Here is a 57671-nt window from a genome sequence, read left to right as displayed (position 1 = left end):
CTTCGCCTTCGAGAAGTTCCCGGGCGCCGACGACACCCTCACCACCACGATGAAGTCCGTCGGCGAGGCGATGAGCCTGGGCCGCAGCTTCGCCGAGGCCTTCGGCAAGGTCATGCGCTCGCTGGAGACCAAGCGCCACGGCTTCTGGACGGGCGCCACCGTCGGGAGCGCCGGGAGCACCGCGAGCGGGCTCGATGACGGAGCCACGCTCCAGGAGCTGCTGGAGCAGATCAAGGTCCCCAAGGACGGCCGCTTCTACCTGATCGGGCGCGCCTTCGAGCTGGGCGCCACCGTCGAGCAGGTCTTCGCATCGACCGCGATCGACCCCTGGTTCCTCGAGGAGATCAAGGCCGTCATCGACCTCGGCGCGCAGGTGCGCGACGCGGACCTGACGCCGGACCTGGTGCGGCTGGCCAAGACCCACGGCTTCTCCGACCTGCAGATCGCCGAGCTGCGCGGCACGAGCGAGGACGAGGTCCGCGCCTTCCGCCACGAGCACGGCGTCCGCCCCGTCTACAAGACGGTCGACACCTGCGCCGCGGAGTTCGAGGCGAAGACGCCGTACCACTACAGCAGCTACGAGCTCGACCCGTCGGCCACCAGTGAGGTGGCCCCGCAGACGGATCGGCCCAAGGTGCTCATCCTCGGCTCCGGCCCGAACCGCATCGGCCAGGGCATCGAGTTCGACTACTCGTGCGTCCACGCCGCGCTCACGCTGAGCGAGGCGGGCTACGAGACGGTGATGATCAACTGCAACCCCGAGACGGTCTCCACCGACTACGACACCGCGGACCGGCTCTACTTCGAGCCGCTGACCTTCGAGGACGTGCTCGAGGTCTACCACTCGGAGCAGGCCTCCGGCGAGGGCGGCCCCGGCGTGATCGGCGTCATCGTGCAGCTGGGCGGGCAGACGCCGCTCGGCCTGGCAGCCCGCCTCAAGGCTGCGGGCCTGCCCATCGTCGGCACCTCGCCCGAGGCGATCGACCTGGCGGAGGACCGCGGCGAGTTCGGCCGGGTGCTGACCGAGGCGGGCCTGCCGGCGCCGAAGTTCGGCACCGCCACCACCGCCGACGGTGCCCGCGAGGTCGCCGCCGGCATCGGTTACCCGGTGCTCGTGCGCCCCTCGTACGTGCTCGGCGGCCGCGGCATGGAGATCGTCTACGACGAGCAGGCGCTGCTCGACTACATCTCGCGCGCCACGGAGCTCGCCCCCGACCGCCCGGTCCTGGTGGACCGCTTCCTCGAGGACGCCGTCGAGATCGACGTCGACGCCCTGTGCGACGCCACCGGCGAGGTGTTCATCGGCGGCATCATGGAGCACATCGAGGAGGCCGGCATCCACTCCGGCGACTCGGCCTGCTCGCTGCCGCCGACCACGCTGGGACCCGCAGACATCGACGCCGTGCGCTCCGCCACCGAGGCGCTGGCCCGCGGCATCGGCGTGCACGGCCTGATGAACGTGCAGTACGCGCTCAAGGACGACGTGCTCTACGTGCTCGAGGCCAACCCGCGCGCCTCGCGCACCGTGCCGTTCGTGTCCAAGGCCACCGCGGTGCAGCTCGCCAAGGCCTGCGCCCGGGTCATGCTGGGGCAGACCATCGCCGAGCTGCGCGAGCAGCAGATCCTCCCCGCCGAGGGCGACGGCTCCCAGATGCCGATCGACGCACCCGTGTCGGTCAAGGAGGCGGTGCTCCCGTTCAACCGCTTCCGCCGCGCCGACGGCACCGGGGTGGACTCCCTGCTCTCCCCGGAGATGAAGTCCACCGGCGAGGTGATGGGCGTGGACCGCGACTTCGGCACGGCGTTCGCCAAGTCGCAGACCGCGATCAGCGGCTCGCTGCCCGCGACCGGCAACGTCTTCGTCTCCGTCGCGAACAAGGACAAGCGTGCGCTGATCTTCCCGGTCAAGCGACTCGCGGACCTCGGCTTCACCATCGTGGCGACCGCGGGCACCGCGGACGTGTTGCGCCGCAACGGCGTCGAGGTGGAGACGGTGCTCAAGCACTCGGACGTCATCCCCGAGGGCGAACAGTCGATCGTGGAGAAGATCAAGGCCGGCGAGGTGGGCCTGATCATCAACACCCCGTACGGCAACGCCGGCCCGCGCATCGACGGCTACGAGATCCGTACCGCCGCCGTGCAGGCCTCCGTGCCGTGCGTGACCACCGTGCAGGGCGCCTCGGCGGCCGTGCAGGGCATCGAGGCGGCGCTGCGCGGCGGCATCGGCGTCAAGAGCCTGCAGGACATGCACGCGGCCCTGGTGAACCGGTGACCTTCGCGGCCCGGGTCGCCGAGGCCGTCGCGGCGCGCGGTCGGCTGGTGGTGGGCATCGACCCGCACCCGCCGCTGCTCGCCGCGTGGGGCCTGTCGGACGACGCCGCCGGTGTGCGCGCGTTCGGGCTGCGCTGCGCCGAGGCGTTCGCGGGGGAGGTGGGCTTCATCAAGCCGCAGGTCGCCTTCTTCGAGCAGTTCGGTGCCGCCGGCATGCTCGCCCTCGAGGAGGTCATGGCCGCCTGTCGGGAGGCCGGCGCGGTCGTGATCGCCGACGCCAAGCGCGGCGACATCGGCTCCACCATGGCCGGCTACGCGCGCGCCTGGCTCGGCGACTCGGCGCTGGCCGCCGACGCCGTCACCCTCTCGCCGTACCTCGGCTACGGCTCCCTGCGGCCGGCGATCGACGCCGCCCGCGCCGCCGGGCGCGGCGTCTTCGTGCTAGCGCGCACCTCCAACCCCGAGGGCGCGCAGGTCCAGGCCGACGGGGTCGGCCAGCGCATCGTCGACGACGCCCGGGCGGACAACGCCGACGGGAGCGGCACCGTCGGACTCGTGGTGGGCGCGACCCGCGAGCACGGGCTCGACCTCGACGGGCTGAACGGCCCGATCCTGGCGCCCGGACTGGGGGCGCAGGGCGCCACCCCGGCCGATCTGGCGTCGATCTTCGGCGCGGGCGCGACGGTGCTGCCCAACTCCTCGCGACAGGTGCTCGCCGCCGGGCCGGACACCGCGGCGCTGCGATCCGCGGCGCTGACGGTGCGCGACGAGGTCGAGCGCGCGCTCGGCTGAGCCCGTCGCGGGCCGTTGCCCCGGGGGCTATCGTCGGGGACGTGAACGTCGATGTGACACCGCTCCCCGGCATCGGGGTGCGCAAGGACTTCGAACTCGGCACCGGCAGGCGCGTGGGAGTCGTGGCGCACCGCGACGGCACCGTCGAACTGTTCCTCTCGGAACGCGACGATCCCGACGCGTGCGCGGCGCAGGTCCCGCTCTCCGGTGAGGAGGCGGGCGTGCTCGCCAACCTGCTGGGCGCGCCGCAGCTGGTGAACCAGCTGCGCTCCGAGCAGCGCGAGCTCGAGGGGATCAACACCCGGCAGCTGCCGATCCTGGCGGGTTCTCCCTACGACGGGCGGACGCTGGGGGAGACCCAGATGCGGACCCGGACCAAGGTCTCGCTCGTCGCGGTGATGCGCGCCGGTGAGGTACAGCCCTCGCCGGGGCCCGAATTCGTCTTCACGGCGGGTGATCTGCTGGTGGTGGTCGGAACGGCCGAGGGCATCGAGGCCGCCGCGCAGATCCTGTCGAACGGGTGACGCTCCACCTCGACGAGAACACTGTCGCCCTGATCGAGCTGGGCGCGATCTTCTTCGCACTGGGCTTCCTCGGGCGCACCGCGAGCCGGTTCGGGATCTCGCCGATCCCGCTCTACCTCATCGGCGGCCTGGCCTTCGGCGTCGGCGGGGTGATCCCGCTCGGCGAGGCCAGCGAGTTCAGCCACACCGCCGGCGAGATCGGCGTCGTGCTCCTGCTGCTCATGCTGGGGCTGGAGTACACCGCCACCGAGCTGATCACCGGGCTGCGCCAGTCCTGGCTGGCCGGCGTCCTCGACATCGTTCTCAACGCCACTCCCGGCGTCGTCGTGGCGCTGGTCCTGGGCTGGGGCCCGACGGGCGCACTGGTGCTCGCGGGCGTCACCTACATCTCGTCCTCGGGTATTGCGGCGAAGGTGCTCAGCGACCTCGGGCGCCTCGGCAACCGGGAGACGCCCGTGGTGCTGTCGGTGCTGGTCTTCGAGGACCTCGCGATGGCGGTCTACCTCCCGATCCTGACCGCCATTCTCGCGGGACTGGGCCTCGCCGGTGAGGTCTCCGCGGTGACCATCGCGGTGGTGGTGGTCGGCGTCGTGCTGATCTCCGCCGTGAAGTACGGCCACCGCGTCTCGGCGCTCGTCTACAGCGACGACCGCGAGGTCTTCCTGCTCAAGCTGATCGGTGCGGCCCTGCTCGTCGCGGGCGTCGCCTCCGCCCTGCAGGTGTCGGCGGCCGTCGGCGCCTTCCTGCTCGGGATCGCGATCTCGGGGTCGATCGCGCACGAGGCGACGCGGCTGCTCGAGCCCCTGCGCGATCTGTTCGCGGCACTGTTCTTCGTGGTCTTCGGCCTGAACACCGATCCGCGGGCCATCCCGCCGGTACTGGGCTGGGCGGTCCTCCTCGCGATCGCGACCACGGCGACCAAGCTCGTCACCGGGTGGTGGGCGGCCCGGCGCGTGGGGGTCAAGCGCATGGGCCGCGCGCGGGCCGGCGCGGCCCTGGTGGCGCGCGGGGAGTTCTCGATCGTCATCGCCGGCCTGGCGGTCGCGGCGGGCGCGGTGGACGGCCGCGTGGCCGCGCTGGCGACCACGTACGTCCTGATCATGGCCGTGCTCGGCCCGATCATCGCTCGGTTCGTCGAGCCCGCGGTGCGGCTGGGGGAGCGGGTAGCGGCGCGCGTGCGGGCGACGCCGGCGCCGCCCGCGGGATGAGCGCCGTGCGCCGCCACCGGCGACACGCCCGGCGCGGTTGCGGGGTCCAGGTATTTTCGCAGGTCACATGAGTTTCACCTGTCACAGCCGTGGATCGACTTCGGCGCGATCGAAACGTTCTGAAAGCATTGCGGTACAACGCTTCTCGATTGCAACGCGAGCGTCGGAAGTGTGGTGGCGCCGTCGTGCCGCGAGGACGCCTACAGCACCGCCAAACCGCAGGTGAGAGGGGGGTGGGGTTCCCATCCCGAGCGAAACGTGGGTACCGTCGCAGGAGTCGCAAGTACGCGGCAAAGACCTAGTACATCGAAGACGGAGGAATCGTGGCCCTTCCCCAGTTGACCGACGAGCAGCGCGCCGCTGCTCTGGAGAAGGCAGCTGCCGCTCGCCGCGCACGCGCCGAGCTGAAGAACCGACTGAAGAGCGGCGGCACCACCCTGCAGCAGGTGCTGAAGGACGCCGAGACCGATGAGGTCCTCGGCAAGATGAAGGTCTCGGCCCTGCTCGAGGCCCTGCCCAAGGTGGGCAAGGTCAAGGCTCAGGAGCTCATGACCGAGCTGGAGATCGCCCCCACCCGCCGCGTGCGCGGTCTGGGCGACCGGCAGCGCAAGGCGCTGCTCGAGAAGTTCTCCGCCTGACACGTAGTGTCCGGAGAAATTCCCGCGGGCCGGAGGGGCCGACTGGTTGTACTGGTCGGCCCCTCCGCCGTCGGTAAGTCGTCAGTGGTCGGCCGTCTCCGCTCGGAGGTGCCCGACCTGTTCTTCTCGGTCTCCGCCACCACGCGCGATCCGCGCCCCGGTGAGGTGGACGGCCGGGACTACCACTTCGTCGGTGACCAGGGCTTCGATCGCCTGATCGCCGACGGTGACCTGCTCGAGTGGGCGGAGATCCACGGCGGGCTGCAGCGCTCCGGCACGCCGGCCCGCCCGGTCTACGAGGCGCTCGAGGCCGGGCGCCCCGTTCTCGTGGAGGTCGACCTGGCCGGTGCGGCCAGCGTCAAAGCGGCGCTGCCCGAAGCGGTGACCGTCTTCCTCAGTCCCCCGAGCTGGGACGAGCTCGAGCGCCGGTTGCGCGGCCGCGGCACCGAGAGCGCGGAGAAGATCGCGCGCCGGCTCGAGACCGCGCGGGCCGAAATGGCCACCCGCGACGACTACGACGCGGTCGTCGTGAACGACGACTTGGACCGCGCGGTGTCAGATTTGGTATCCTTGCTGGTCGGCGCCGGCGACAAGCGGGCGTAGCCCGGTCGCGCCCAGCGCGTAGACTGGCCGATGAAGCGAATTCATGAACTTTGTGACGTAGGAGACGCGTGAGCACCACCACTGAGACCGTGTACGACCAGCCGCTCGGCATCACCAACCCGCCGATCGACGAGCTGCTCGAGCGCACCTCCTCGAAGTACGCCCTGGTGATCTACGCGGCCAAGCGTGCGCGCCAGATCAACGACTACTACAACAGCCTCTCCGACGGCATCCTCGAGTACGTCGGCCCCCTCGTCGAGCCGGGCCTGCACGAGAAGCCGCTGTCGGTCGCGATGCGTGAGATCCACGAGGATCTCCTGGAGCACACCGAGGGCGAGTGAGCTGACGGCCACATGATCATCGTCGGTGTCGGTGGCGGCATCGCCGCCTACAAGGCGTGCGCTCTGGTCCGGCACTTCACTGAGCGCGGGCACGACGTGCGGGTCATCCCCACCGAGTCCGCGCTCAAGTTCGTCGGCGCGGCGACCTTCGAGGCGCTGTCGGGCAACCCCGTGCAGACGGGGGTCTTCGAGTCCGTCCCCGAGGTCCCGCACGTGCGGCTCGGACAGAACGCCGACCTCGTCGTGATCGCCCCCACCACCGCGGACCTGATGGCGCGCGCCGCCCAGGGGCGCGCCGACGACCTGCTCACGGGCACCCTGCTCACCGCGCGCTGCCCGGTCGTCTTCGCCCCGGCGATGCACACCGAGATGTGGGAGCACCCCGCCACCCGCGCCAACGTCGCCACCCTGCGCGAGCGCGGCGCCGTCGTGATCGAGCCCGCCTCGGGCCGCCTCACCGGTGCGGACACCGGCGCGGGCCGGTTGCCCGAACCCGACGAGATCGGCGCGCTGGCCGACGTACTGCTCGAGCACCCCGGCGCCCTGCGGCGCGACCTCGAGGGGCGGAAGGTCGTCGTCTCGGCGGGTGGCACCAAGGAGGCGCTCGACCCCGTCCGCTACCTGACCAATCGCAGTTCCGGCAAGCAGGGCTACGCGCTGGCCCGGCTCGCCGCGCAACGCGGCGCCCGCGTCACGCTGGTCGCCGGCAACACCGTCGGCCTCGCGGACCCGTCCGCGGTCGAGGTGGTGCGCATCGCCTCCGCACTCGATCTGCAGGCCGCCATGGCCGAGCACGCCGCCGACGCGGATCTGGTGATCATGGCCGCGGCCGTCGCCGACTACCGGCCCGCCGACGTCGCCACCACCAAGCTCAAGAAGGGCGCGGACGGCCGTAGCGAGGCCTTGGAATCGATCACCATGATCGAAAACCCCGACGTTCTGGCCGGCCTGGTCGCCGCCCGCCGGGAGGGCGCCCTGCGCTCCGAGTCGGTCATCGTCGGCTTCGCGGCCGAGACCGGCGACGAGGGTGGCACGGTCCTCGACTACGGCCGGGCCAAGTTGCGGCGCAAGGGCTGTGATCTGTTGGTCCTCAACGCCGTCGGCGACGGCCGGGCCTTCGAGGTCGACGAGAACTCCGGGTGGCTGCTCGGGGCGGACGGCGGCGAGAGCGCCCTGCCCCTCGGCTCCAAGACCGCGATGGCCGCGCGCATACTGGATGCCGCCGCCGCGCGGGTGCACGCCACCCGCTAGATTTTTCCCCATCGCAAAAGTGATCGAGAGGACGTCCGAAGTGGTTTCCGGTTCCGCCAGCTCCGCCCATCGCCTGTTCACCAGTGAGTCGGTCACCGAAGGCCATCCGGACAAGATCTGTGACGCGATCTCCGATTCGATCCTGGACGCGTTGCTGGCGGAGGACCCCTCCTCGCGCGTCGCCGTGGAGACCCTGGTCACCACCGGACAGGTGCACGTCGCGGGTGAGGTGACCACCTCCGCCTACGCCGACATCCCGCACATCGTGCGCGACAAGGTGCTCGAGATCGGCTACGACAGCTCGGCCAAGGGCTTCGACGGCAACTCGTGCGGCGTGAACATCGCCATCGGCGCGCAGAGCCCCGAGATCGCCCAGGGCGTGGACCGCGCCTACGAGCACCGCGTCGACGGCGGCGAGGACGAGATCGACGCGCAGGGCGCGGGCGATCAGGGCCTGATGTTCGGCTACGCCTGCTCGGACACCCCGGAGCTGATGCCGCTGCCGATCTCGCTGGCCCACCGCCTTTCGCGCCGGCTCACCGAGGTCCGCAAGAACGGCACGCTGCCGTACCTGCGTCCGGACGGCAAGACCCAGGTGACCATCGAGTACGCGGGCGAGCAGCCCGTGCGCCTGGACACCGTGGTCATCTCGAGCCAGCACGCGGCCGACATCGACATCGACGGCATGCTCGCGCCCGACCTGCGCTCGCACGTGCTCGACACGGTCATCGCCGACCTGAACCTGCCCAGCCTCGACACTTCCGAGGTGCGGCTGCTGGTGAACCCCACCGGGAAGTTCGTGCTCGGCGGCCCGATGGGCGACGCGGGCCTCACGGGCCGCAAGATCATCGTCGACACCTACGGCGGCATGGCCCGCCACGGCGGCGGCGCCTTCTCCGGCAAGGATCCGTCGAAGGTGGACCGCTCGGCCGCGTACGCGATGCGGTGGGTGGCCAAGAACGCGGTCGCCGCGGGCCTGGCCGAGCGCATCGAGGTCCAGGTCGCCTACGCGATCGGCAAGGCCGCACCGGTGGGGCTGTTCGTCGAGACCTTCGGCACCGAGCAGCTCGACCCGATCAAGATCCAGCAGGCCATCGCCCAGGTCTTCGACCTGCGCCCGCGCGCCATCATCAACGAGCTGGACCTGTTGCGCCCGATCTACGCGCCCACTGCGGCGTACGGGCACTTCGGCCGCACCGACATCGACCTGCCGTGGGAGCGCACCGATCGCGTCGACGCCCTGCGCGCCGCGGCCGGCCTCTGACACCCGCCTCCACCGGTGTGACCGCACCCGGCCCCGCCGAGGCCGCACAAGCGGCCGTCGAACTCCCGATCGCCCGGATCCTGCCCCTGCTGCAGGTCAGCCACCTCGATCGGGAGTTCGACTATCTCGTGCCGCCCGATCTCGACGCCCAGGCGCAGCCCGGCGTCCGCGTCCGCGTGCGGTTCTCGGGCCGGCTGGTGGACGGCTACCTGCTCGAGCGGCTCCCGCGCACCGAACACGAGGGCAGGCTCGCGTCCCTGCACCGCGTGGTCTCGCCGCTCCCCGTGCTCACCGAGCCGGTGCTGCGCCTGATCACCGAGGTCGGCGTCCGGTACGCGGGGACACGCGCCGACGTGCTGCGGCTGGCGATCCCGCCGCGGCACGCCCGGGTCGAGAAGACCCTCCTCGAGCAGGAGCCCGTCGCGCCCACGCCGCCGGACGTCCCCGAGGCGGTTCTCGGCGAGTACACCCACGGCGGGCAGTTCGCGGCGGCCGCGGTCGCGGGCCGGGCCCCGCGGGCGGTCTGGCAGGCCCTTCCCGGCGAGGACTGGGCGGCCCGCCTCGCCGAGCTCGCCGCCACCGTCGTCGCCTCCGGTCGTACGGCGCTGCTGATCGTCCCGGACCAGACGGACCTCGATCGGCTCGCGGCCGCGTGCGCGCACCTGGACCCCGCGGTCCTCGCCGCGGGCCTGGGGCCCTCCGCGCGGTACCGGCGCTGGCTGCTCGCCCTGCTCGGCCGCGCCCGGCTCGTCATCGGTACCCGCAGCGCGGCGTTCGCGCCGCTGCCCGATCTCGGCCTCATCGTCCTGTGGGACGACGGCGACGAGTCGCTCGTCGAGCCCCGCGCCCCCTACCCGCACACGCGCGAGGTGCTGGCGCTGCGCGCGCACCAGGAGGGCGCAGCCCTGGTGATCGGCGGCTTCGCCCGCACCCCCGAATCGCAGGCTCTCGTCGAGGCGGGCTGGGCCGCGGAGATCACGGCGCCGCGCGAGCTGGTGCGCAGTCGCTCGCCCCGGATCGCGGGGACCGCGGACTCGGACGTGGCGCTCGCGCGCGATCCGCTGGCCCGGTCGGCGCGCCTGCCCGCGGCCGCCTTCGCCGCCGCGCGCGAGGCCCTCGACGCCGAGCGACCCGTCCTGGTGCAGGTGCCGCGCCGCGGCTACGCGCCGGCGCTCTCGTGCGAACGGTGCCGGACGCCCGCGCGCTGCCGGCGGTGCCACGGGCCCCTGGAGCAGGCGGACGGGGGAGTGCTGCGCTGCCGCTGGTGCGCGCAGGCCGATCCGGGATACCGGTGTCCGGCGTGCGGCGGGACGACGGTGCGGGCGGTCATCATCGGGGCCATGCGCACCGCCGAGGAGCTCGGGCGCGCCTTCCCCGGGGCGGCCGTGACGGTCTCCGGCGGCGCGACGGTGCTCGCCGAGGCGCCCGGCGGTCGCCGCATCGTGGTCGCCACGCCCGGCGCCGAGCCCGTCGTCGAGGGCGGCTACGGCGCGGCGCTGCTGCTCGACGGCTGGCTGCTGCTCGGACGGGCCGACCTGCGCGCGGCCGAGGAGACGCTGCGCCGCTGGATGAACGCCACCGCGCTCGTGGCCGCCGACGGGGCGGTGGTGTGCGGCGCGGACGCCGGGATCCGCGCGGTGCAGGCGCTGATCCGCTGGGACGCGGCCGGTTTCGCCGCCGCGGAGCTCGCCGAACGCGCCGAGGTCGGCTTCCCTCCGGCGACCCACCTCGCGGCGCTCGACGGTGCCGAGGGCGACATCCGGGCTGTCGTGGACGCCGCCGCGCTGCCCGACGGTGCCGAGGTGCTCGGCCCCGTCGACCTGCCGCCCGGGGTGCGGATCCCGGGCGCGAGCGATACGGGCCCGCCGCCGCAGCGGTTGCTGGTGCGGGTGGCACGGCGCGACGGCCGCGCCCTCGCGCACGCGTTGTTCCAGGCGCAGGTCGGGCGGAGCCTGCGGCGGGAGGGCGATCCCGTGCGGATCCAGATCGACCCGCTGCGGATCGGCTGATCAGCGACGGGGGAGCCGGGCCTCGACCGCGCTGATCGAGAGCCCGATCATGTACTCGAACTCGGCGTCCGCGTCGAACCGGGCGAGTTCCGGGGCGACGGCCTGGACCGCCGGCAGTCCGCAGGCCGCGAGGCTCGCCTCCCGGCGCGCGATCGCCTCCGCGTCGGTCATCCCGAACGTGGGGGCCGCCTCGAACTCACGCAGCAGTGCGCCGATCAGCGCGGCGAGCTGCGAACGCAGGAGGTGCACGGCCTCGGCGGGCGCGAAGCCGGCCGCGAGCAGCACGTCGAGGATCGATTGCGTCGGCGCCAGGGCGGCGACGGACTGCACCTGCCGGGTCAGCACCAGCGTCGCGGCCCGGGGATGGGCCTGGGCGGCGGCGCGGAAGGCGTGCGCGATCCCCGCCAGATCGGTGCGCAGGTCGCCGGTGGGCACGTGCACCACGATCGACCGGAGCAGGTGCTCGGTGACGGCGTCGAGGAGGTCGTCCTTGTCCCGGACGTGGTTGTAGAGGCTCTTCGCATCGACGGACAGATGTCGCGCGATGGAGCGCATGCCGACCTCGGCGACACCGTCGCGGTCGATCAGGGCGAGTGCGGCGTCCACGACCGCGGCGCGGCTCAGCTTCGGCGCACCCAGGGCGGGGCGGCCGCGGCGGGGGCGCTCAGTGGTCATGAACCCCATCATTCCCTACCTTCGGCACTCCACATTATCCACGGTGTGGGTAATATCCTCGCATGATCGCCCACAGCTCCCGCTTCGTGATGCCGCCCGAGTCCGTGCTCCGCGCCCGCGAGCGACTCGTGCTCGACCACTTCCGGGACGAGGTGCGCCAGGACTGGGACGCCACACTCGCGACCTTCCCGCACCCGCATTACGAGCTCATCGCCCCGATGGCGGTCCACGACGGCGACGACGCGGTGCGCGGCTACTACGCGCAGACCCGCACGGCGTTCCCCGATCAGGACCACGAACTGATCGCCCTGCGGCACAGCGTGGACGCGGTCATCGTCGAGTTCTGGCTACTGGGGACCCAGCGCGGCCGGCTCGGCGCGATCCCGCCCACGGGTGGGCGGCACCGCACCAGGATGACGGCCTACTTCGTCTTCGACGAGCAGGAGAGGCTGGTCGCGGAGCGGATCTACTTCGACCAGTTGACCGTACTGCGCCAGCTGATCTCGGGCCTGAACCCGCGCAGCCCGAAGGGGCTGCTCACGCTCGCGCGGGTGGTCGTCGGGGCGCTGCGCACCGCGGGCGGCGCACCGGACGCGCGGCTCACGGACACCGTGCCGCCGCGGCTGGACGACTGAGTCCCGCGCCGGCTCACTCCTCGGAGCCGACCGGGCCCACGACGAGGATCTCGTCCGAGGGCGAGTACTCGGGGTCGGACCGCGGGTCGGAGGCCCCCTCTGCGGTCGCGCCGACCTCGCGCGGGGAGTCCGCGGATTCGCTCGTCGCGGTCGGCGCGTCGGGCTCGTCCGCGGCGAGGGCGAGACCGGAACCGGCGAAGGAGATGGCGGCGGTGGCCACGATGGTTGCGAGAGTGCGCATGTCGAAGTCCTGAGCTCGGCGGCGTTCGGAGGGCGACCGTTCCTTCATCGCGGGGCCGACCCTACGCCGGTCGACGCCGGAGCGCAGCCCGGGTTCTACCCTCGTACCGGTGAGTGAGACGACGATGCGGACGGGCTGGGCGAAAGCGGACATCACGGGCGAGCCGTGGGGCGTCGGCCTGATGGGGTACGGCATGCCGGGCCAGCGGGGCCGCGGGCTGCTGAGCCGGCAGTGGGCGCGCGCGGTCGTCGTCGCCGCCGGTGAGCAGCGCGTCGCCGTCGTGGTCGCCGACATCGGCATGTTCTTCCAGGCCGCCGTCGACGAGATCACCGACCGGCTCGCCGCCGTCACCGGCGGGCGGCTCTCCGCCGCGAACGTCGTGCTCACGGCGACCCACACGCACTGCGGTCCGGGCGGCCACGGCCGGCACGCGCTCTACAACATCACCACCCTCGGCCGGCACCGGCGCACCTTCCACCGGCTCGTCGACGGGGTGGTGCGCGCCGTCCTCGACGCCGAAGCCGCCCTGGCGCCCGCGCGGCTCTCGCTCGCGCGCGGCGAGCTGCACGACGCCTCCGTCAACCGCAGCGCGAGCTCGTTCGACCGCAACCCGGACCGCGACCGCCTCCCGGGCCGGATCGACCCCGCCGTGACCCTGCTGCGCATCGAGCGCGACGGCGAGCTGCGCGCCGCGATCGAGTGGTTCGCCGTGCACTGCACGTCGATGGGCAACGGGAACCGCCTCATCAGCTCCGACAACAAGGGCTGGGCGGCCGCGGCGTGGGAGGCCGCGCAGCGCACGCGGCATCCGGACTTCGTGGCGGCCTTCGCACAGACCAACTCCGGCGACATGTCACCGAACCTCGGTGGCGCGGCGGGGCACGGTCCCACCGACGACGAGCGCGAGAACACCGCCGAGATCGGCCGTCGCCAGCTCGCGGCGGCGCGACGGCTCGCCGCCGGCCCGGGCCGGGACCTCGCCCCGGTGGTCGATCACCGACTGACCCACGTCGACTTCGGCGCGGCGCACACGGCCGCCGGCCCCACCGGCCGCGCCGTGCTCGGCGCGGCCTTCGCCGCCGGCACCTCCGACGGTCTGGGCTCCCCGGCGTTCCATCAGGGACCGGGCAACCGCATCGGCGCGATCAGTCGCGCGCTCTACCGCCGCCGCCCGGAGCTGGCCGCCCGGCAGGCGCCGAAGGAGATGTTCCTCCCGGTCGGCGCGCTGGGATGGGTCCAGGAACGGTTGCCGGTGCAACTGGTCCGGCTGGGGGAGCTGCACCTGCTCTGCGTGCCCGTCGAGGTCACCGTGACGGCCGGCGCCCGGCTGCGGGACGCCGTCGCGGCGGCGGCCGGGATCGACGCCGGCGACGTGCTCGTGCAGGGCTACGCCAACGGCTACGCGCACTACCTCACCACCCCGGAGGAGTACGACGCGCAGCGCTACGAGGCGGGCAGCACCGTGTTCGGGCGCAACGAGCTCGCGGCCTTCGTCGAGGCGGCGCAGCGCCTGGCCGCCGACATGGCCGTCCCCCGCCCGAGCGAGCGGGGGACGCCCCCGCCCCGGCAGCGTCCCGGGAGGCTCGGGTCACCGTCGGGCTCGACGGTGCTCAGCCGTCCCCGCCCGGTCCGGGTGACGGCCGTGCACACGCCCGGCCCGGACGGACGGCTCACCGTCGAATTCGCGTGCCCGCACCCGAACCGGGTGATCCCGGAGAGCTACCTGCGGGTCGAGCGGCGCGACGGCGACGCCTGGACGCTCGTCGCCGACGACGACGCCCCGTCGACCGAGCTGTCGTGGACCCGACGCGCCGGCGCCTTCACGGCCGCGGTGACGGTACGGGAGCTGCCGACCGGCGTGTACCGGGTGGGCTACGCACAGGAGCGGCCCGGCCACTACGTGTGGACCGGGCCGCTCCGGGTGCGGTGACGGGCGACTAGACGACGCCCAGCGCGAGCATCGCGTTGGCGACGCGGATGAAGCCCGCGATGTTGGCGCCGGTGACGTAGTCGCCCGGGCTGCCGTACTCGTCGGCGGTCTCCAGGCAGCGGTCGTGGATGCCGCGCATGATGTCGGCGAGGCGGTCCTCGGTGTAGTCGAAGGACCAGGAATCGCGCGAGGCGTTCTGCTGCATCTCCAGCGCGCTGGTCGCGACGCCGCCGGCGTTGGCCGCCTTGCCGGGGGCGAACGCGACCTTGGCCTCGGAGAAGAGCTTCACGGCGTCCGGGGTGCACGGCATGTTGGCACCTTCGGCGACGTAGGACGTGCCGTTCTTGATCAGCCGGTCGGCGGCGTCGCCGTCGAGCTCGTTCTGGGTGGCGCAGGGCAGCGCGATGTCGCACGGCACGTCCCAGACGGACCCGCCCGGCACGAAGATCGCACCGCGCTCGGCCGCGTAGACGTCGATGCGGGCGCGACGGCGCTCCTTGACGTCCTTGAGCAGCTCGAGGTCGATGCCCTTCTCGTCCACCACGTAGCCCGACGAGTCGGAGCAGGCGATGACGGTGCCGCCCAGCTGCTCGACCTTCTCGGTGGCGTAGACCGCCACGTTGCCGGAGCCGGAGACGACGACGCGCTTGCCGTCGAACGACTGGCCCTGGGTCTTGAGCATCTCGCTCAGGAAGAAGACCGCGCCGTACCCGGTGGCCTCGGTGCGCACCTGCGAGCCGCCCCAGGTCAGGCCCTTGCCGGTGAGGACGCCCGACTCGTAGCGGTTGGTGATGCGCTTGTACTGGCCGAACAGGTAGCCGATCTCGCGGCCGCCCACGCCGATGTCGCCCGCGGGGACGTCGGTGTACTCGCCGATGTGGCGGTAGAGCTCGGTCATGAAGGACTGGCAGAAGCGCATGATCTCGCCGTCGCTGCGACCCTTGGGGTCGAAGTCCGAGCCGCCCTTGCCTCCGCCGATGGACAGGCCGGTGAGCGAGTTCTTGAAGATCTGCTCGAAGCCGAGGAACTTGACGATGCCGAGGTAGACCGACGGGTGGAAGCGCAGGCCGCCCTTGAACGGGCCGAGGGCCGAGTTGAACTCGACGCGGAAGCCGCGGTTGAGCTGGACGTTGCCCTGGTCGTCCTGCCACGGCACACGGAAGATGATCTGGCGCTCCGGCTCGCAGAGGCGGCGGATGACGGCCGCGTCGACGTACTCGGGGTGCTTGGTCACCACCGGGGCGAGGCTCTCGAGAACTTCCTTCGCCGCCTGGTGGAACTCGGTCTCACCCGGATTCCGGTGCAGCACTTCACTGTACAGCCCGTCCAAGGTGGTTTCTGCGTGCGCCATCACACGTTCCCTTCTCTCCAGCCGTTCGATCCGCCTCGTCGTCGAGGAACGGATCACCGCCCCCCGCGCGGCCGGAACTCGTCGATGTAACCCAGGATCGCCTTCTGGACCACGGGCCAGTAGCGGTTCTGGGACTGCGAGGGGAGGTAGATGTTGTGGCCCGCGCCGGGCAGCAGCACGGTCTCGCCACGGCCGCCCTTGGCACGCAGAGCGGTGATGAAGGCTTCACATCCGGCGGGCCGGACGATGCGGTCGGCGGTGCCGTTGAAGCACGTCACCGGGACCTGGGGGTTGATGTTCTGGATCGGGTCGGCCACCGCGAACTGCTGCGGGAACTCGTCGGGCAGGCCGAGGAACAGGCGGGTGTTGACGTTGCCGTCGGCGACCGCGCGACGCATGTCCAGCACGCCGCCCATGGACACCACGGCGGCCGGGGTGACCGCGGGGACGCTGCCCATCGCGCCCGGCGTCAGCATCGATCGGGCGGAGGCCCAGACGGCGAGCTGGCCGCCCGCCGAGTGCCCGGCGACGACCACGTCGTCGAGGTCGAGGTTCGGTGCGTACTGCGCCTTGACCGTCTGCAGGTAGTCGATCGCCGCGGCGGTGTCGGTGAGCGTGATGGGGTAGCCGCCGCCGGCGCCGATCCGCCGGTACTCGACGTTCCACACCGCCACGCCGTGGCTGACCAGGGAGCGGGCCATCTCCGACATCGACCCCGCGGCCGACGGCGTGCGCCAGCCGCCGCCGTGCAGCAGCACCACGACGGGGATCCGGTCGGGCAACTCGATGGCCGTGCGGGCGCTCAGCGGGCCGCCCGACGGGTTCTGCGCGATCGCCGGGTTGGCAGGCAGGTACAGCTCGCCGTAGTTCTGCTCGGGGTCGGAGACGCCGTCCGGCACGGGGTAGACGATGCGCTGCGGCTGGGTGACGGGGAACTTGCCCACCAGCGTCGCGGGGTTGACCGGCGGGTACGACACGGACGGCGCCGCGGGCGCCGACGACGAGGGTGCACCCGCCCCGTTCTGCACGGTGGGGGTGCACGCCGTGCCGAAGAGCACGGAAAGGCAGACGGCGGCGCCGATCAGCGGCCGCCGGGCGCGCGCGAGCTGCACGTCGACCCTCTCTCGCCCGGCGGGGCGGTTCGTGGCGTTTCCGTCCGGAATCCTAAGGCAACCCTGCGTCGAACTCCTAGTGCGGGCGCGCCGCTGTGATCGGAGCACCTGCCGGGGCGACCGGTCGGGGCTGGATAATGGGGGAATGAGCGTGCTCCCCATTCGGATCTATCCGGACCCCGTGCTGCGGACCCCCGCGGACGAGGTGACCGTCTTCGACGCCGATCTGGCCCGGCTGGTGGCCGACATGATCGACACGATGCACCACCACAACGGCGCCGGCCTGGCCGCGCCCCAGGTGGGCGTGAGCAAGCGGGTCTTCGTCTACGGCTGCGGTGGGCGCGAGGGGCACCTGATCAATCCGGTGTGGCGCGCCGTCGGCGACGAGATGCAGACGGCCGCCGAGGGCTGCCTGTCGATCCCGGAGGTCCGCGGCGACTGCACCCGGCACATGCGCGTCGTGGCCGAGGGCGTCGATCTCACCGGTGCGCCCGTCACCCTCGAGGCGACCGAGGTGCTGGCGCGCTGCATCCAGCACGAGAGCGACCATCTCGACGGTGTGCTCTACCTGAGCCGCCTCGAGCCCGAGGAGCGCAAGGCCGTGATGCGGGTGATCCGCAGCTCGCCCTGGTTCACCGATCCCGCGACCACGCTGAGCGCGGGCGCGAGCGGCGGACGCGGCTGATGCGGCTGCTGTTCGCGGGGACTCCCGAGCCCGCCGTGCCGGCGCTCCGCGCGCTGCTGGCCTCCGAGCACGAGATCGTGGGCGTGCTGACCCGCCCCGACGCGCGGTCCGGTCGCGGCCGGGGCGTGCGTCGCTCGCCCGTCGGGCAGGTCGCCGACGAGGCCGGGATCCCGGTGCTCACCCCGGCGACCCTGCGCGATCGCGAGGCGCGCGCGGCGATCGTGGACCTGGCGCCGGACTGCTGCCCGGTGGTCGCCTACGGTGGGATGATCCCGCCGGACCTGCTGGACGTGCCCGCCCACGGCTGGATCAACCTGCACTTCTCGCTGCTGCCCGCGTGGCGCGGCGCGGCGCCCGTCCAGGCCGCGATCGAGGCCGGCGACGAGGTGACCGGCGCGTCGACCTTCCGGATCGAGGAGGGGCTCGACACCGGCCCCGTGTTCGGCGTGCTCACCGAGCGCATCCGCCCGGACGACACCGCGTCGGTGCTGCTCGACCGCCTCGCCGAGCACGGTGCGGAACTGCTCACGCGGACCGTCGACGGGGTGGAGGCCGGGGCGCTGCAGGCGCAGCCCCAGTCCGCCGACGGGGTCTCGCACGCGCCGAAGGTCACCGTCGACGGCGCGCGGGTCCGGTTCGACCGGCCCGCCGTCGCCGTCGACCGGCACATCCGCGCCATGACCGACGCTCCCGGCGCGTGGGTGCCGCTCGGCGACGCGCGGCTCAAGCTGGGGCCGGTCACCGTCGAGGCCGAGCCCGTGGGTCTGGCGCCGGGCGAGCTGCACGTGACCAAGCGCGCCGTGTTCGTGGGCACCGCCACCGCGGCACTGCGGCTGGGCTCCGTGCAGCCGCCGGGCAAGAAGCCCATGCCCGCCGCCGACTGGGCGCGCGGGGCACGTATCGAGGACGGCACGATCATCGGAGTGGAGCAATGACCGATCCCGCGCGCAGCGCCGCGCTGCAGACCCTCGCCGCCGTCCGTGAGCGGGGCGCGTACGCGAACCTGGTGCTGCCCGGCCTGCTGCGCGACAAGCGTCTCACCGGGCGCGACGCGGCCTTCGCGACCGAGCTGACCTACGGCACCAGCCGCGCGCAGGGCCTGCTCGACGCGGTGATCGAGAACGCCTCGGGCCGTTCCGTCTCCGACATCGACGGGCCGGTGCTCGATGCGCTGCGGCTCGGCGTCTACCAGCTGCTGCGCACCCGCGTCGGCGCGCACGCCGCCGTCTCCGAAACGGTGGACTCGGTGAAGGAGAGCTCGGGCCGCGGCGCGGCGGGCTTCGCCAACGCCGTGCTGCGCAAGGTCTCGCGCGACGACGAGGACACCTGGGTCGGCCGGATCGCGCCGTCGGCCGCCGACGACCTGCTCGGGCACCTGGCGATGCAGTACGCCCATCCGCGCTGGATCGCCGAGGCCTTCTGGGAGTCGTTGCGGGCCAACGGCATCACGTCGATGGGGCAGCTGCAGGCGCTGCTCGCCTCCGACGACGCCCGGCCGCCGGTGCACCTCGTGGCGCGGCCGGGGGAGATCTCGGCCGAGGAGCTGGCGCTGGTGGTCGAGGGGGAGCCCGGCGAGCTCTCGCCCTACGCGGTGCACCTGTCCGGCGGCGATCCCGGCGCGCTCGATCCGGTGCGCGACGGCCTCGCCGGCGTGCAGGACGAGGGCAGTCAGCTGGTGGCCCGCGCCGCGGCGGTCGCGCCGCTGGAGGGCGACGACGCCGGCCGCTGGCTCGACCTGTGCGCCGGTCCCGGCGGCAAGGCCGCGCTGCTCGGCTCGCTGGCGTCCATCGACGGTGCCCGGGTCGATGCCGTCGAGCCCGCCGAGCACCGCGCCGAGCTGGTACGCAAGGCCGTGAAGGGGCTGCCGGTCGACGTGCACGTCGCCGACGGGCGCGACAGCGGCCTCGAGCCGGGCTACGACCGCGTGCTGGTCGACGCGCCCTGCTCGGGAATCGGCGCACTGCGCCGCCGCCCCGAGGCGCGCTGGCGCAAGCAGCCCTCGGACGTCGAGGGCCTGACGGTGCTGCAGCGCGAGCTGCTCGTCGCGGCCGCCGAGCTGACCCGCCCGGGCGGCGTGGTGCTCTACGCGACCTGCTCGCCGCACGTGGCCGAGACGATCGGTGTCGTCGGCGACGACGACCTGCTCGCGTCCGCCGGGCTGGAGCGGATCGATACCCGCCCCCTGATCCCGGAGACGGATCTGCCGCTGGGCGAGGGGCCGCACGTGCAGCTCTGGCCGCATCTGCACGGCACCGACGGGATGTTCTTCCAGGCGCTGCGCAAGCGGTGAGACGACGCGACGGCCCGCCTCCCATCGGTGGAGGCGGGCCGTGGTGCGTCGTGCCGTCGGGCGTCAGGCCTTGAGGACGCCGCCCTTGGTGAACTCCTGGGTGAGGACGCCGCCGGGGCCGGGCTTGGCATCGCCCTTGGGGTAGCCCATGCCGAAGGCGCCGCCGCCCTTGACCCACTGGTCCTTGATCTTGCCGGAGACGACGTGCGCGCCCGCCTCGGGCGACCAGACGATCGAGCCGTGCTCGAAGTCGTTGTAGGCACCGGCGACGGAGCCCGGGGTCGGGCCACCCACGGCGAGCTCGCTCATGAGCGGGAAGCCGAGCTTGCCGGTGGGGCCGCCCTGCTTGAGGTAGAAGTCGCGGATCGCGCCGGTGACGCCGGCCGCCTTGCCACCGTTGACCTTCGGGTTCCAGTAGATGGTGCCCTTGGTGAACTCCTGCGCCTTCGCGCCGCCGGCGATGTCCTTCTCGACACCGAGGGGCTGGCCGTACTTCTTCTGGCCGCCGTCCTTGGTGAAGGTGTCGTTGATGGCCCCGGTGACGGCGAACTTGAGCGGCTCGTCCGGCGTGGTGTCGGCGGCGGGCGCGGTGGCACCTGCCTGCCCGGCGAGGAGCTGGCCGAGCAGCTTCTGCGCGTTCGGATCGCTGCCGAACATCTTGACGAGCGTCGCCACGTCCGTGGTGGGCAGCTGACCGGTGGACAGGATCTGCTGCACGCCGGGGATCTTCGCCAGCTCGGTGAGTGCCGGTTGCGCCGAGGCGGGGACCGCGTTGGCCGTCGAGACCAGCGGGGTGTTCGCCGCGGGAGCCGCTGCGGGGGCCGGTGCGGCAGGGGCCGCAGCAGCGGGAGCCGCGGGCGCCGGTGCAGCGGGAGCGGCAGCCGGGGCCGCGGGGGCGACGGGGACCGCCGGCACGGCCGGGTCGGCCAGGGCGGGGCCCGCGGCGAAGACGGTGGCCGCGGCGAGCGCCACGAGCGTGGTCACGGTGGTGCGTGCGATCCGCATGACGACCTCTCAACAATCGACGGCACGAGAGTTACTCGTGTGACTAATGATGCTGATGTTACTAAAGTGATTAGTCGAATTCAATGCGCTGCCGGTCCGGCGTGGCGAGCGCCGCCGGGCGGGGCGCCGGCGCGACCTACAATGCTGCGCATGTCTTCGCCGATGATCGCGCCGTCCATCCTCTCCGCCGACTTCGCCCGGCTCGGGGCCGAAGTGGATGCCGTGGGCGGGCCGGAGGGGGCCGACTGGGTGCACGTCGACGTCATGGACAACCACTTCGTGCCGAACCTCACGCTGGGACTTCCGGTGGTCCAGAGCCTGCTGAAGGCGACCACGATCCCGCTGGACTGCCACCTGATGATCGACGACCCGGGTCGCTGGGCACCGCCGTACGCCGAGGCGGGCGCGTACAACGTGACCTTCCACGCCGAGGCCACCGACGATCCGGTCGCCGTCGCCAAGGACATCCGCGCCGCCGGCGGCAAGGCGGGCCTCGCGATCAAGCCCGGCACCGCCTTCGAGCCCTACATCGAGATCCTCAAGAGCTTCGACACGCTGCTCGTGATGAGCGTCGAGCCCGGGTTCGGCGGCCAGTCCTTCATCGCCGATGTGCTCGACAAGGCCCGCGCCGCCCGCCGCCTCGTCGACTCCGGCGAGCTGCGCCTGCTCGTCGAGATCGACGGCGGCATCAACGCCGACACCATCGAGCAGGCCGCCGCGGCGGGCGTCGACTGCTTCGTGGCCGGCTCCGCCGTGTACAACGCCGCTGACCCCGCCGAGGCGCTGCGCAAGCTCCGCGCCCAGGCCGCCGCGACGCCGCGCGACTGACGGTGGACCTGCAGGCCGCGCTCGCGCTCGCCGTCGAGGAATCGGTGGCCGCCCGCGGGATCAGCACTCCCAATCCGCCCGTCGGCGCCGTGATCCTCGCGGCCGACGGCACCGTCGCCGGACGGGGTCGCACCGCCCCCGCGGGGGGTCCGCACGCCGAGGTCGTCGCCCTCGCCGAGGCGGGCGAGGCCGCGCGCGGCGGCACCGCCGTCGTCACCCTCGAGCCGTGCGACCACACGGGCCGCACCGGCCCCTGCACGCAGGCCCTCCTCGCGGCCGGCGTCGCCCGCGTCGCGTACGCCGCCGCCGACCCCAACCCCGTCGCCGCCGGGGGAGCGCACACCCTGCGCGCCGGCGGCGTCGAGGTCGAGCACCTCGACGTCGAGCCCTGGCCCCTGACCGAATGGCTCTTCCGGCAGCGGCACGGGCGCCCGATGGTCACCGTCAAGCTGGCGGCCACCGTCGACGGCCGGATCGCGGCCCCCGACGGCACCAGTCAGTGGATCACCGGGCCCGCCGCGCGGGCGCGGGCGCACTCCGAGCGCGCACAGCTCGACGCCATCATCGTGGGCACGGGCACCGTCCTCGCCGACGATCCCGCCCTCACCGCCCGCAACGCCGACGGCGAGCCGCTCGAGCACCAGCCGACTCGGATCGTGCTGGGGGAGCGGGAGATCCCCGCCGACGCGAAGGTGCTCACCGGCCCCGGGGCGGCGCACTTGGTCCGGGGACGCGACCCGCACGCAGCGCTGGCCGCGGCGGGCGACGCCGTCCACATCCAGGTCGAGGGCGGCGCGACGGTGATCGGCGCCTTCGTCGCCGCCGGGCTCGTCGACCGCGTCCAGGCCTACATCGCGCCCGTCCTCCTCGGGGCCGGGCTGCCCGCGCTCACGGTGCCCGGCGTGGGCACCCTCGCCGACGCGACGCGGTTCCGGCTGGAGAGCGTCGAGCGACTCGGCGACGACGTGCTGGTCACACTGTTGCGTTCTTCCTGAGCCCAACACTTGGGGCGCCGCCCGGTGAGTGCTACCTTCGGAAGCGGAAGTTCTCAGGGCGGGGTGCGATTCCCCACCGGCGGTGATGGACTCCGGGCGATCCCGGTGTTCGAGCCCGCGAGCGCCCCACCGCGAGGTGGGGGACAGCAGATTCCGGTGCGATCCCGGAGCCGACGGTCATAGTCCGGATGAAAGAGAACTGCACGGGTCGTTCCCGTGCTGTCGTGCCGCCCTGAGGCCGAAGTGGCAGGAGCGGCGGATGTTCACCGGCATCGTCGAAGAGCTGGGCGTGATCACCGCCCGCGAGGATCTGCCGGATGCGGCCCGATTCACGGTCCAGGGCGATCTCGTCACCTCCGATGCGAAACACGGCGATTCGATCGCGGTCAACGGCGTCTGCCTCACGGTCGTCACCGTCGAGAGCGGGGCCTTCACCGCCGACGTCATGGAGGAATCGCTCCGCCGCAGCTCGCTGAGCAAGCTCGGCCCCGGCGACCGCGTCAACCTCGAGCGCGCCGCTGCGGTGAACTCGCGCCTCGGCGGCCACATCGTGCAGGGCCACGTCGACGGCACCGGCCACGTCCTGAGCCTGAGCCCGTCCGAGCACTGGACCGTGGTGCGGCTGGGAATGCCGGAGCAGCTGGCCCGGTACGTCGTCGAGAAGGGCTCCATCACCATCGACGGGGTCTCGCTGACCGTCTCCGCGCTCGGGCAGGGGGTGACCGGCGACGACGCGCAGCACTGGTTCGAGGTCTCGCTCATCCCCACCACCCTCGAGCTCACCAACCTCGGCGGGGCCGAGCCCGGCACCGTCGTCAACCTCGAAGTGGACATCGTCGCCAAGTACGTCGAGCGCCTGACCGGATTCGCCGGGCGCGAGGAGGAGAAGTAGCCATGACCAGGTTCGATTCCATCGAGCGTGCGATCGAGGACATCGCGGCCGGCAAGGCCGTCGTCGTGGTCGACGACGAGGACCGGGAGAACGAGGGCGACCTCATCTTCGCCGCCGAGAAGGCGACGCCCGAGCTGGTGGCCTTCATGGTCCGCTACACCTCCGGCTACCTCTGCGTCCCGCTCGACGGCGCCACCTGCGACAAGCTGGGCCTGCCGCCGATGTACGCCACCAACCAGGACAAGCACGGCACCGCGTACACCGTCACCGTCGACGCCAAGGCGGGCGTGGGCACCGGCATCTCGGCCGCCGACCGCGCCACGACCATGCTGAAGCTGGCCGACCCGAGCTCGACCGTCGACGACTTCACCCGCCCCGGCCACGTCGTGCCGCTGCGGGCCAAGGAGGGCGGCGTGCTGCGCCGCCCCGGCCACACCGAGGCCGCCGTCGACCTCGCCACCCTGGCCGGGCTCGCCCCCGCCGGCGTGATCTGCGAGATCGTCTCCGAGAAGGACCCGGGCGGCATGGCCAAGTCCGAGGAGCTGCGGGTCTTCGCCGACGAGCACGGCCTCGCCATGATCTCCATCGCCGACATGATCGCCTGGCGCCGCAAGAACGAGAAGCACGTCGTGCAGGTCGCGTCCGCGCGCATCCCCACCCGCTACGGCGACTTCCAGGCCGTCGGCTACACCTCGATCCACGACGACGTCGAGCACGTCGCGCTGGTCAAGGGCGACGTCACCGCCGACGACGGTGCCGACGTCCTGGTCCGCGTGCACAGCGAGTGCCTCACCGGCGACGTCTTCGGCTCGCTGCGCTGCGACTGCGGTCCCCAGCTGGACGCCGCGATGGAGATGGTGGCGCAGGAGGGGCGCGGCGTCGTGCTCTACATGCGCGGGCACGAGGGCCGCGGCATCGGCCTGATGCACAAGCTGCAGGCCTACCAGCTGCAGGACGGGGGCGCCGACACCGTCGACGCGAACCTCCAGCTCGGCCTCCCCGCCGACGCCCGCGACTACGGCCTCGGCGCGCAGATCCTCGTCGACCTCGGCATCACCTCGATGCGCCTGCTCACCAACAACCCGGCCAAGCGCGTCGGGCTCGACGGCTACGGCCTGCAGATCACCGAGCGGGTGCCGATGCCGCTGCGCGCCAACGCCGAGAACATCCACTACCTGCGCACCAAGCGCGACCGCATGGGCCACGACCTGCGCGACCTCGACCACTTCGACCAGGGAGGTACCGCGTGAGCGGCGCTGGAATCCCCGACATCGCCCTCGACGGCGCCGCCGACCTGCGGCTGGCCGTCGTCGCCTCGCGCTGGCACGACACCGTGTGCGAGGCCCTGCTCGCGGGCGCACTGCGGACCGCGGAGCAGGCCGGGGTGCGGCACGTGACCGTCGAGCGGGTCGCGGGCGCGGTCGAGCTGCCCGTCGTGGCGCAGGAACTGGTCAAGAGCCACGACGCCGTCGTGGCGCTGGGCGTCGTGATCCGCGGCGGCACCCCGCACTTCGAGTACGTCTGCGACGCGCTCACCGCCGGCCTGCTGCGCGTCTCGCTCGACGCCGGCGTGCCCGTGGGCAACGGCGTGCTCACCACGAACACCGAGGCCGAGGCCCTCGACCGGGCGGGCCTGCCCGGCTCGGCCGAGGACAAGGGCGAGCAGGCCGCGTCCGCCGCGCTCGACACCGCGCTGACCCTGCGCAGGCTGCGGGCGAACGCATGAGCCGCATCGCCCTCGTCCAGGCCACCTGGCACCGGAACATCGTCGACCGGGCCCGCGACGGCTTCGTCGCGGAGTGGGCCCGCCTCGGCCACGACGGCGCCGACGTGGACGTCTTCGAGGTGCCCGGCGCGTACGAGATCCCGCTGACGGCCAAGCGGCTCGCCGCGACCGGACGGTACGCCGCGATCGTCGCCGCCGGGCTGGTCGTCGACGGCGGCATCTACCGCCACGAGTTCGTCGCGACCGCGGTCATCGACGGCCTCATGCGGGTGCAGCTCGACACCGATGTCCCCGTGTTCTCCGTGGTGCTCACCCCGCACCACTTCCACGAGCACGACGAGCACACCGCCTACTTCGAGCGGCACTTCGTGGGCAAGGGCGCCGAGGCCGCGCGCGCCGTCGACACCACGCTGGCGCTGCACGCGACCCTCCCGACCGCCTAGCCCGTGCACGCGCCCGGGGCACCGCGGTCCGGTTTACGTAGAATGGCCCCGTGATGACCGACGCCACCACGCAGCCCGTGCTCGAAGTGACCCCGCGCAGGATCAAGATCTACGCCTGGTCCTTCGCGGTGGTGCTGGTCCTGGGCCACGCCTTCGTCGCCTGGCTGCTCAAGGCCGGCGGCGACTCGGGGATCGCCTTCAAGACCGGCGATCAGGCGGGCATGGTGGGCATCGGAATCATCCTGGCCTGCGGCGCGCTGCTGTTCACGCGCCCGCGCCTGCGCCTGGGCCCCGAGGGGGTGACGGTGCGCAACCTTCTCAACGAGAACACCTATCCGTGGGACATCGTCGAGGGCTTCTCGTTCCCCGAGGGCGCGCAGTTCGCCCACCTGGATCTGCCGCAGGACGAGTTCGTCGCGATCTGGGCCATCCAGGCCCGCGACGGCGAGCTCGCGGTGCAGTCGCTGCACCGCGTCCGCGAGGTCGCCGCCGCGTACCAGCGCTGAGCGCTACTTGATCGTGCCGCCGCGGCCGTGCAGCAGGGTCATCAGCTGCGTGAGCTGACCCTCCTGCGCCGCGGTCCGCGCGAAGCTGGTCAGGTTGAGCAGCGGCGTGAACCGCTTGCGGGCGATGCCCTTGGCGTAGGTGAACTCGCGCAGGCCGTCGGGGCCGTGGATGCGGCCGAAGCCCGACTCACCGACCCCGCCGAACGGCAGGTTCGGCACGCCCGCGAAGGTGATGATGCCGTTCACCGCCGCCATGCCCGAGCGGATCTTATCCGCCAGCTCCATGCCGCGGGCCTTGGAGAAGACCGTCGCGGCGAGGCCGTACCTGGTGGCGTTCGCGAGCTCGACCGCCTCGTCCATGGTGTCCACCTTGGCGACGGTCACCGTGGGGCCGAAGGTCTCCTCCGTGACGGCGATCGAGTCCTCCGGCACGTCGACGAGCACCGTCGGCTGGACGAACCGCTCGCCGACCGCGTCGATCCCGCCGACGAGGGCGCGGCCGCCGCGGGCGAGAGCGTCCTCGATGTGCGCCTTGATGATCGGCAGCTGGCTCGGCATGGTGATCGGGCCGATCTTGGAGTCGTCCGAATCGTTCGCGGTGACCTCGCGGGCCTTGGCGACCAGCTTCTCCAGGAACGGGTCGTAGACGTCCTTGTGCACGTAGACGCGCTCCACGCCGACGCAGGTCTGCCCCGCGTTGGCGAAGGCGCCCCAGGCCGCGGCGTCGGCGGCGGCGTCGAGGTCGGCGTCACGGTCCACGAGGAAGGCGTCCTTGCCGCCGGCCTCGATCACCACGGGGGTGAGCGTCTCGGCGCAGGCGGCCATGACCTTCTTGCCGGTGTCGGTGGAGCCGGTGAAGGCCACCTTGTTCACGCCGGAGGTGCACAGCGCGTTGCCGGTCTCGCCGAGGCCGGTGACCGTCTGCAGCACGGGGCGGCCGACGGCCTCCTCGAAAGTGCGGGCCAGCCACACGCCGACGCCGGGCGTGTACTCCGAGGGCTTGAAGACGACGGCGTTGCCCGCAGCGAGCGCGTAGGCGATCGAGCCCATCGGGGTGAAGACGGGGTAGTTCCACGGGCCGATCACCCCGACGACGCCGAGCGGGTGGTAGCGCACCGTCGCCGACTGGTTCGCCATGACCAGGCCCGACCCGACGCGCTTGGGTCCGAGGACCTTCTTGGCGTGCGAGGCGGCGTAGGAGAGGTGGTCGATGCCGAGGGCGGCCTCGAGCAGGGCGTCGCCGTGGGGCTTGCCCGTCTCGTCGTGGACGATCTGCGCCAGCTGGTTGATCCGGCGGGTGATGACGCCCTTCCACGTGTTGAGCGCCTTCTTGCGGCCCTCGAACCCGATCTCCTGCCACCAGTCGGCCTGTTCGCGGGCCCGCGCGACGACGGCGTGCACGTGATCCGCGGAGTGGATCGGGTAGGTCTCGACGACGTCGCCCGTGCGGGGATCGAGGGAGTCGAAGGTCTTCGTGTTCGCTGCGGTCATGCTGACTTCCTGATCTCGTCGGCCGCCTTCTCGGCGATCATGATGGTGGGGGCGTTCGTGTTGCCGCGCGTGACGGCGGGCATGACGGAGGCGTCGACGACGCGCAGTCCCTCGACACCGCGCACGCGCAACTGCGGATCGACGACCGCGTCGTCGTCGGTACCCATCCGGCAGGTGCCGACGGGATGGAAGAGCGTCTGCGTGTAGTTCGCGATGAGCGTGCGGATCTCGTCCTCCGACGGGTCCTCCGCGATGTGCCAGGGCTTGCCCAGGTAGCGGGCGAGCGGCCCCTGCTGCGCGATCTCCATCACCGCACGCACCCCGGTGACCATCGCTTCGACGTCCTGAGCGGCGTCGTAGTAGTTCGGTTCGAGCGCGGGCTTGAAGTTCGGATCGGCGGAGCGCAGCCGCAGCGTGCCGCGGCTTGCGACATCGACCAGGGTGGGCCCGAGCATGATGCCGCGGCGATGCGTCTCGTGCAGGAGGTTGTCGTAGACGCCCGCCGGCATGACGTGGATCTGCAGGTCGGGGTGTTCGAGGTCGTCCCGCGAGCGGAAGAACGCCCCCGATTCCGCGCCGTTGGACGCGAGCGGGCCGGTGCCCGTGAGCTTCCAGCGCAGCAGATTGCCCAGGTCCTGCTTCTCCAGCAGGTCGTAGCTGCCGTGCACGTCGAAGTCGACGGGGACCATCGGGTGGTCGTGCAGGTTGGCGCCGACGCCCGGCAGGGCCGAGCGGACGTCGATGCCGTGCTCGGCGAGGTGCTCGGCCGGGCCGATGCCCGAGAGCATGAGCAGCTGCGGCGAGTTGATCGCCCCGCCGCTCACGATCACCTCGCGGCGGGCGCGGACCGTCTGCTCGGAGCCCCCGGTCCGGAGCACGACACCCGAGGCGCGGTCACCGTCGAACTCGATGCGCTGGGCGGTGGACCGGATCGCGACCGTGAGGTTGGGGCGCCCGCGGTTCGGCTCGATGTACGCCTTGTCGGTGGACCAGCGGCGCCCGCCCTTGCAGGTGACCTGGTAGAGCCCTGCGCCGTCCTGCGAGGCGCCGTTGAAGTCGTCGGTGGGCTTGAGGCCCCACGCGACCGCAGCGTCGACGAAGGCGTTCGTCAGCGGGTGGTTGAACCGCCGGTCCTCGACGCTGAGCGGACCGTCGGTGCCGTGGTACGGGCCGGCCAGGCGGGTGTTGCCCTCGGCCTTGCGGAAGTACGGAAGGACCTCGTCGAACGACCATCCCGTCGCGCCCTGCGCGGCCCAGCCGTCGTAGTCGGCGTGGTTGCCGCGGATGTAGATCATCGCGTTGAGCGACGAGCAGCCGCCCAGGGCCTTCATCCGCGGCCAGTACGCCGGCCGGTCGGCCAGGTGCTTCTGCGGCGTGGTGGTGTAGTTCCAGTCCCACTTCGTCTTGAACATCGCGGAGAACGCGAGCGGGATGTGGATCTCGTCCGCATCGGCCTCGCCGCCCGCCTCGAGGAGCAGGACGCTCACGCCCGGATCCTCCGACAGTCGCGCCGCCATGACGGCGCCCGCGCTGCCGGCTCCCACCACGATGTAGTCGTACTCGTCCGCCGCCAATGCCGCTCCTCGCGTCGTTGAAGTGCTCGACCCCGAAGTTACTCGGAAGTCTCGCGGGCGCGGAGGGGTTTGGGCAGGTTCGACGGTGCCGGGGCCCGAGCCCGTCGCGTCAGCCGACCGCGGGGGCCAGGCGCTTGATCGTCGGGGTCAGGGCCACCACCACGAGCCCGACCGCGATGGCAGTGCCGCCGAGGATCAGGAAGTACGGCGCCTCGTCGTTCTGGTCGTAGAACGTCGCCAGGCGGCCGGCGAGCGCGGTGCCCAGGCTGATGGACAGGAAGTTCAGCGCCACCATCTGCGCGGCGAACGCGCGCGGCGCGAGCTTGGTGGACACGCTGAGCCCGACGGGGGAGATGCACAGCTCGGCGAGGGCGAAGATCAGCATGATCGCGAGCAACCCGATCAGCGGGGCCGTGTTCACGCCGGCGGGCATGAGCAGGAAGGCCAGGAAGGCGACGCCGATCCCGATGGTGCCGATGGCGAACTTGATCGGGGTGCTGGGCTGGCGCGGGCCGAGCTTGGTCCACAGCGCGGCGAAGACCGGCGCGAAGATCAGGATGTAGACCGGGTCGACGGACTGGATCCACGAGGCGGGGAACTCCCAGCCGCCCAGGGTGCGGTCGAGTCGCTCGTCGGCGTAGACCGCGACGAAGGTGAACATCTGCTGGAACAGCGCCCAGAACGCCACCTGCGAGAGGAACAGCGGGATGAAGGCCTTCACGCCGTTGCGCTCGGCACCGTCGACCCGGCTGCTGCGCAGGAGGAAGACGAAGTAGGCCAGGGAGAGGGCGGCGACGGTGATGATGACCGCGTCCACCAGGTTGTCCGCCGTGATCACGCCGAGGAGGATGAGGCCGACGAAGACGGCGATCGCGACCACGGCGCCCGCGGCGACGCGCTGGATCTCGCTGCGCGAGGCGGGGTTCGGCACCTCCTGGCTGATCCGCGGCAGCAGCTTGCGGGTGAGCCCGTACTGGATCAGGCCCAGTGCCATGCCCACCGCCGCGAGGCCGAAGCCCCAGTGGAAGCCGGCGCTCTCCTGCAGGTAGCCGGTGAGCAGGGGGCCGATGAACGCGCCGAGGTTGACGCCCATGTAGAACAGCGAGAAGCCCGCATCGCGGCGGGTGTCGCCGTTCGGGTACAGATCGCCGACCACCTTGGTGGCGTTGCCCTTCACCCCGCCGGAACCGACGGCCACGAGCACCAGGCCGATCGCGACGCCCGTCGCGCCGGGGACGAGCGCGAGCGCGATGTGGCCCGCCATCACCAGGCAGGCGGAGTAGAACAGCGTGCGCTCGGCGCCGAGGAGGCGGTCCGAGACCCAGGCGCCCGCGATGGTCGAGAGGTAGACGAAGCCGCCGTACGCGCCGACGATCCCGAGCGAGGTCGACTTGTCGAAGCCGAGCCCGCCCTCGGAGGCCGAGTAGTACAGGTAGTACGCGAGGATCGCCTGCATCCCGTAGAACGAGAAGCGCTCCCACATCTCGACGCCGAACAGGTTCACCAGCGGCCACGGGTGTCCGAAGAAGCGGGTGTCGGGTTTGTAACCGGGGGTGGTGGTCATTCGTCGATGTAACCACGCGGAGACCGCGCCGTGGGTGAGCTCAGCGCAGGAGTCGCGCCGCGTCCGGCTGGTAGGCGTACTCGGCCCACTCGCCGGGCGTGGCGCCGTGGTGCGCGTCGACGAGCGTGCGGTCCGCGCCCGCGTCGAGCAGCGCACGGATCCGGTCGACGTCGCCGTCCCACGCCGCGTGGTGCAGCGGCGTCGCGCCGTCCTCGTCGCGGGCGTTCGGATCGTCGGGGAAGGACGGCGCTGCGACGGTGACGCCCGCGACGTCGATGCCGTGCGCGGCGAGCAGCGCGAGGCGGTCGGCGAAGCCGTGCTGCGCCGCCCACTCGACCTGGCGGCGCCACACCTGCGTGCGGTCCTCGGTCTCCGCGCCCTCCCGGGCCTCCCACGGACTCGGTCCGGCGTCGGCGAGCCCGTGCGCGAAGAGCAGCCGCAGGTGCGCGTCGTCGGGCCGGAACATCCGGTTGTAGAGGGTCTGCTGGTCGACGGGGTGCGCCCCGCGGTCGAGCAGCAGTGTGGCGAGCTCGTCGCAGCGCGGGTGCCGTGGCTGCCGGCCCGCACCCTGCTCGCCCTCGCCGAAGACGCCCGTCAGGGCGGTGAACGGGGTCGGCAGCCCGGAGTGCAGGAATCCGGTGTTCGGGTCGGCGCCGGCGTCGAGGAGCAGCGCCGCGGCCTCCGGCGCCCGGTGCTGTGCGGAATCGAGCGGGACCCGCGAGTAGGTCAGGTAGGTGAGCGGGTGCCAGCCGAACGGCCCGCTGGAGGCGGTGACCAGGCGCGGATCGGCGGCGAGGTGCGCCGCGAGCGCTTCGGGGTCGGCCGCGGCGGCCACGCCCAGATGCTCCGGTCGACGATGCCGGGATCTCCCGCGTGCAGGTCGGCGGCGGCGCGCCACCGCGGCGGCGCGTCCGTCGTGCCGTAGCGCAGGCAGGCCAGGGAGCAGAAGAGGTCCCCGGGCGCGAGGACGGCCTCGTCGACCGCACCCGGATCGACGGTGAGGTCGGCGTTCGCCGCGGCGGGGGAGCCGCTGCGTGCGGGGTGGGACATGGTGCCTTTCGTCGTCCGGCGTGGTCAGCGCAGCAGATTGGTGCGGGCCACCTGTTCGCGCAGGAAGTGGAACTGGGTGTCGAGGCTGGCCTGCAGATCGCGCAGCTCGTCGGCGTGGTGCTGCAGGCGGCGGGCGTCGGCCTCGTTACCGACGGCGTCGCGGTAGAGCTGATCCAGCAGCTCGCGGTGCGCACCGGTGCTGGTGCGGTCGAGCAGCTCCAGGTCGCGCAGCAGTCGCTCGACGGGGCGGAGCTCACCGAGGTACTCGGCGAGCGCGGCCACGTGGTCGCGGAGCGCGTTCTCCGCCATCCGGGCGGCGTGGGTGTACTCGTCGAGCTGGTCGGCGAGCGCCTGCGAGACGGGGGATTCGCCCGAGGGACGCGGGGTGTCGGTCCGCATGCGCCACACCCGGTACGCGCGGTGGCTGACGTCGTGCAGCGTGGCGTCGAGGTTGATGCGGACTCGGTGCTGATCGAGGATCGGGTTGTTCCACGCGGGGGAGCGGCGGATCTCCTCGGTGAGCAGGACCGCCAGGCCGAGCAGCCGGGTCTCCACCCGGGTGCCGCCGGGTTCCGCGGAGGGGTTCCACGCCGGCGTGCGTTCCGCCAGGAACGGCCACGGGTTCGACGCCTGACGGGCCTGCTCGCGGGCCGCGAGCTGCTGTTTGTACCGGTTGTTCTGCCACACCCGGACCCCCACGACGGAGGCGACGAACAGGAGTACCGCGACCGACCAGACCGCGGAGTACCCCATCGCGAACACCGCGACCACCGCCAGGACCCACACCCACTTGGGGGTGGTCGACGGCGCGCGGCGCTGGGGGATCGAGGCCAGGTACGCGGGGTTGTTGCTCGACGTGTAGCGGCGGAAGGCGTCGTCGATGGCGTGCGGCCGCAGGCCGTGCAGATAGGCCGCTGCATCCCGGGCGGCGACCTGCGCCTGTTCCCGCCCGACCGGGACCGCGTCCGCCGCGGTGCTCACGCGCTCCGCGATCTCCTGAGGAACCGTATCCGCCATCTCGAACCCCCTCCTGCTCCCTCCGAATGTACCGACGTCCGACGCCTGAGGGGCGTCGCGTGCGGCGGAGAAGGGGGTGCGTTCCGTTGGAGTCCACGAGGGCACTGGGGAGTGCCGTGGGGGTATCCGCTCGCGACCGTGGCGACGGTCCGCGGACCGGTGGACGCTGCTAGCCGGCTTTCGCGATCGCGCGCGGCGCGAACGGATCGGCGGGCAGGCCGAGGTTCTCGCGGAGGGTGCGTCCCGTGTACGCGCGCCGGAACAGCCCGCGCCGCTGCAGTTCGGGGACGACGAAGTCGACGAAGTCGTTGAACGTCCCGGGGGAACTGGCGGCGGAGAGGATGTAGCCGTCGGCCTCGCCGCCGGTGAACCCGTCCTCGATCCGGTCCGCTACGTCGGAGGCGGTGCCCACGAACTGAGGGAGCAGCACGCCCTGCGCGTACAGCTTGCCGATGTCCCGCAGGGTCAGGTTGTCGCGTTCGGACAGGCGCCGGGCCACGTCGAACAGCCCCTGCGTGCCGCCCACGGCGACGTCTTCCACCGGTTCGTCGAGGTCGTACTGCGAGAAGTCGTGATCGGTGTGCACGGAGAGTGTGATCAGCCCGGAGATCGGGTCGGCCAGCTCGTTGTGGAAGGCCTGCTTCTCCCGTGCGATCGACTCGGTCTCGCCGACGAAGGGGATGAACGACGGGAAGATCTTCACGTGGTCGGGATTGCGCCCGAAGTTCGTCGCCCGCGACTTCACGTCGTCGTAGTACGCCCGGCGCCCTCCGGAGTCGGGTCGATCTCGAAGATCGCCTCGGCCCACCGCGCCGCGAAATCCTTCCCGCGTGCGGAGGATCCGGCCTGGATGAGTACCGGCCGTCCCTGGGGCGATCTCGGCGTGGGCAACGGGCCTCGCGTGCGGAAATGCTCCGACCTGCGATCCACGGCATGAATCCGTGACGGATCCGCGAACACACCGGACTCCTTGTCCTGCACCAGCGCATCGGGCTCCCACGACGACCAGAGCTCGACGGCCGTCTCCACGAACTCCTGCGCCCGCACGTACCGCAGGTCGTGCTCGAGGTGCTCGTCATGGCCGAAATTCAGCGCCTCCGACTGACTGAGCGACGTCACTATGTTCCATGCGATCCGCCCGCGGGTGATGTGGTCGAGGCTGGAGAAGATCCGAGCCAGCTCGAACGGGTGGAAGTACGTCGTGGACTTGGTGATCGCGATCCCCAAGTGCGATGTCACCGCGCCGATGGACGCCGCGACGATCGACGGATCCAGGGTCGCCGAGGCCTGTGTTCCGCGGCGGAGAGATTCGTCGATGTCGTTGCCGAACCGCGTGGGGATCGACAGCAGATCGGCGAAGAACAGGAAGTCGAACCTTCCGCGCTCCAGAATCCGCCCGATCCGGTGGTAGTACTCGGGCGTGAGGAACGCCGGGTCGGACGCGGGGTGGCGCCACGCGGCATGCGAATGGGTGACGTGCGAGGCGATCTGGAAACCGCCGAGGTGCAGCTGCCGGGACATGACATTCCTTCCGTCGGGTACGTCCCAGCAGTCTTCGGGCACCCACCGGCGAGCGACACCTTTGTGATCCCCGTGGTGGAATGTCCGCGCCGATCGTCCCCTCAGGGGCTGGGAACGGCCTGCACGAGGCGAATCCTGTCGTACCCCGGAGCTACCGTTCGGGCATCGTCGAAGGGGGCGCCATGCCGGACTTGCAACCACTCGTCGCCGCGCAGATCATCCCGCCCGAGCGAGCACCGGATTACCTGCGCGCGATGGACATCGCGGTCGAGGACCTGTACTCCGCGATCTCGGCCGGGCAGGCGACGGCGGGGGAGTTCGATCGTTTCGCACCACTCACCGCGCCCGGCCTCCTGCGCTGGTTCGGGGTGGTCGCCGAGCTGCGCCGCAGGCTGGCGGCCACCGGTCGTTGGTACCCGGACGATCGCCGCGGCCAGCCGCTCAGTCGCCATCGGGAGAGCCGCCGCACGCTCACGGTCATGAGCGGGGACGTCTCCACCGGCAGCCCGCACTCGGCGTTCGGTCCGCACACGGTGCGGCGCAAGGGGCGCGCGACCGCCGACTCCCTCCAGCCCGATGAGGCGCTCTTCCCACTCGCGGCGTTCGCGCCGCCCCCGCGAGTCGACGGTGTGCTCGCCGGCGCCTGGGTGCTCCTCTACCGCGACGACGGTGCGGCGATCCGCTTGGAGGTCTCGCAGCCCGCCGGTTTCGACAGCGACAGCGGGCAGTTCACCGGCTGGACGGTCCGCGTCCTGCTCGACGACTGGCGCCCGGCGGAGCGGAAGGGCCTCGGCGGCGCGACGGATCTCCAGTTGTTCCGCTCGGTCGCCTGAGCGATCCCGGTGGGCTGGCCGAAACCGGGCCGCGGACCGTCGGGGATGCGGTAGTCATGGTCCATGCCTGAGCGGATCCTGCCCTTGACGTCCACGATGCAAGACGAGCACCTGTCGCTGGCGACGCTGCTGCGCCACGCCACCACCTGGTACGCGGACGCGGCGGAGGTGGCCACGTGGACGCCCGAGAAGACCACCCGGATGAGCTTTCGCGAGATGGGCCGCGAAGCGGGGCGCCTCGCCAACGCGTTGAAGGCGCTGGGGGTGGTGCCGGGCGACCGGGTGGGCACCTTCCAGTGGAACAACAACGAGCACATGACCGCCTACGTCACGATCCCGGCGATGGGCAGCGTGCTGCACACGATCAACATCCGCCTGTTCCCGGATCAGATCACCTACATCGCCAACCACGCCGCCGACCGCGTGATCATCGCCGACGGCAGCCTGATCCCGCAGCTCAACGCCGCCATCGGCGGGATGACGACGATCGAGCACGTCATCGTCGTGGACGGCGACAAGTCTCAGGTGGAGGCACCGTCGGGCGTGCAACTGCACGACTACCGCGACCTGCTCGACGCGCAGAGCGACGAGTACGACTGGCCGGACATCGACGAGCGGGCGGCGGCCGCGGCCTGCTACACGTCCGGCACCACGGGCGACCCCAAGGGCGTCATGTACAGCCACCGCAGCATCTGGCTGCACTCGAGCACCGTCTGCGCGAGCTACGGCCTCGGCATGGGCCCGAACGACACCGTCCTGCCGATCGTGCCGATGTTCCACGCGATGAGCTGGGGCACCCCGTTCGGGGCTCTCATGTCCGGCGCCTCGCTGATCCTGCCCGACCGGTACCTGCAGCCCGAGCCGATGGCGCGCCTGCTGGCCGGGGAGAAGCCCACCATCTCCGCCGCGGTCCCGGCGGTGTGGATCGGCATCGTCAACCACCTGGACAAGAACCCGCAGGACATCAGCCACCTGCGGCACATCGCGTGCGGCGGCTCGGCGGTCCCGCTGAGCCTGGCGAAGGCACTCGACCGGCACGGCGTGCAGATCGTGCAGGCCTGGGGCATGACGGAGACCTCGCCGCTCGCCAGCATCGCCTGGCCGCCGCGCGGCGTCACCGGCGAGGACGCCTGGGCGTACCGCAACACGCAGGGGCGCTTCCTGCCGGGCGTGCAGGGCCGTCTCGTCGACGACCTCGGTGAGGTCGTCCCCGCTGACGGTGTCTCGCAGGGCGAGGTGCAGGTGCGCGGCCCCTGGGTGACGGGCAGCTACTACAGCCCGGAGGGCGCCGAACCGGTCGGTGCGGACAAGTTCGAGGACGGTTGGCTGCGCACCGGTGACATCGGCAAGCTCACCGCCGACGGCTACGTGACCCTCGTGGATCGGTCGAAGGACGTGATCAAGTCCGGCGGCGAGTGGATCAGCTCGGTGGAGCTCGAGAACGAGGTCATGGCGCACCCCGCGGTGCTCGAGGCGGTCGCGATCGGGGTGCCCGACCCGAAGTGGGACGAGCGCCCGCTGGTGGCCGTCGTGCTCCAGCCGAACGCCGAGGTCACCATCGCTGAACTGCGGGAACACCTCGCGGGGAAGTTCGCGAAGTGGCAGATCCCCGACAACTGGTCGTTCATCGCCGAGGTGCCCAAGACCTCCGTCGGTAAGTTCGACAAGAAGGTTCTGCGGGCCCAGCACGCGGCCGGCGATCTCTCCGTCCTCCAAGAATGAGGACCCGCACGGGCGTGTCAGAACACCCGGGGTTGACATGATGATGCATTCTGAAAGGCGTGCCCGAGCAGTCTCACGATCCGCGCTGGGTCGCCGCTGCTAATTGGGCGGCGGCCGGCGGCTTCGGCGTGGGCGCGATCGCCGAGCGCGAGGGGGTCACCCGGATCGACGCCTTGCTGGCGATCGCGGACGAGTGGACGCGGCATCCGCACCTGTTCACCACCCCGCCCGCCGCCGTGCCGCCGGTCGGCGTCGCGCAGTGCCCGGACTGCGGCATCTGGTTCTCCGACGTGGAGGCGCACCGCGCGGTGCACCGCCGCGGTCGCCGGCGGGTCGAGGCGGCGCAGCGGGAGCGGCGCGGCAATCGTCGCGCGACCGGCGACGCGGTGCGGGGACAGGGGCGCGCCGTCCGGCCCCGCGCAGCCTCGCGCCGGCTTGGCGACGGCCAGGAGCCCCCGCCGGCGGGGCGCGGGGTGCCGCTGACCGAGCTGCCCGAGGACGCGCCGTGGAACACCTGGGCCGAGGCCGCCAACTGGGCCGCCGCGAACGGCTTCGGTCCGAGCCGTCTCGCCGACCGCGTGGGTACCGACGCCGCGTCGGTGACGGTGGCGATCATCGACGCCTGGAGCCACGACCCGGCCGCGTTCACCGTCCCGGCCGCCGTGAGCAACCCCGGGGGCGCGCTCAAGCAGTGTCCGGCGTGCGGCCTGTGGTTCGCCAGCGTCGACAACCACGTCGCCGCGCACGGCCGGATCAGCGGTCGTCGACGGGGCGCCGCCCGCACCCCGTCGCGCTGGGGCGTTCCGCCCGACCACGACGGTCACGCCGCGCCCCGCACGGCCTTCGAGCACGCGATGGAGAGCGACGGGCTGCTCGACCCCTACCTGGAGCTGCGCCGGTGCGTCCTGGAGCATCTGAGCCCGGCGCAATTCCGCACGCGCATCGACGGCACGCCGGAGCGGGTCGCCGAGATCCTCGAGCGGGTGTCGGCGCACCCCACGTACATCGACGCGCTCGGGGACCTGGTGCACTCGCGTGCGGGCAGGCTCCACGACGACGGCGACCGCGTCCAGTGTCACCTCTGCGGGCTGTGGATGCCGATGCTCTCGCCGCACCTGCCTCTCCATCGCATGGCCGCCGCCACCTACCGTCTGCGGTTCGATCTCGCGATCGACGATCCGCTGGCCTCGCGCAGCATGATCCCGGTGCGTCGGCGGGCCCCGCGCCGCGATACCGCGACACCCGGCCCGGCCGGTTCGCCCGTCGTGCCGGCCTGATCGGGCCGCCAGGAGATCCCCAGGCCGTCGTCGGCCCGCGCGCAGGTACGGGGCCGAGGCTCGAAGCATGACCACGATGAAGAAGATGATCGGATCCGCACTCCTGGGCACCACGGTTCTCGGCGGGATCGCCACCGTCGGGTCCGGTGCCGCCGCGGCGGCACCGGACCCCGGCCGCACCGGCACGCCCCAGGCCACCCAGGCGCAGGCCGAACCGACGGCCGCGAAACCGGCCCCGCGGCCGGCGGCGAAGCAGGCCCCGAACCGGGTTCCGCAGCGGGCGACGCCCCGCTCCGACGGGCAGAACCCGAACTGGCGGCCCGGCCCCGTCTACCGGCAGGGTGCCTGGCACACCCCCGTCTGGGACGCCGGCCGCAACCACTGGGGCTTCTGGCTCGGACCGCTGTGGGTTCCCGTCGGCTGAGCCCGGCGCCCGCCCGCACCCGAACCTGTCGGCCACCCGTCCTAATCTGGACGGGTGGCCGATCCGCAGAGTTACCGCCCCGCACCGGGCACCATCCCCACGCAGCCCGGCGTGTACAAGTTCCGGGACAAGCACGGCCGCGTCATCTACGTGGGCAAGGCCAAGTCCCTGCGCAGCCGACTGAACTCCTACTTCGCCGATGTCCACGGCCTGCACCCGCGCACCTACCAGATGGTGACCACCGCCGCGTCCGTCGAATGGACCGTGGTCAGCACCGAGGTCGAGGCGCTGCAGCTCGAGTACAACTGGATCAAGGAGTTCGACCCCCAGTTCAACGTCCGTTACCGCGACGACAAGACCTACCCGATGCTCGCGGTCACCCTGCACGAGGAGTTCCCGCGGCTGTACGTCTACCGCGGCCCCCGGCGCAAGGGTGTGCGGTACTTCGGCCCCTACAGCCACGCCTGGGCCATCCGCGAGACCCTCGATCTGCTGCTGCGCGTCTTCCCCGCCCGCACGTGCTCGGCGGGCGTGTTCAAGCGGCACAACCAGATGGGCCGTCCGTGCCTGCTCGGCTACATCGACAAGTGCTCGGCGCCGTGCGTCGGCCGCGTCACCCCGGGGCGGCACCGGGAGATCGTGGAGGACTTCTGCGACTTCCTGGCCGGCAAGACCGACAACCTGATCAAGCAGCTCGAGAACGAGATGCTCACGGCCAGCGATCAACTGGACTTCGAGCGCGCCGCGCGCCTGCGCGACGACGTCTCGGCGCTGCGCAAGGCCGTCGAGAAGCAGGCCGTGGTGCTCGGCGACGGCACCGACGCCGACGTCATCGCCTTCTCCTCGGACGAACTGGAGGCGGCGGTGCAGATCTTCCACGTCCGCGGCGGCCGGGTCCGCGGCCAGCGCGGATGGGTCGTCGAGAAGCCCGGGGACGCGGAGCAGAACGAGCACGCCGAACTGCTCGAGCAGTTCGTCACCCAGTTCTACGGCGAGGAGGTCGAGCGGGCCAAGCAGGCGGGCGACCCGTCGGCCACCCCGGTGCCGCGCGAGGTGCTCGTCCCGGTCCTCCCGGACGACGCCGACGAGCTCCAGGACTGGCTCTCCGAGCTGCGCGGCGCGCGGGTCTCGCTGCGCATCCCGCAGCGCGGGGACAAGCGCACCCTGATGGAGACGGTCGAGCGCAACGCCGTCGAGGCGCTGCACCAGCACAAGCTCAAGCGCTCGGGTGATCTGACCGCGCGCTCGGCGGCCCTGCAGGGGCTGCAGGACGCCCTCGACCTCGACGCGGCGCCGCTGCGGATCGAGTGCGTGGACATCAGCCACATCCAGGGCTCCGACGTGGTGGCCTCCCTCGTCGTCTTCGAGGACGGCCTGGCGAAGAAGTCCGACTACCGGCACTACGGGATCAAGGAGGCCGCCGGCGACGGCCACAGCGACGACGTCGCGTCCATCGCCGAGGTCACGCGCCGGCGTTTCCTGCGCTACAAGGCCGACGCGGTGCAGGACGAGGGGAGCGACGGCGGAGACCTCGCCCCGGAGGCGGCGATCGACCCGCAGACGGGACGCCCGCGCCGCTTCGCCTACCCGCCGAACCTCTACGTGGTCGACGGTGGCGCCCCGCAGGCGGCCGCGGCGCAGGAGGTGCTCGACGAGCTCGGCGTGACCGACGTGGCGGTGATCGGTCTCGCCAAGCGGCTCGAAGAGGTGTGGGTACCGGGTGAGGAGGATCCGGTGATCCTGCCCCGCAGCTCGGATGCCCTCTTCCTCCTGCAGCGCGTGCGCGACGAGGCGCACCGCTTCGCGATCTCCTTCCACCGCAGCAAGCGGTCCAAGCGGATGACCGTCAGTGCACTCGACGCGATCCCGGGGCTCGGTGACACCCGGAAGGCGGCGCTCATCAAGCACTTCGGGTCCGTGGCCAAGCTGCGCGAGGCCAGCCTGGAGGAGATCGTCGAGGTCCCCGGGGTCGGTCTGGGGACCGCCCGCGCCGTGCTCGACGGCCTGCGCGCCGACGCGTGAACACCGCCGACGTGGTGGCGCAGGTCGCCCCCGTCCTGATCTTCCTGCTCGCGATCACCGTCGTCGCCGAGATCGCTCAGTCGGCCGGCGTCTTCGACGCGATGGGCGTGCTCGCCGCCCGGCTGGGGCGCGGCAGCGTGCTGCTGATGTGGCTCGGCGTGGTGGGGCTGGCGTGCGCCGCGACGATCGTCCTCAGCCTGGACACCACCGCGGTGCTGCTGACCCCCGTCGTGCTGGCGGCCGCCGCGCGACTCGGGGTGGCCCCCTTGCCTTTCGCGATGACCACAGTGTGGCTCGCGAACACCGCCTCGCTGCTGCTGCCGGTGTCGAACCTGACGAACCTCCTCGCGGTGTACCACCTCGACGGCGGCGTGCGGGCCTACCTCGCGCTGTCCTGGCGGCCGGCGCTCGCGGCGATCGTCGTGACCGTCGTGGTGCTGTGGCTGCTGCACCGGCGGGACCTGCGGGGCCGGTACACGATTCCCGCGTTCGAGGTGCCCGACGATCGTGTGTTGTTCGGCGTCGCCGCGGCGGTCTGCGTCGCGCTCGGCCCGGCCTTCGCCCTCGGCGTCCCGCCCGCGGCCGCGGCGACCGCGGCCGCCCTCGTCCTGATCGGGGCCGTCGCGGTCCGGGCGCCGGGGCGCCTGCGGGAGATCGTGGTGCCGTGGCGGATGGTCCTCATCCTCGCCGCCGTGTTCGCCGCGGTGCAGGTGGCACTCGCGGCCGGCCTGGAGGGCGTGCTGCGAGATGTCGCGGGGGCGGGAACGGCGCCGTCGGACCTGCTGCGGGTGGCGGGCGTCGGTGCCGTCGCCGCGAACGGCGTGAACAACCTGCCCGCGTACCTCGCCCTCGAGCCCGCCGTGTCCGGCGACCCGGTGCGGCTCATGGCCCTCCTGATCGGCGTCGGTGTGGCCCCGATCGTGACCCTGTGGGCCTCGCTCGCCACGCTGCTGTGGCGGGAGCGGTGCCTCCGCGCCGGGGTGCGGATCGATGCCCGACGGTTCGCGATCCACGGCCTGCTCCTCGCCGTGCCGGCCACCGTCGCGGCCGTCCTGGTTCTCTGACGCGTCAAGTAAATCCGGTCGCTCCCAGGGCGGTGGGACTTAGTGTAGCGTCGCCTTACTCTCGCCCGCCGTGAGTGATTTCGTTGCTCAAGAAAAGGATTCGACGATGTCTCTGCGCAAGCGCTCCACACTGGCCGCCGCACTGGTGACGATGGCCTCCCTCACGATCGCCGGTTGCGGCTCGAGCGGCGACGGTGCGGCCCCGTCGGGCTCGAGCGCCGCGGGCGGCGACCTGACGCTCTACAACGCCCAGCACGACACCCTCGCCAAGGAGTGGGTGGAGAAGTTCACCGTGGAGACCGGCATCAAGGTCACGATCCGGCAGGGCAAGGATTCCGAACTGGCGCAGCAGATCATCGCCGAGGGCGACCGCTCGCCCGCCGACGTCTTCCTCACCGAGAACTCGCCCGCCATGACCCAGGTCGAGAACAAGGGGCTCTTCGCCGACGTCGATCCCGCGACGCTCGCGCAGGTCGGTGCCGGCCTCAAGCCCTCGACCGGGAAGTGGACCGGCATCGCCGCCCGATCGACGGTGCTGGTCTACGACAAGCGCAAGGTGACGCCCGAGCAACTGCCGAAGTCGATGGCCGACCTCGCCGCGCCGGAGTGGAAGAACCGGTGGAGCGCCTCGCCGTCCGGCGCGGACTTCCAGGCCATCGTCTCCGCCTACCTCCAGCTCAAGGGCGAGCAGGCCACGAAGGACTGGCTCACGGCGATGAAGGAGAACTCGAAGGCGTACAAGGGCAACGGCGCCGCGATGAAGGCCGTCAACGCCGGCGAGGTCGATACGGCGCTGATCTACCACTACTACTTCTACGGCGACCAGGCCAAGACCGGCGAGAACTCCGGCAACGTGGGCACCCACTACTTCAAGAACCAGGACCCGGGCGCCTTCGTCTCGATCTCCGGCGGTGGTGTGCTGAAGTCGTCGAAGAAGCAGGCGCAGGCCCAGCAGCTGCTCAAGTTCATCACGTCCGCGGCGGGCCAGGAGGTGCTCGAGAAGGGCACGTCCTTCGAGTACCCGGTGGGCACCGGGGTGCCCGCCAATCAGAACCTGGTCCCGATGGCGGACCTGCAGGCGCCGACCGTCGACCCGGCGAAGCTCAACGGTCCGCAGGTCGTGACGCTGATGACCGAGGCGGGCCTGCTCTGAGGCTGCTCACTCTCGCGGCCGCCGCCATCGCGGCGGTCGCGGCGGTGCCGCTGGGCTTCGTCGTCTACACGGCGATCGACACGGGTTGGGTGGAATCCGCCCGGCTCGTGTTCCGGCCCCGCGTCGGCGAGCTCCTCAGCAACACGGTGCTGCTCACGGTGATCGCGGTGCCGCTCAGCGTGATCGTCGGTGTCGGCGGTGCCTGGCTCGTCGAGCGGACCGCGCTGTGGGGCCGCAGGGCGTGGTCGCTGCTGCTGGCCGCCCCACTGGCGATCCCCGCGTTCGTCGGCAGCTACGGCTGGGTCTCGGCGATCCCGTCGCTGGGCGGTCTGTGGTCCGGCGTGCTCATCGCGGTGCTGTTCTACTACCCGCTCGTTTACATCCCGGTCGCCGCGGCGCTGAGCCGCCTCGATCCGGCGCTGGAGGAGTCCGCGGCGGCGCTCGGCCTCGGTCGGTGGGCGGTGTTCGCGCGGGTGGTCCTGCCGCAGCTGCGGCTCGCGGCGCTCGGCGGCGCCGTGCTGGTGGCCCTGCACCTACTCGCCGAGTACGGCGCCTTCGCCATGATCCGGTTCGACACCTTCACCACCGCGATCATGGTCCAGTACCAGTCCACCTTCAACGGCGCGGCCGGCTCGATGCTCGCCGGTGTGCTCGCGCTGTTGTGCCTGCTCCTGCTCGTCGCCGAGGTGGCGGCGCGCGGACGGGCCCGCTACGCCCGGGTCGGATCGGGCGCCGTCGCGACACCGGAGCGGATCCCGTTGGGCGGCTACCAGGCCGGTGCGCAGCTCGGGCTCCTCGCCCTGGTCGCCGCCGCTCTCGGGCTCCCGCTGTGGTTCGTCGTCCGGTGGACCGTGCGCGGTGCCGCGCAGACGGTGCCGGCCGACCTTCTCGAGGCGCTCGGCACGTCACTCGGCTACGGCGCGGTGACCGCCGCCCTCACGGTCGCCGCCGCCTTCCCGCTCGCCTTCCTCGCTGTGCGCCGGCCGAGCAGGACCACCCGTGCCCTGGAGGCATCGACCTACGTGAGCAGCGCGATGCCCGGCATCGTCATCGGCCTCGCGCTGGTCACCGTGTCGATCCGCGCGGTGTCCGACCTGTATCAGAGCGCGACGGTGCTGGTCCTCGCCTACGTGCTGCTGTTCCTGCCGCGCGCTGCGGTGGGCCTGCGCGCCGGGCTGGCACAGGCGCCGGTCTCGCTGGAGGAGGCGGCCCGCGCGCTCGGGGCGCCGCCGCCGATCGCGTTCGCGCGCATCACCCTCCGGCTCACCGCTCCCGCCTCGGCCGCGGGCGCGGCCCTCGTCTTCCTCGCCGTCACCAACGAGCTCACCGCGACGCTCCTCCTCGCGCCCAACGGAACCCGGACACTCGCTACGGAGTTCTGGGCCAAGAGCAGCGAGATCGATTACGCGGGCGCGGCGCCCTACGCGCTGGCGATGGTGCTGCTCTCGCTGCCCACCACCTACCTGCTGTTCCGCCAGTCCCGCCGGACGGCCGGACGCACCACCCGGACGAGAGGAGCCGCATGAGCACCGAACTCGCGCTGCGCGGACTCACCAAGCGCTACGGTGCCGACACGGTCCTGCGGGACGTCGACCTGACGGTGCCGGCGGGCTCGATCACCGCCGTGGTCGGCCCGTCGGGGTCGGGCAAGACGACGCTCCTGCGCCTGGTCGCCGGTTTCGCGCGGCCGGACGCCGGCTCCGTGCGCCTCGGGGGCGATGAACTCGCCTCCGGCGCCGCGTGGGTCGCCGCGCATCGCCGGGGCGTGGGCTACGTCGCGCAGGACGGTGCGCTGTTCCCGCACCTGTCGGTGGCGCGCAACATCGCCTTCGGGCTGGGGGCCTCGCTGCCGGTGCGCCGCCGCGCCGCGGCGGGCCGGGTCGCGGAGCTGCTCGAGACGGTCTCCTTGGATCCGGCTCTGGCGCGGCGGTATCCGCACGAGCTCTCCGGTGGCCAGCAGCAGCGCGTCGCGCTCGCCCGGGCGCTCGCGGGCAGCCCGCGGATCATGCTTCTGGACGAGTCCTTCTCCGCGCTCGACGCAGGGCTACGGGTGGCGACCCGCGCCGCCGTCGCCGAGGTGCTCGGCGCCGCGGGCATCACCACGGTGCTCGTCACCCACGACCAGGCGGAGGCCCTCTCCTTCGCCGATCAGGTCGCGGTGCTGCGCGACGGCGCACTGGCGCAGGTCGGTCCGCCGGCGCGGGTCTACGCGCGGCCCGCCTCCGAGTCCGTAGCGCGCTTCCTCGGCGACGTCGTCGTGCTCGACGGTGCGCTCGACGGCGCCGCCGCCGAGACGGTGCTGGGTTGGATCCCCGTCGCCGGGGCCGACGGTGCCGTCGCACCCGGCCCGGTGCCACTGCTGTTGCGCCCCGAACAGATCCGGATCGCGGGGGAGGGCGTGCCCGCCACCGTCGTCCGGGTCGAGTTCTTCGGCCCCGACGCCACGGTGACGCTGACGCTCGCCGACGGCACGGGCATCGAGATCCGGCACCCGAGCACCGAGCTGCCCGCGCCCGGCGACGAGGTGCGGCTGCGGGTGACCGGCGCCGCCGTGCTCCTGGATGACGCTGCGGCTCAGCGGTAGACGAGCAGCGGGACGGACGCGGGATCGAACCCGTCCGCCGATCGTGGTCCCTCGTAGGAGTAGCCGAGACGGTCGAAGATCGCGCGTTCGGTGAGCGAACCGTAGGTGTCCTCCTCGGCGTCGAAGCCGTGCTCGAAGGGCAGTGGAGTCCCCTCGTCGACGAAGAGCTCGCGGTCGGCGCCGCCGAACACGCGCACCGTCTCGTCGTTGCGCCAGAACGCGAAGACGCCCATGGAGACGACCGAGTGCAACACGAACGCGTCCACGTCGTGATCCTTCAGAATCGGGTAGCCCCAGTCGGGGACGGCCTCCATGGTCCATTCGACGGACACGTCTTCGTACGCGGCGATGATCAGGTCGCCGTACACCGCGACGGCGATCTCACCGTCCCGCGGGTAGACGTCCCGTACGAGGTCGCCGGTGCGGTGGGAGCGGCGTCGGCGTCCCCAGGAGCGTTTGCCGAGGATCTCCGTCGCCAGCGCGTCCGACGCCGCGACGTCGAGCGGCGGCAGGTCCCGCAGCCGCTCTGCGGCATCGCCTCTCGACGCCACGATGAAATTGCACTTAATTCCCATGCCACCGAGGTTACGAGCGCGGCCTTGCGGGCGGCTTGGCGCGAGCCAGTCCTCGGGCGGGGATCAGCTGCCGCCGAGCACCACGCCCTCGCGACGCGGATCCGCGCCGCCGGCGTAGACGTCGCCCTGCTTGACGATGGCAGACAGGCCCGACACCTGCGGCGCGAGGTTGAGCGTGTGTCCGAGCCGCTGCAGCTCCTCGACGACCTTGCGGCCCTCGTCGGTGCTCAGCACGGGATGCGCGCTGTCGACGTTCGTCTTCGGCGAGTTCGCCGCACCGAAGTTCGCCAGCCCGACGGCCTGCTGCGGGTTCAACTTCCAATCGGTGAGCCCGATGATCGTCTTGATCACGTACTGGATGATGACGGCGCCGCCGGGGGAGCCGAGCGCCCCGATCGCCTCGCCGCGGGCACCGTCGGCACCGCGGCCGAAGAGGATCGTGGGCGACATCGAGCTGCGCGGCCGCTTGCCCGGCTGCACCCGGTTCGCCACCGGCTGCCCCGCGGGATCGACGGGCTCGGCGGAGAAGTCGGTGAGCTGATTGTTGAGCAGGAAGCCGTCGACCATGTGGTACGAGCCGAAGGCCGACTCGACGGTGGTCGTCATCGACGCGACGTCGCCGTGCTGATCGAGGATCGTGATGTGGCTGGTGCCGTGCTCCGGCGTGGGGGTCACCCCCGGTGTCGCGGTGGGGAACTCGCCCGGCTTCGCGGTGCCCATCGTCGTGCCCCGGTCGATGAGCTTCGCGCGACCGGCGAGGTACGCCGGGTCCACCAGCGCGGCAGGGGAACCGCCGGGTAGCGGGATGAAGTCGGGATCGGCGATGTACTTGTCGCGGTCGGCGTAGGCGAGGCGCTCGGCCTCGGAGATGAGGTGGATCGCCTCGGCGGTGGGGATGCCGCCGTCGGGGCCCGGGTCGCCGCCGTGCACTGCGGCCGGTCCGAGAGTCGACAGGTCGAAGGAGTTGAGGATGCCGAGCGCCTGCGCCACGGTGATCCCGCCGGACGACGGCGCGGGCATGCCGCACAGTTCCCGGTCGCGGTAAGGCGTGCAGACCGCCTCGCGGGTCTTCACGGCGTACCCCGCGAGGTCCTCCACGGACATCGTGCCCGCCGTGCGACCGCCGGTGGTGTCGCGCACCGAGGCGACGATCGCCTCGGCGATCGGGCCGGTGTAGAAGGCCTTCGCGCCCTCGGAGGCGATGGCGCCCAAGGTCTTCGCGTACGCGGGGTTGGTGAGCCTGACGCCGGCCTTCTTCGGCGCGCCGTCGGGCTCGAGGAAGTAGGCCTTGAGATCGGCGTCGTTCCCGAAGTTCTTCGCCTCGTCCGCGATAGCGCCCGCCAGGCGGGGGCTGATCTCGAAGCCGTCGTCGGCGATCCGCACCGCCGGATCGAAGAGTTCTCGCCAGGACTTGTCGCCGTGCTCGCCGTGCACGGCCTCGAGCAGGCGCAGGGCGCCCGGGATGCCGATCGCGCGCCCGGACGACCGCGCATCGGGTTTCGGCGCCGTCGGGTCCTCGGGCGAGATCCAGCGCAGGTAGTTCTCGTCGGCGCTCGCGGGCGCCGTTTCGCGACCGTCGTAGGCCTGCACCTTCTTCGAGCCCGCGTCGTAGTAGAGCAGGAACGCGCCGCCGGCGATGCCGGAGGACTGCGGTTCGACGAGCCCGAGCACCGTCTGGGCCGCAACGAGCGCGTCGGCGGCGGTGCCGCCCTGGGCGAGGACGTCGCAGGCGGCGCGCGTGGCGATCGGGTTCGCGGTGGCGGCGGCGTAGTTCTTGGTGTGCGTGACCGGGAGGCCGGACCGGTACCCGGAGGCGCCCTCCGGGTTGGTGCTGATGTCGCGCGGCCCGTTGGGATCGGCGGTGGCAGAGGGCCGGAACATGGTGCCGTTCGGGCTCGTCGCGGCGCAGCCGCCCGCCGCGACCGCCACCGTCGACGAGGGGCCCGCGTCGGTTCCGGGCGACCCGCAGCCGGCCAGGGTCAGGGGGATCACGAACGCGGCCGCGGCCGCCGACCTGATTCGGAACATGCGGTCCTCCACGTCGATCGGGGTTCTCGCAACCTAACACCGGGCCGCGGGTCGCGCGGAGCGTTCGCGGGAGGTCAGCGGTGCGCTGCGTCGGGCACCGTCGGCGGGCAAGCGCCGCCGGGCGCGGTCACCCGTTCGAAGTGCCACCATTCGTTGTCGAAGGTGCGGCACAGGCCCCACCGGTTCCCGTTCGCCTGCAGCCACGCCGCACCCTCCCAGGGGCCGACGTCGATCGCCGCGCCCGTGACGTGGGTGGATTCGCCGGGCGGGAGGACCCACCGCCGTGCGGCGTCGGGGGAGCCGTACCGGGCGATCCCGTCCTCCCACAGCCACTGCTGCTGCGACCAGGAGCGTGCTCCGGACGTGATGCGCAGCACCACGCCCGACGCCGCGGCGCTCCGGTACGCGGCCGAGTAGGCGTTCGCCAGGGCGGGATCGAGACCCGCGGTACCGGGCGCGGTGTCCGCCGACGCCGGCGGAGTCACCAGCGCGGACGCGGCGACGGCGAGGGCCGCGGCGGGCAGGACGGCGGTACGGGGAGTGCGCATCGTCACGACTCTAGGCGCTCGCGCGTCGCCTCGGGGAGCCCGCCGAGACCTCCGCGGGAACCGTCGGCGATGGCTACCCTGAAGCGGTACCGACGATCGAGGAGGAGGGGCCGTGCGCCCGACCGGGAATCCGGACAGTGGAGCCGAGGAGCGGACCGTCGGCGAACACCGCAGCGACGGCCCGATGGATGTGCTCCTCGTGACCGGCCTGTCCGGCGCCGGGCGCGGCACCGCGGCCAAGGTGCTCGAGGACCTCGGCTGGTACGTCGCCGACAACCTACCGCCCGCGCTGATCAGCAACATGGTCGACATCTCCCTCGCCGACGAGTCGCGCATCCATCGCCTGTGCATCGTCACCGACGTGCGCAGCCGCACGTTCACCGGCGACTTCGCCAACATCCGGCGTGAGCTGGCGGAGAAGGACATCGAGCCGCGGGTCCTCTTCCTCGACGCCTCCGACGAGACGCTGATCCGCCGGTTCGAGCAGGTGCGGCGCAAGCACCCGCTGCAGGGCAGCGGCACCCTCGCCGAGGGCATCGCCGCGGAACGCCGCATCCTGCAACCCATCCGCTCCACGGCCGACCTGGTGCTGGACACCTCGACGCTCTCCGTCGCGCGCCTGCGCGAGACGATCGAGAACTCGTTCCGCACGCTGCGCTCCGGCACGATCACCGTCACCGTCGAGTCCTTCGGCTTCAAGAACGGCATCCTGCTCGACGCCGACATGGTGCTCGACGTGCGGTTCCTGCCCAACCCGTTCTGGGTGCCGGAACTGCGCCCGCTCAACGGGCTCACCGAAGAGGTCTCCGGCTACGTGCTCGGCCAGCCCGGCGCGTCCGACTTCCTCGACACCTACGCGGAACTGATCGACCCGGTGCTCGACGGCTACCGCCGAGAGGGCAAGACCTACCTCACGGTGGGGATCGGCTGCACCGGCGGCAAGCACCGCAGCGTGGCGATGACCGAGGAGCTGGTGCGCCGGCTCTCGGGCCGCCCCGGGATCGAAGTGCGTGCGGCGCACCGGGATCTGGGGCTCGAATGAGCGCGATGCGACTCGCCTCGCTCGGAGGCGGCCACGGACTGTTCGCGACCCTGCGCGCCGGTCGCGCGCTCGGGGCCGAGATCACCGCGATCGTCACCGTCGCCGACGACGGCGGATCGTCCGGCAGGCTGCGCAGCGAGCTCGGCATCATCCCGCCGGGCGACCTGCGCATGGCGCTGGCGGCGCTCATGCCCGACGACGACCGCGGCGAGTTCTGGGCGGGGATCCTGCAGCACCGCTTCGGCGGTGGCGGGGCGATGGCCGGGCACCCCGTCGGGAACCTGCTGTTGGCGGGGCTGTGCGAGGTGCTGGGCGATCCCGTCGACGCACTCGACGCGATCGCGGACCGGTTCGGCGTCCAGGGGCGCGTGCTGCCGATGGTGCCGGGCCCCTTGCGGATCGAGGCCGATGTGACCGGGCTCGAGGACGACCCCCGGCTTTCGCGCGTGATCCGCGGGCAGGTCGCCGTCGCCGTCACGCCGGGACACGTGCGCCGAGTGCGGCTGCTGCCCGCGAACCCGATTGCCTGCGTCGACGCCGTCGAGGCGATCCTCGGCGCCGACGTGGTGACCCTCGGCCCGGGCTCGTGGTTCAGCTCCGTCATCCCGCACGTGCTGGTGCCCGAGCAGGTGGATGCGCTGCGGCGCACCTCCGCCCGTCGCGTCCTGATCCTCAACCTGGCCCCCGAGCCCGAGGAGACGGGCGGGTACTCGCCCGAGCGGCACCTGCACGTTCTCGCCGCGCACGCCGACGGGCTGCGCTTCGACGACGTCCTCGTCGACGCGCGGACGGTGCCGCCGGGGGCCGAACGCGAGCACCTGATCCGCGCGACCGCGCTCCTGGGGGCGACGCCCCATTTCGTGGACGTGGGCGTCCCCGGTACGCATCAGCACGACCCCGAGGCACTGGCAGCCGCGATCGCGAAAGTGGCCTACAGTGAACTCCCGGACCGCGAATAGGCAACCTTTCCCGTCTCCCATCCGATGTAGTCGACATTTCCCTAGGAGGGGCCCGCAGTGGCGCTGACATCCCAGGTCAAGGACGAGCTGAGCAGGCTCTCCATCACCCAGGTGAGCGCTCGTCGCGCCGAGGTCGCCTCGTTGCTGCGCTTCGCCGGCGGGCTGCACATCCAGGGCGGGCGCGTGATCGTCGAGGCCGAGGTCGACATGGGGATCACCGCCCGGCGCCTCCGCAAGGAGATCCTGGATCTCTACGGCTACAACTCCGACGTGCACGTCCTCAGCGCGGGCGGGCTGCGCAAGGCCGCCCGCTACATCGTCCGGGTGGTCAAGGACGGCGAGGCGCTCGCGCGGCAGACGGGCCTGCTCGACATGCGCGGCCGCCCGGTCGTCGGCCTGCCCTCGCAGATCGTCGGCGGCTCGGTGCACGACGCGGAGGCCGCCTGGCGCGGCGCGTTCCTCGCGCACGGCTCGCTCACCGAGCCCGGCCGCTCCAGCGCGCTCGAGGTCTCCTGCCCGGGCCCGGAGGTCGCGCTCGCCCTCGTCGGCTGCGCGCGCCGACTCGGCGTCACCGCCAAGGCCCGCGAGGTGCGCGGCGCCGACCGCGTCGTGGTCCGCGACGGCGAGGCCATCGGGGCCCTGCTCACCCGCATGGGCGCCAACGACACCCGCCTCGTCTGGGAGGAGCGGCGCATGCGTCGCGAGGTCCGGGCCACCGCGAACCGTCTGGCCAATTTCGACGACGCCAACCTCCGCCGGTCGGCCCGCGCCGCCGTCGCGGCCGCCGCGCGCGTCGAGCGGGCGCTCGAGATCCTGGGCTCCGACGTGCCCGACCACCTGGCCCAGGCCGGCTCGCTGCGCGTGCAGCACCGGCAGGCCTCCCTGGAGGAGCTCGGGCAGCTCGCCGATCCGCCCATGACCAAGGACGCCGTCGCGGGCCGGATCCGCCGCCTGCTGTCGATGGCGGACAAGCGCGCCGCCACCGACGGGGTGCCGGACACCGAATCCGCCGTCACCGCCGACATGCTCGACGAGGGCTGAGCGTATTAACAAATAGTCAATTCGCCCGTGTGGATACCATGGGCTCGTGGGCGAATCGGAAACGGACGACTCGACGCGCGGGATCGGTACGGCCGGATGTGTCCTCAGAGTGCTGTCGCTGGCGGCCCTGCTACTTGCACTTCTCGTCGCGGTCTTCGTCGTCATCTACGCGCCGGAACTGCATGAGGCGTCGCGCCGGATCCGTGAGCCCGGTGGCCGGTGGTTCGGCCGGGAATGGCCGGCGTGGCTCGCCGTGTGTCTCTGGCTGGTGACCGGTGTGCTGGCGGCGGGGCACCTCGTGGTCCTCGCGGTGATCTACGGCTATGCGCTGATGGCGTCCGTACGCCGGCTCTACTGGTGCACGCACCGACTCCGTGCTGTGCGGCGCTGGCGGTCGATCGCGGCTGCTGCCGGAATCGGGCCCGTGCGGCGCTGGGCGGCACTGAGGGCCGGGACCAACGACTCGACGAAGAAGTCGATCCGGCGGCTGTGGGCCGCGCGGACGCCGCCCTGGCTCGGCCGCGGTCTGTTCCTGATCGGCGTCGTCGCCACGCTCGGGCCGTGGGTCGCGGCGGGTGCCGACCTGACCTCGACGCCCTCGGGGCTGATCATCTTCGTCCTCGTGGCGTTGGTCTATCTCAGTGATGAACGGGCGCCGGGTGTGTTCGCCTCGCGCGCCGCCGACGGGGCGCAAAAGCCGAGTGAACGGGCATGATCGGCATCAAAAGCAGAACTGGTAATAACCAAGCAGGCGGGGTGTTCCGGGGCTACCGTTGACGAGCAGGTATTCCTGACTCGAAGGAGCACTACAGTGACGGTTCGCGTAGGTATCAACGGATTCGGCCGCATCGGCCGCAACTTCTTCCGGGCGGTCGACGCCCAGCGGGCACTCGGTACCACCGACGTCGAGATCGTGGCGGTCAACGACCTGACCGATAACGCGATGTTGGCGCATCTCCTCAAGTTCGACTCCATCCTCGGGCGCCTCGACGAAGAGGTGGTCGCCGACGGCGACACCATCCGCGTGGGTGATCGCGTCATCAAGGCCCTCGCCGTGAAGGAGGGCCCGGCAGCGTTGCCGTGGGGCGACCTGGGCGTGGACGTCGTCATCGAATCGACGGGCATCTTCACCGACCGCGCGAAGGCGCAGGGACACATCGACGCGGGCGCCAAGAAGGTCATCGTCTCGGCGCCGGCGTCCGGCGCCGACCTCACCGTGGTGATGGGCGTCAACGACGACAAGTACGACGGCAGCCAGCACGTCATCTCCAACGCCTCGTGCACCACCAACTGCCTGGGCCCGCTGGCGAAGGTGGTCAACGACGAGTTCGGCATCGTCAAGGGCCTGATGACGACCGTCCACGCCTACACGCAGGACCAGAACCTGCAGGACGGGCCGCACCGCGACCCGCGACGGGCGCGTGCCGCCGCCATCAACGTCGTGCCCACCTCCACCGGCGCCGCCAAGGCCATCGGCCTCGTGCTGCCGGAACTCGACGGCAAGCTCGACGGCTACGCGCTGCGCGTGCCGATCCCCACCGGCTCGGTCACGGACCTGACGGTGCAGCTCGCGAAGAAGGCCACCGTCGAGGAGATCAACGCCGCGATGAAGACGGCGGCCGAGGGACGGCTCAAGGGCATCCTCAAGTACTACGACGCCCCGATCGTCTCGTCGGACATCGTCACCGACCCGCACAGCTCGCTCTTCGACGCCGGGCTCACCAAGGTCATCGACGATCAGGCTAAGGTCGTGTCCTGGTATGACAACGAATGGGGCTACAGCAACCGCCTCGTCGACGTGACTGATCTGGTAGGTAAATCGCTCTGATGACCGTTTCCACTCTTTCCGACCTGCTCTCCGAGGGTGTCGAGGGACGCACCGTCCTGGTCCGCAGCGACCTGAACGTGCCGCTCGACGACGACGGCGTGATCACCGACGCCGGCCGCATCATCGCCTCGGTGCCCACGCTCAAGGCGCTCGCCGAAGCCGGCGCCAAGGTGATCGTCACCGCGCACCTGGGCCGCCCCAAGGGCGAGCCCGACCCGAAGTTCTCCCTCGCGCCCGTCGCGACGGAACTGGCGGAGCGCCTCGGGCGCAACGTCCAGCTCGCCGGCGACGTCGTGGGCCAGGACGCGCTCGCGCGCGCCGAGGGCCTCACCGACGGTGACGTCCTCCTGCTGGAGAACGTGCGCTTCGACCCGCGCGAGACCAGCAAGGACGACGCCGAGCGCGAGGCGCTCGCGCGCGACCTCGCCGAGCTCGTCGACGTCTCCTCGCACGCGGGTGAGGGCGCCTTCGTCTCCGACGGCTTCGGCGTCGTGCACCGCAAGCAGGCTTCGGTCTTCGACGTCGCGAAGCTGCTCCCGGCCTACGCCGGCGGCCTCGTGGACGCCGAGGTCAAGGTCCTCGCGCAGCTCACGGAGAACCCGTCGCGGCCCTACGCGGTCGTGCTCGGCGGCTCCAAGGTCTCCGACAAGCTGGGCGTCATCCGCGCCCTCGCCCCGAAGGTCGACACGCTCGTCATCGGCGGCGGCATGGCCTTCACCTTCCTCGCCGCGCAGGGCTACTCGGTCGGTGACTCGCTCCTGCAGGAGGACCAGATCGAGACCTGCGAGCAGCTGCTCGAGGAGTTCGGCGACGTGCTGCATCTGCCGATCGACGTCGTGGTCGCCGACGCCTTCGCCGCGGACGCCGCGTCGAAGACCGTCGCGGCCGACGCGATCGAGGACGGCTGGATGGGGCTGGACGTCGGTCCCGAGTCGGCGCAGCGCTTCGGCGCCGTGCTCACCCAGGCCAAGACGGTCTTCTGGAACGGCCCCATGGGTGTGTTCGAGTTCCCGGCGTTCGCGGCCGGCACCAAGGCCGTCGCCGAGTCGGTCATCCGGGCCACCAGCAACGGCGCGTTCACCGTGGTCGGCGGCGGCGATTCCGCTGCGGCGGTGCGCACCCTGGGCCTCGACGAGGACGGCTTCAGCCACATCTCCACCGGCGGCGGCGCCTCACTGGAGTACCTCGAGGGCAAGGAGCTCCCGGGGCTGAAGGTCCTGGAGGGCTGATCGATGAGCCGTAAGCCGCTCATCGCGGGCAACTGGAAGATGAACCTCAACCACCTCGAGGCGATCGCGGTGGTGCAGAAGCTGGCGTTCGCGCTGCCGGACAAGTACTTCGCGCACGTCGACGTCGCGGTCATCCCGCCGTTCACGGACCTGCGTTCGGTGCAGACCGCCGTCGACGGCGACGATCTGAAGATCACCTACGGCGCGCAGGACCTGTCCCCGCACGACTCCGGCGCGTACACGGGCGACATCTCCGGCGCCTTCCTCGCCAAGCTCGGCTGCACCTGGGTGGTGGTCGGCCACAGCGAGCGCCGCACCCTGCACGGTGAGACCGACGAGGTGGTGCTCGCCAAGGCGAAGGCGGCGCTCCGGCACGGCCTGACCCCGATCGTGTGCATCGGCGAGGGGCTCGACGTCCGTGAGCAGGGCGGCCACGTCGCCCACTGCGTCAATCAGCTCTCGGGGTCGCTCGCGGGGCTCACCGCCGACGAGCTGTCGAAGATCGTGATCGCGTACGAGCCCGTCTGGGCCATCGGCACCGGCAAGGTGGCGACCCCGCAGGACGCGCAGGAGGTGTGCGCCGCGGTGCGCGCCGCCGTCGCGGAGCTGGGCGGCGCCGAGGTCGCGGCCGGGATCCGCGTGCTCTACGGCGGATCGGTGTCGAGCAAGAACGTCGGCGAGCTCGTCGCGCAGCCCGACGTGGACGGCGGCCTGGTGGGCGGCGCCTCGCTCAAGCCCGACGAGTTCGCCGCGCTCAGCGCGATCGCGGCCGGCGGGCCGCTGTAACAGGCGGCGGCGGGCCGGGCCGGGCGCGGCCGAACGCCCTGATCGAACGACGTCGACCGGAAGGTACACTGGATCCTCGTGGAAACATTGCAGCTGGTGCTGAAGATCGCGATCGTCGTGCTGAGCGTGCTGCTGGTGGTGCTCGTGCTGCTCCACCGCGGTAAGGGCGGCGGCCTGTCGTCACTGTTCGGCGGCGGCGTGCAGTCCTCGCTCTCGGGGTCGTCGGTGGTGGAGAAGAACCTCGACCGCGTGACGATCTTCGTCGGCATCATCTGGACCGTGTGCATCGTCGGCGTCACGCTGAGCATCAAGCTCAGTTCCTGAGCCGCGCCCAACACCGCGTCGAGCGCCGCGGAACCCCTCGGGTTCCGCGGCGCTTTCGCGTCCGCGGGAGCTCTGCGGGAAGCGTCGACGCGCGGCATAATGAGTTGTCATGACCAGTGAGCCAGCCCGGTCCGCCACCGAACCCCTCCGCGACGACATCCGCCTCCTCGGCGGGATCCTCGGCGACACCGTCCGGGAGCAGGCCGGCCCCGAGATCTTCGACCTCGTCGAGCGGGCGCGCCAGGAGTCCTTCGCGGTCCGCCGCTCCGAGATCGACCGCGAGCAGCTCGCCGCCCTCTTCACCGACCTGCCCACCGCGCAGGCGATCCCGGTGATCCGCGCCTTCTCCCACTTCGCGCTCCTCGCCAACCTCGCCGAGGACCTGCACCGCGAGCGCCGCCGCGCCCTCCACGTGCGGGCGGGGGAGCCGCCGCAAGCCTCATCGCTGGCCCACACCTACGGCCTGCTGGAGACGGCCGGGCTCGACGGTGCCGATGTGGCCGCGGCGCTGCGGCACGCCCTCGTCGTACCGGTGATCACGGCGCACCCCACCGAGACCCGGCGGCGGACCGTCTTCGACACCCAGCACCGGATCACCGAGCTCATGCGCTACCGCGATCGCACCGAGCTGGACGCGCGTGAGGAGGAGCGCACCCAGGTGGCGCTCCGGCGCCAGATCCTCACCCTGTGGGACACGGCGCTCGTGCGGCTCGAGCGCCTGCGCATCCAGGACGAGATCGAGAACGGCCTGCGCTACTTCGACGCGGCCTTCCTGCAGGTCATGCCCGAGATCAACCGCGAGGCGCGCACGCGGCTGCGGGCGCTGTACCCCGGGACCGCCCTCCTGTCCGATCCCATCGTCCGGCCCGGATCGTGGATCGGCGGCGACCGGGACGGCAATCCGAACGTCACCGACGAGGTGGTCACAATGGCCTCGCGGCGCGCCGCCGCCACCGCCCTCGGGCACTACCTGCGGGAACTGCTGCAGCTGGAGCAGGAACTGGCGCTCAGCTCCCGGCTCACCACGGTCTCCGACGAACTGCTCGCGCTCGCCGCCTGGGACGACTCGCCCAAGCGCGCGGACGAGCCGTACCGGCGCGCGCTGCACGGTATCCGCGGACGCCTGTCGGCCACTGCGGACGAGCTGCTGGACGAGCCGCTCGAGGCGCGCACCGACATCGGGGCGCAGGCCTACGGCGCACCGTCGGAGCTGCTCGCGGACCTGGGGGTGGTGGACGCCTCGCTGCGGACCGGCGGGGACGGCCTGATCGCCGACGACCGCCTGCAGGCGCTGCGGGAGGCGGTGCACACCTTCGGCTTCCACCTCTCCGGGCTCGATATGCGGCAGAACTCCGACGTGCACGAGGAGACCATTGCGGAGCTGTTCGCCTGGGCGGGCGTGCATCCCGACTACGCGGCCCTCGGCGAGGAGGAGCGCGTGCGCCTGCTGACCGACGAGCTGCGGCTGCGCCGGCCGCTCGTCGGGCCGGGCGCCGAGTTCTCCGAGCAGACGGACAAGGAGCTCGGCGTGCTCCGCGCCGCCGCGCGGGCGGTGAGGGCGCTCGGGCCCGGGGCGATCCCGAACTACGTCATCTCGATGTGCACCTCGGTCTCCGACCTGCTCGAGACGGCGGTCCTGCTCAAGGAGGCGGGACTGCTGCGGCCCGACACCGACGGCGGAGCGCACTGCCCGGTGAACATCGTCCCGCTGTTCGAGACCATCGAGGACCTGCAGCAGGGCGCTGCCACGATGCGCGCCGTCCTGGCCGTGCCGGTGTACCGCGCGCTCGTCGACGGCAA

52 protein-coding genes, 2 pseudogenes and 1 riboswitch (2 of these 55 cut by a window edge) are annotated in these 57671 nt (G+C 72.0%); of the genes and pseudogenes, 40 read left to right on the top strand and 14 right to left on the bottom strand.

The window, feature by feature from the left end:
- The 10 genes from carB to BLQ62_RS14370 form a co-directional block, all read left to right on the top strand.
- Window positions 1-2272 carry the 3' portion of a carbamoyl-phosphate synthase large subunit gene (carB, locus tag BLQ62_RS14415; RefSeq protein ID WP_068568636.1) on the top strand. 1094 nt of this gene lie to the left of the window's left edge, so only the last 2272 of its 3366 coding nucleotides appear in the window; its start codon lies beyond the left edge, outside the window; the stop codon is at window positions 2270-2272.
- A complete protein-coding gene (gene pyrF / locus BLQ62_RS14410; RefSeq protein ID WP_068568634.1) occupies window positions 2269-3063 on the top strand; it encodes an orotidine-5'-phosphate decarboxylase in 795 nt (264 codons plus the stop codon). The genes carB and pyrF overlap by 4 nt, the downstream gene beginning before the upstream one ends.
- A 41-nt stretch (window positions 3064-3104) precedes the next feature.
- Entirely contained in the window at window positions 3105-3587 is a 483-nt protein-coding gene (locus BLQ62_RS14405; RefSeq protein ID WP_068534023.1) for a cation:proton antiporter regulatory subunit, read from the top strand.
- Window positions 3584-4795 carry a cation:proton antiporter gene (locus BLQ62_RS14400; RefSeq protein WP_068568631.1) on the top strand — a complete coding sequence of 404 codons (1212 nt, stop codon included), beginning with the start codon at window positions 3584-3586 and terminating at the stop codon, window positions 4793-4795. Before BLQ62_RS14405 ends, BLQ62_RS14400 begins: the two co-directional genes overlap by 4 nt.
- A gap of 323 nt (window positions 4796-5118) precedes the next feature.
- Window positions 5119-5433, top strand: coding sequence for an integration host factor, actinobacterial type (gene mihF / locus BLQ62_RS14395; RefSeq protein ID WP_068520860.1), 315 nt, complete (start codon window positions 5119-5121; stop codon window positions 5431-5433).
- A 6-nt stretch (window positions 5434-5439) separates the two neighbouring features.
- A complete protein-coding gene (gene gmk, locus BLQ62_RS14390) occupies window positions 5440-6036 on the top strand; it encodes a guanylate kinase (RefSeq protein ID WP_082756902.1) in 597 nt (198 codons plus the stop codon).
- Window positions 6037-6104: 68 nt separating this feature from the next.
- On the top strand, window positions 6105-6377 hold the full coding sequence (gene rpoZ / locus BLQ62_RS14385; protein WP_068534019.1) for a DNA-directed RNA polymerase subunit omega: 273 nt from the start codon (window positions 6105-6107) through the stop codon (window positions 6375-6377).
- Window positions 6378-6389: 12 nt separating this feature from the next.
- Window positions 6390-7628 carry a bifunctional phosphopantothenoylcysteine decarboxylase/phosphopantothenate--cysteine ligase CoaBC gene (coaBC, locus tag BLQ62_RS14380; RefSeq protein ID WP_068568630.1) on the top strand — a complete coding sequence of 413 codons (1239 nt, stop codon included), beginning with the start codon at window positions 6390-6392 and terminating at the stop codon, window positions 7626-7628.
- Between the two features lie 40 nt (window positions 7629-7668).
- Window positions 7669-8892 carry a methionine adenosyltransferase gene (gene metK / locus BLQ62_RS14375; protein WP_068534014.1) on the top strand — a complete coding sequence of 408 codons (1224 nt, stop codon included), beginning with the start codon at window positions 7669-7671 and terminating at the stop codon, window positions 8890-8892.
- A gap of 17 nt (window positions 8893-8909) precedes the next feature.
- A complete protein-coding gene (locus BLQ62_RS14370) occupies window positions 8910-10901 on the top strand; it encodes a primosomal protein N' (RefSeq protein ID WP_176582430.1) in 1992 nt (663 codons plus the stop codon).
- Here BLQ62_RS14370 and BLQ62_RS14365 read toward each other — a convergent pair whose 3' ends face one another.
- Window positions 10902-11576: a TetR/AcrR family transcriptional regulator C-terminal domain-containing protein gene (locus BLQ62_RS14365; protein WP_068568923.1), complete on the bottom strand. Its 675-nt coding sequence runs from the start codon at window positions 11574-11576 to the stop codon at window positions 10902-10904.
- A gap of 62 nt (window positions 11577-11638) precedes the next feature.
- Between BLQ62_RS14365 and BLQ62_RS14360 the strand changes: the two genes are divergently transcribed.
- Window positions 11639-12211, top strand: a complete 573-nt coding sequence (locus tag BLQ62_RS14360; RefSeq protein ID WP_068534012.1) for an ester cyclase — start codon at window positions 11639-11641, stop codon at window positions 12209-12211.
- Between the two features lie 13 nt (window positions 12212-12224).
- On the opposite strand, the gene BLQ62_RS14355 is transcribed toward BLQ62_RS14360, so the two are convergent.
- Complete coding sequence (locus BLQ62_RS14355) at window positions 12225-12452, bottom strand: hypothetical protein (protein WP_133298608.1); 228 nt, start codon at window positions 12450-12452, stop codon at window positions 12225-12227.
- Window positions 12453-12561: 109 nt separating this feature from the next.
- Here BLQ62_RS14355 and BLQ62_RS14350 point away from each other — a divergent pair, with 109 nt between their 5' ends.
- Window positions 12562-14382, top strand: a complete 1821-nt coding sequence (locus BLQ62_RS14350) for a neutral/alkaline non-lysosomal ceramidase N-terminal domain-containing protein (protein ID WP_231857743.1) — start codon at window positions 12562-12564, stop codon at window positions 14380-14382.
- A 7-nt stretch (window positions 14383-14389) separates the two neighbouring features.
- On the opposite strand, the gene gdhA is transcribed toward BLQ62_RS14350, so the two are convergent.
- The gene (gene gdhA, locus BLQ62_RS14345; protein ID WP_068568628.1) at window positions 14390-15733 is read right to left on the bottom strand and encodes an NADP-specific glutamate dehydrogenase; all 1344 of its coding nucleotides are present in this window, start codon (window positions 15731-15733) and stop codon (window positions 14390-14392) included.
- A 53-nt stretch (window positions 15734-15786) separates the two neighbouring features.
- A complete protein-coding gene (locus BLQ62_RS14340; protein ID WP_068534005.1) occupies window positions 15787-16845 on the bottom strand; it encodes an alpha/beta hydrolase family protein in 1059 nt (352 codons plus the stop codon).
- Between the two features lie 145 nt (window positions 16846-16990).
- Between BLQ62_RS14340 and def the strand changes: the two genes are divergently transcribed.
- The 3 genes from def to BLQ62_RS14325 are packed head-to-tail and all read left to right on the top strand — an operon-like array spanning window position 16991 to window position 19820.
- Window positions 16991-17530 (top strand): peptide deformylase, encoded by a 540-nt coding sequence (gene def, locus BLQ62_RS14335; RefSeq protein ID WP_068534003.1) that lies wholly within the window; start codon window positions 16991-16993, stop codon window positions 17528-17530.
- The gene (locus BLQ62_RS14330) at window positions 17530-18465 is read left to right on the top strand and encodes a methionyl-tRNA formyltransferase (protein WP_068568626.1); all 936 of its coding nucleotides are present in this window, start codon (window positions 17530-17532) and stop codon (window positions 18463-18465) included. Before def ends, BLQ62_RS14330 begins: the two co-directional genes overlap by 1 nt.
- A complete protein-coding gene (locus BLQ62_RS14325) occupies window positions 18462-19820 on the top strand; it encodes an RsmB/NOP family class I SAM-dependent RNA methyltransferase (protein ID WP_068568624.1) in 1359 nt (452 codons plus the stop codon). Before BLQ62_RS14330 ends, BLQ62_RS14325 begins: the two co-directional genes overlap by 4 nt.
- 63 nt (window positions 19821-19883) lie before the next feature.
- Here the strand turns inward: BLQ62_RS14325 and BLQ62_RS14320 are convergent, their stop codons facing one another.
- Window positions 19884-20825 (bottom strand): LGFP repeat-containing protein, encoded by a 942-nt coding sequence (locus BLQ62_RS14320; protein WP_068533997.1) that lies wholly within the window; start codon window positions 20823-20825, stop codon window positions 19884-19886.
- A 150-nt stretch (window positions 20826-20975) separates the two neighbouring features.
- Between BLQ62_RS14320 and rpe the strand changes: the two genes are divergently transcribed.
- From rpe to BLQ62_RS14285, 7 genes are all read left to right on the top strand, one after another.
- A complete protein-coding gene (rpe, locus tag BLQ62_RS14315; RefSeq protein ID WP_068568920.1) occupies window positions 20976-21653 on the top strand; it encodes a ribulose-phosphate 3-epimerase in 678 nt (225 codons plus the stop codon).
- Window positions 21654-21655: 2 nt separating this feature from the next.
- Window positions 21656-22648: a bifunctional diaminohydroxyphosphoribosylaminopyrimidine deaminase/5-amino-6-(5-phosphoribosylamino)uracil reductase RibD gene (gene ribD, locus BLQ62_RS14310; protein ID WP_068568622.1), complete on the top strand. Its 993-nt coding sequence runs from the start codon at window positions 21656-21658 to the stop codon at window positions 22646-22648.
- Window positions 22649-22693: 45 nt separating this feature from the next.
- Window positions 22694-22852, top strand: a riboswitch (FMN riboswitch).
- Window positions 22853-22907: 55 nt separating this feature from the next.
- Window positions 22908-23540, top strand: a complete 633-nt coding sequence (locus BLQ62_RS14305) for a riboflavin synthase (protein WP_068533993.1) — start codon at window positions 22908-22910, stop codon at window positions 23538-23540.
- 2 nt (window positions 23541-23542) lie between these two features.
- Window positions 23543-24790 carry a bifunctional 3,4-dihydroxy-2-butanone-4-phosphate synthase/GTP cyclohydrolase II gene (locus BLQ62_RS14300; protein WP_068533991.1) on the top strand — a complete coding sequence of 416 codons (1248 nt, stop codon included), beginning with the start codon at window positions 23543-23545 and terminating at the stop codon, window positions 24788-24790.
- A complete protein-coding gene (gene ribH / locus BLQ62_RS14295; protein ID WP_068568621.1) occupies window positions 24787-25266 on the top strand; it encodes a 6,7-dimethyl-8-ribityllumazine synthase in 480 nt (159 codons plus the stop codon). The genes BLQ62_RS14300 and ribH overlap by 4 nt, the downstream gene beginning before the upstream one ends.
- On the top strand, window positions 25263-25709 hold the full coding sequence (locus tag BLQ62_RS14290) for a 6,7-dimethyl-8-ribityllumazine synthase (protein WP_068533987.1): 447 nt from the start codon (window positions 25263-25265) through the stop codon (window positions 25707-25709). Before ribH ends, BLQ62_RS14290 begins: the two co-directional genes overlap by 4 nt.
- Window positions 25710-25762: 53 nt before the next feature.
- On the top strand, window positions 25763-26215 hold the full coding sequence (locus tag BLQ62_RS14285) for a PH domain-containing protein (protein WP_068533985.1): 453 nt from the start codon (window positions 25763-25765) through the stop codon (window positions 26213-26215).
- Between the two features lie 3 nt (window positions 26216-26218).
- On the opposite strand, the gene BLQ62_RS14280 is transcribed toward BLQ62_RS14285, so the two are convergent.
- The 6 genes and pseudogenes from BLQ62_RS14280 to BLQ62_RS14255 all read right to left on the bottom strand — a co-directional run bounded on the left by BLQ62_RS14280 (window position 26219) and on the right by BLQ62_RS14255 (window position 34432).
- A complete protein-coding gene (locus tag BLQ62_RS14280) occupies window positions 26219-27706 on the bottom strand; it encodes an aldehyde dehydrogenase family protein (protein WP_068568620.1) in 1488 nt (495 codons plus the stop codon).
- A complete protein-coding gene (locus BLQ62_RS14275; protein ID WP_068568619.1) occupies window positions 27703-29280 on the bottom strand; it encodes a GMC family oxidoreductase in 1578 nt (525 codons plus the stop codon). The genes BLQ62_RS14280 and BLQ62_RS14275 overlap by 4 nt, the downstream gene beginning before the upstream one ends.
- Before the next feature lie 109 nt (window positions 29281-29389).
- Window positions 29390-30844 carry a peptide MFS transporter gene (locus BLQ62_RS14270; protein WP_068568617.1) on the bottom strand — a complete coding sequence of 485 codons (1455 nt, stop codon included), beginning with the start codon at window positions 30842-30844 and terminating at the stop codon, window positions 29390-29392.
- A gap of 40 nt (window positions 30845-30884) precedes the next feature.
- Window positions 30885-31849: pseudogene (locus BLQ62_RS14265) on the bottom strand (ankyrin repeat domain-containing protein); the annotation flags it as partial.
- A 69-nt stretch (window positions 31850-31918) separates the two neighbouring features.
- Window positions 31919-32911, bottom strand: coding sequence for a hypothetical protein (locus BLQ62_RS14260; RefSeq protein WP_068568614.1), 993 nt, complete (start codon window positions 32909-32911; stop codon window positions 31919-31921).
- A 169-nt stretch (window positions 32912-33080) separates the two neighbouring features.
- Window positions 33081-34432, bottom strand: a pseudogene (locus BLQ62_RS14255) (LLM class flavin-dependent oxidoreductase).
- Window positions 34433-34614: 182 nt separating this feature from the next.
- Between BLQ62_RS14255 and BLQ62_RS14250 the strand changes: the two are divergent.
- From BLQ62_RS14250 to BLQ62_RS14210, 9 genes are all read left to right on the top strand, one after another.
- Window positions 34615-35265, top strand: a complete 651-nt coding sequence (locus tag BLQ62_RS14250) for a hypothetical protein (RefSeq protein WP_068533969.1) — start codon at window positions 34615-34617, stop codon at window positions 35263-35265.
- Window positions 35266-35328: 63 nt separating this feature from the next.
- Window positions 35329-36987, top strand: a complete 1659-nt coding sequence (locus BLQ62_RS14245) for a long-chain fatty acid--CoA ligase (protein ID WP_231857741.1) — start codon at window positions 35329-35331, stop codon at window positions 36985-36987.
- Between the two features lie 59 nt (window positions 36988-37046).
- Window positions 37047-38264, top strand: coding sequence for a hypothetical protein (locus BLQ62_RS14240; RefSeq protein ID WP_068568612.1), 1218 nt, complete (start codon window positions 37047-37049; stop codon window positions 38262-38264).
- Window positions 38265-38331: 67 nt separating this feature from the next.
- The gene (locus BLQ62_RS14235; RefSeq protein WP_068568610.1) at window positions 38332-38688 is read left to right on the top strand and encodes a hypothetical protein; all 357 of its coding nucleotides are present in this window, start codon (window positions 38332-38334) and stop codon (window positions 38686-38688) included.
- A 54-nt stretch (window positions 38689-38742) separates the two neighbouring features.
- Window positions 38743-40710, top strand: a complete 1968-nt coding sequence (gene uvrC, locus BLQ62_RS14230; protein WP_068533963.1) for an excinuclease ABC subunit UvrC — start codon at window positions 38743-38745, stop codon at window positions 40708-40710.
- Window positions 40707-41774, top strand: coding sequence for an SLC13 family permease (locus tag BLQ62_RS14225; RefSeq protein WP_068568609.1), 1068 nt, complete (start codon window positions 40707-40709; stop codon window positions 41772-41774). Before uvrC ends, BLQ62_RS14225 begins: the two co-directional genes overlap by 4 nt.
- A 106-nt stretch (window positions 41775-41880) precedes the next feature.
- Entirely contained in the window at window positions 41881-42927 is a 1047-nt protein-coding gene (locus BLQ62_RS14220; RefSeq protein ID WP_068568607.1) for an iron ABC transporter substrate-binding protein, read from the top strand.
- Window positions 42924-44453, top strand: a complete 1530-nt coding sequence (locus tag BLQ62_RS14215; protein ID WP_170842952.1) for an ABC transporter permease — start codon at window positions 42924-42926, stop codon at window positions 44451-44453. Before BLQ62_RS14220 ends, BLQ62_RS14215 begins: the two co-directional genes overlap by 4 nt.
- The gene (locus BLQ62_RS14210) at window positions 44450-45511 is read left to right on the top strand and encodes an ABC transporter ATP-binding protein (protein WP_068568605.1); all 1062 of its coding nucleotides are present in this window, start codon (window positions 44450-44452) and stop codon (window positions 45509-45511) included. Before BLQ62_RS14215 ends, BLQ62_RS14210 begins: the two co-directional genes overlap by 4 nt.
- On the opposite strand, the gene BLQ62_RS14205 is transcribed toward BLQ62_RS14210, so the two are convergent.
- The 3 genes from BLQ62_RS14205 to BLQ62_RS14195 form a co-directional block, all read right to left on the bottom strand.
- On the bottom strand, window positions 45502-46062 hold the full coding sequence (locus BLQ62_RS14205) for a DUF6928 family protein (protein ID WP_068568603.1): 561 nt from the start codon (window positions 46060-46062) through the stop codon (window positions 45502-45504). The genes BLQ62_RS14210 and BLQ62_RS14205 overlap by 10 nt on opposite strands.
- A gap of 87 nt (window positions 46063-46149) precedes the next feature.
- A complete protein-coding gene (locus tag BLQ62_RS14200; RefSeq protein ID WP_068568917.1) occupies window positions 46150-48114 on the bottom strand; it encodes a gamma-glutamyltransferase family protein in 1965 nt (654 codons plus the stop codon).
- A gap of 74 nt (window positions 48115-48188) precedes the next feature.
- Complete coding sequence (locus BLQ62_RS14195; RefSeq protein WP_068568916.1) at window positions 48189-48662, bottom strand: M15 family metallopeptidase; 474 nt, start codon at window positions 48660-48662, stop codon at window positions 48189-48191.
- Between the two features lie 184 nt (window positions 48663-48846).
- Here BLQ62_RS14195 and rapZ point away from each other — a divergent pair, with 184 nt between their 5' ends.
- The 9 genes from rapZ to ppc all read left to right on the top strand — a co-directional run.
- Window positions 48847-49704, top strand: a complete 858-nt coding sequence (gene rapZ / locus BLQ62_RS14190) for an RNase adapter RapZ (RefSeq protein WP_068534179.1) — start codon at window positions 48847-48849, stop codon at window positions 49702-49704.
- A complete protein-coding gene (locus BLQ62_RS14185) occupies window positions 49701-50663 on the top strand; it encodes a gluconeogenesis factor YvcK family protein (protein ID WP_068568601.1) in 963 nt (320 codons plus the stop codon). Before rapZ ends, BLQ62_RS14185 begins: the two co-directional genes overlap by 4 nt.
- A gap of 63 nt (window positions 50664-50726) precedes the next feature.
- Complete coding sequence (gene whiA / locus BLQ62_RS14180; protein WP_176582435.1) at window positions 50727-51704, top strand: DNA-binding protein WhiA; 978 nt, start codon at window positions 50727-50729, stop codon at window positions 51702-51704.
- A gap of 46 nt (window positions 51705-51750) precedes the next feature.
- The gene (locus BLQ62_RS14175) at window positions 51751-52419 is read left to right on the top strand and encodes a hypothetical protein (protein ID WP_139184210.1); all 669 of its coding nucleotides are present in this window, start codon (window positions 51751-51753) and stop codon (window positions 52417-52419) included.
- 96 nt (window positions 52420-52515) lie between these two features.
- The gene (gene gap, locus BLQ62_RS14170) at window positions 52516-53532 is read left to right on the top strand and encodes a type I glyceraldehyde-3-phosphate dehydrogenase (RefSeq protein ID WP_068568595.1); all 1017 of its coding nucleotides are present in this window, start codon (window positions 52516-52518) and stop codon (window positions 53530-53532) included.
- On the top strand, window positions 53532-54761 hold the full coding sequence (locus tag BLQ62_RS14165) for a phosphoglycerate kinase (RefSeq protein ID WP_068568593.1): 1230 nt from the start codon (window positions 53532-53534) through the stop codon (window positions 54759-54761). Before gap ends, BLQ62_RS14165 begins: the two co-directional genes overlap by 1 nt.
- A gap of 3 nt (window positions 54762-54764) precedes the next feature.
- Window positions 54765-55547, top strand: coding sequence for a triose-phosphate isomerase (gene tpiA, locus BLQ62_RS14160; RefSeq protein ID WP_068533943.1), 783 nt, complete (start codon window positions 54765-54767; stop codon window positions 55545-55547).
- Window positions 55548-55634: 87 nt separating this feature from the next.
- Complete coding sequence (gene secG / locus BLQ62_RS14155) at window positions 55635-55871, top strand: preprotein translocase subunit SecG (protein ID WP_068533941.1); 237 nt, start codon at window positions 55635-55637, stop codon at window positions 55869-55871.
- Window positions 55872-55980: 109 nt separating this feature from the next.
- On the top strand, window positions 55981-57671 hold the 5' portion of the coding sequence (gene ppc, locus BLQ62_RS14150; RefSeq protein WP_068568591.1) for a phosphoenolpyruvate carboxylase. It continues 1063 nt past the right edge of the window; 1691 of the gene's 2754 nt are visible here — the first part of the coding sequence; its start codon is at window positions 55981-55983; its stop codon lies beyond the right edge, outside the window.

This window comes from Tsukamurella pulmonis, assembly GCF_900103175.1.
GTDB classification, from domain to species: Bacteria; Actinomycetota; Actinomycetes; order Mycobacteriales; family Mycobacteriaceae; genus Tsukamurella; species Tsukamurella pulmonis.
This window is presented reverse-complemented; position numbering and strand designations above follow the sequence as displayed.

What these genes read in the sequence shown, in the direction of transcription:
- coaBC (WP_068568630.1), top strand. Translation starts at nt 6,390, where the DNA reads ATGATCATCGTCGGTGTCGGTGGCGGCATCGCCGCCTACAAGGCGTGC.
- BLQ62_RS14365 (WP_068568923.1), bottom strand. Translation starts at nt 11,576, where the DNA reads ATGACCACTGAGCGCCCCCGCCGCGGCCGCCCCGCCCTGGGTGCGCCG.
- BLQ62_RS14360 (WP_068534012.1), top strand. Translation starts at nt 11,639, where the DNA reads ATGATCGCCCACAGCTCCCGCTTCGTGATGCCGCCCGAGTCCGTGCTC.
- BLQ62_RS14355 (WP_133298608.1), bottom strand. Translation starts at nt 12,452, where the DNA reads ATGCGCACTCTCGCAACCATCGTGGCCACCGCCGCCATCTCCTTCGCC.
- gdhA (WP_068568628.1), bottom strand. Translation starts at nt 15,733, where the DNA reads ATGGCGCACGCAGAAACCACCTTGGACGGGCTGTACAGTGAAGTGCTG.
- def (WP_068534003.1), top strand. Translation starts at nt 16,991, where the DNA reads ATGAGCGTGCTCCCCATTCGGATCTATCCGGACCCCGTGCTGCGGACC.
- BLQ62_RS14330 (WP_068568626.1), top strand. Translation starts at nt 17,530, where the DNA reads ATGCGGCTGCTGTTCGCGGGGACTCCCGAGCCCGCCGTGCCGGCGCTC.
- BLQ62_RS14325 (WP_068568624.1), top strand. Translation starts at nt 18,462, where the DNA reads ATGACCGATCCCGCGCGCAGCGCCGCGCTGCAGACCCTCGCCGCCGTC.
- BLQ62_RS14320 (WP_068533997.1), bottom strand. Translation starts at nt 20,825, where the DNA reads ATGCGGATCGCACGCACCACCGTGACCACGCTCGTGGCGCTCGCCGCG.
- rpe (WP_068568920.1), top strand. Translation starts at nt 20,976, where the DNA reads ATGTCTTCGCCGATGATCGCGCCGTCCATCCTCTCCGCCGACTTCGCC.
- BLQ62_RS14305 (WP_068533993.1), top strand. Translation starts at nt 22,908, where the DNA reads ATGTTCACCGGCATCGTCGAAGAGCTGGGCGTGATCACCGCCCGCGAG.
- BLQ62_RS14300 (WP_068533991.1), top strand. Translation starts at nt 23,543, where the DNA reads ATGACCAGGTTCGATTCCATCGAGCGTGCGATCGAGGACATCGCGGCC.
- BLQ62_RS14290 (WP_068533987.1), top strand. Translation starts at nt 25,263, where the DNA reads ATGAGCCGCATCGCCCTCGTCCAGGCCACCTGGCACCGGAACATCGTC.
- BLQ62_RS14285 (WP_068533985.1), top strand. Translation starts at nt 25,763, where the DNA reads ATGACCGACGCCACCACGCAGCCCGTGCTCGAAGTGACCCCGCGCAGG.
- BLQ62_RS14280 (WP_068568620.1), bottom strand. Translation starts at nt 27,706, where the DNA reads ATGACCGCAGCGAACACGAAGACCTTCGACTCCCTCGATCCCCGCACG.
- BLQ62_RS14270 (WP_068568617.1), bottom strand. Translation starts at nt 30,844, where the DNA reads ATGACCACCACCCCCGGTTACAAACCCGACACCCGCTTCTTCGGACAC.
- BLQ62_RS14260 (WP_068568614.1), bottom strand. Translation starts at nt 32,911, where the DNA reads ATGGCGGATACGGTTCCTCAGGAGATCGCGGAGCGCGTGAGCACCGCG.
- BLQ62_RS14250 (WP_068533969.1), top strand. Translation starts at nt 34,615, where the DNA reads ATGCCGGACTTGCAACCACTCGTCGCCGCGCAGATCATCCCGCCCGAG.
- BLQ62_RS14245 (WP_231857741.1), top strand. Translation starts at nt 35,329, where the DNA reads ATGCCTGAGCGGATCCTGCCCTTGACGTCCACGATGCAAGACGAGCAC.
- BLQ62_RS14235 (WP_068568610.1), top strand. Translation starts at nt 38,332, where the DNA reads ATGACCACGATGAAGAAGATGATCGGATCCGCACTCCTGGGCACCACG.
- BLQ62_RS14220 (WP_068568607.1), top strand. Translation starts at nt 41,881, where the DNA reads ATGTCTCTGCGCAAGCGCTCCACACTGGCCGCCGCACTGGTGACGATG.
- BLQ62_RS14210 (WP_068568605.1), top strand. Translation starts at nt 44,450, where the DNA reads ATGAGCACCGAACTCGCGCTGCGCGGACTCACCAAGCGCTACGGTGCC.
- BLQ62_RS14200 (WP_068568917.1), bottom strand. Translation starts at nt 48,114, where the DNA reads ATGTTCCGAATCAGGTCGGCGGCCGCGGCCGCGTTCGTGATCCCCCTG.
- BLQ62_RS14195 (WP_068568916.1), bottom strand. Translation starts at nt 48,662, where the DNA reads ATGCGCACTCCCCGTACCGCCGTCCTGCCCGCCGCGGCCCTCGCCGTC.
- rapZ (WP_068534179.1), top strand. Translation starts at nt 48,847, where the DNA reads ATGGATGTGCTCCTCGTGACCGGCCTGTCCGGCGCCGGGCGCGGCACC.
- BLQ62_RS14185 (WP_068568601.1), top strand. Translation starts at nt 49,701, where the DNA reads ATGAGCGCGATGCGACTCGCCTCGCTCGGAGGCGGCCACGGACTGTTC.
- BLQ62_RS14165 (WP_068568593.1), top strand. Translation starts at nt 53,532, where the DNA reads ATGACCGTTTCCACTCTTTCCGACCTGCTCTCCGAGGGTGTCGAGGGA.
- tpiA (WP_068533943.1), top strand. Translation starts at nt 54,765, where the DNA reads ATGAGCCGTAAGCCGCTCATCGCGGGCAACTGGAAGATGAACCTCAAC.